The organism is Streptomyces sp. NPDC048270 (assembly GCF_040652335.1).
Classification (GTDB): Bacteria; Actinomycetota; Actinomycetes; order Streptomycetales; family Streptomycetaceae; genus Streptomyces.
Genome location: NZ_JBEZLV010000034.1, coordinates 40,809 through 83,164, shown reverse-complemented (window position 1 = coordinate 83,164; position 42,356 = coordinate 40,809). Strand labels below are relative to the sequence as shown.

The window sequence follows — 42,356 nt, the reverse complement described above, 5'->3', positions numbered from 1 at the left end:
GCCGTCGCCGGGATCGTCGCGGGCCGCAAAGTCGCCGACGGCGTACGGATGCTGGTCGTCCCCGGCTCCGTCCGGGTCGCCCTGCAAGCCGTCGACCCGCCGGAGCCCGTTCCCGGAGCACCCCATGGCCCACCGCGCCGCCCGCCGCACCGCCCACCGCGCGGCCGGCCCGCTGCTCGCCGCCGTCCTCCTCGCCGCCGCGCTGACCGGCTGCGGCGCCGCCACCCCGCTCCCCGCGCAGGCCACCGCGCCCGCGGACACCGCCGCCCCGCCCGCCGTCCTCCCCGCCACCGCCCCCGCGGCCTCCCCCACCGCCGCCCCGCTGCCCGCCTCCGCACCCGTCCGCGTACGGATCCCCGCGGCCGGGGTGGACGCCTCGCCGCTGCTGACGCTGGGGCCGGCCCGTGACGGCACGGTGGAGGTGCCCTCCGTGGCGGACGGGGACAAGATCGGCTGGTACGGCAAGGGCGTCACCCCCGGAGAGACCGGCCCCGCCGTGCTGATCGGCCACTTCGACACCGTCCGCGGCCCGGCCGTACTCAGGGACGTCTCGCGCGTCCGCACCGGCGACGAGATCACGGTCTCCCGGGCGGACGGCAGCACCGCGCTCTTCCGCGTCCGCGAGCTGGAGCAGGTCGACAAGAGGCGGTTCCCCACCGACAAGGTCTACGGGGACACCGCGCGCCCGGAGCTGCGCGTGATCACGTGCGGCGGCCGGATCACCGACGGCCACCGGCCCGACAACATCATTCTGTACGCCGATCTCGTGGGGTGAGACGGCGTGGGGCAGAATCGGGCCCATGAGCAGCCAGCAGCCCACCGACGAGCCCGTGTACGACGACCGGGTCTACCGCTCCTCCACGTCCGTGGTCACCGGGGTGCTGCTGCTCGCGCTGACCGCGTGGCTCTGCGGGGACGCGGTGGTGCGCGGCTCCGGGAACACCCCGTGGATCTCCCTCGCGCTGGCGCTGTGCGTGGTGCCGCTGATCGTGGCCTTCACCATCCGCCCCGCCGTCTTCGCCAATGACGACCGGATGCGCGTGCGCAACCCCTTCCGGGTCATCGAGCTGCCGTGGGCCGCCGTGGACGCGGTGCGCGCCGGGTACTCGGCGGAGGTGCTGGCCGAGGGCTCGAAGTACCAGCTCTGGTCCGTCCCCGTCTCGCTGCGGGAGCGCAAGAAGGCGAGCCGGGGCCAGTTCAGCCGGCGCGGCGGGCTCTCCGGCCGGGGCGCGTCCGTCCAGGACGGCGCGAAGCCGCCGGCGGCCGACGTGCCGCTGCGGGCGGGCGCCGACAAGGTCGTGGACGAACTGCGGGAACTGGCCGAGCGCGGGGCCGCGCGGGCCGGGGCCCAGGGCAGTGTGCGCGTGCAGTGGTCGTACGAGGTGATCGCGCCCGCCGTGGCCGGCGCGGTGCTGCTGATCGTGCTCCTCGCGACGGGCTGACCGCGCCCGGGCCCACACCTGCCCGCCCACCCGCCGGCGTGCCGCGCGGCGCGCAGCATCGCGCCGCCCGCCGGGTCCAGCCCGTTCGGGACCGCCCACCCGTGCCCGCCCGCCCGTGCCTGCCCGCACACACCGTCCGGCACGTCCCCGTACGGGCCTCGGACCGGTCCGCGCGCCTGCCCCGGTACGTGCTCCCCACCACACCCCTCCCGGGGCGGAACCGGCGCTACCGGCCGGTGCGTCCTCGCAGGTGTGCAGCGTCATGAGGCCGGCGACAGCGCCGGCACCGCCATTCATGCCCGGTTCCGGCTCCTGGGCGGCGTCCTGCTGGTCGCCCACCTCCTGGTCGTCGGCTGGCTGACGCTGCGACCACTGGACGTGCCCTGGGCGGAGGCCGCGAACCTGACCCCGCTGGAGGGGATCCGGGCGGATCTCGCCTACGGACCGCTGGAAGGGGCCCGCCGGATCGGCGAGGGGCTGGCGCTGCTGGCCCCGCTGGGGGTGCTGCTGCCGCTGATCAGCGGGCGGCTCGCGCCGTCGGCGCTGTCCGCGTGGTCCTCGCTGGCCCGGACCGCGGCCGCGGGGGCGCTGGTCTCGGTGTGCATCATGATGCTGCAGACCGCGGTGCCGGGGCAGGTGGTCGACGTGGACTCGGTGCTGCTGAACACCGTCGGCGTGCTGCTCGCGCACGCGGCCGTGGTCCCGGCGCTGCGCGCCCGGCTGCGGCGCTCACGTACCGCTTATCAGGGGCCCACCCCGAGAATTTCCAGGGTCGGGCTCGGTCCGTGGACCGAGGTTCTGTCGGCGGTTCCCCGGGAGTATTGAGTCATCGCAAGCTGAGCTGGTCTTCAGAACGGCAGAACAGCGATCCCGGTGAAGGAGAACCCCATGAGCGCCCTTGTCCGCCCCCGTGACGGTCGTTGGATCGGCGGCGTCTGCGCCGGACTGGCCCGGCGTTTCGGAATATCCGCCAACACGATGCGCGTCATATTCGTCGTCTCGTGCGTACTGCCCGGCCCGCAGTTCCTGATCTACCTGGCGCTGTGGCTGCTGCTGCCGAACGAGAAGTCCGCCTCCACCGCCTGGTAGACGGCGGCGGCGACCGGCCGGTCCGGGCGGACCGGCCGCGCGGTGCCGGAGCGCCGGGCCTCGTCAGCCCGCCCGCTGGACCTTCTCCAGCTGCTTGTCGGCGACCTCCTGCGGCACCTGAGTCTTCTGCTGGGCCGCGGCCACGTTGAGGGCCATCAGCCGCACGATGGTGTCGCCCTCGCGCACGACGACCAGGTGGACCTGGGCCGAGACGCCCTGGGCGGCCGCGGTCGTGGTCCAGCTGACGCTCTCGTCGCCGGCCGTGCGGAAGTCGGCGGCCCGCACGTCGCGGTAGCTGCCGCTCTGCTTCTCGACGGTGGCGGTGAAGCCCGTACCGCAGGCGGGCACGGCGGCCCTGAGGCGGGCGATCAGCGCCTTGGCGTCGCTCTCGGTGTAGGAGCTGACGGAGGCGGAGACGGCGAGTCCGACCTGCTTCTGGGAGCCGATGCCCCGGTTGACGGTCTCGCGCGCGGCCGGGTCCGGCTTGTCGCCCATGATGTCGGCCAGCGGCTGGCAGGCCTTCTTGTCGGCCTGCGGCTGGCCGTCGGGGGCGTTCGGGTTCTTGCCCTGCGCGGACACCTGGTAGCCGGGCAGGTCGCCCTGTTCCAGCGCGGACCGCTCCGCCCTGGTGCCGCCGGTCGTGGGCGCGGCGGAGCCGCCGGGCGTCGCGGCGGGGGCGCCGGGCGCTCCGGAGGCGGGGCTCGCGGAGCCCTTGGGGTCCGGGCCCTTGCCCGGCGGGGCGCTGTCGGGGCTGTTCGAGCCGCATCCGACCGCGGTGAGCAGCAGGGCGGGGAGCAGCGCGACCACGGTCGCTCGTACCTTCATGCGCATGACCAAGGACCTCATACCGAAGATGTCGGCGGGCAGTTGGTGGCGATCGTGACACACCGCACGGCGGCACACACACCCCGTCGAAGGGGCGTGCGACCGCCGTGGGCGCGTTCGCATCGCGACAGCGTCAGCCGTTGAGGGCTCCGGTGACCGGGCCCAGCAGGCCGGTGACCGCCTTGGTGGGGTCGCTCGGTCCACCCTCCTCGGAGTTCATCTGCTGCTGGCTGGTCACACCCTGGAGCGCTCCGGTGGCGGTGCCCAGTGCGTCGGTGAGGCCGACGGCCGGAACGGCCGACGCGGTACCGGCGGCGACGGCGGCGAACGCGGCACCGAGAGCGGCGGTACCGAGGATCTTGGCAGCTGACTGCTTCATGAAAACATGTCCTTGCGACGGGGAATTGAGCGGCTCCGAAAGCTAGCCACTTCAAACCCCCGCCCGCAAACATCATTAAATAAGAGAAAGCGCCCGGGAATTGCTCCTCCCGGGCGCTTTCAGTACGTCATGCCATGGCCTAGGCCGAGACAGAACCGCTGGTGGAAGCGGTCTGCTGGAACAGCCACTCCGACTTCAGCTCCGCATAGCCGGGCTTGATGACCTCGTTGATCATGGCCAGTCGTTCATCGAAAGGAATGAACGCGGACTTCATCGCATTGACGGTGAACCACTGCATGTCGTCCAGCGTGTAGCCGAAGGTGTCCACGAGGTGCTCGAACTCGCGGCTCATGCTGGTGCCGCTCATCAGACGGTTGTCGGTGTTGACCGTGAGCCTGAAGTGCAGCTTCCGCAGCAGACCGATCGGGTGCTCGGCGTACGAGGCGGCCGCGGCGGTCTGGAGGTTCGACGTGGGGCACATCTCCAGGGGGATGCGCTTGTCCCGGACGTAGGACGCCAGCCGGCCCAGCTTCACGGAGCCGTCCTCGGCGACCTCGATGTCGTCGATGATCTTCACGCCGTGACCGAGCCGGTCGGCGCCGCACCACTGCAGGGCCTGCCAGATCGACGGCAGGCCGAAGGCCTCGCCCGCGTGGATCGTGAAGTGGTTGTTCTCGCGCTTGAGGTACTCGAAGGCGTCGAGGTGGCGGGTGGGGGGGAACCCGGCCTCGGCGCCGGCGATGTCGAAGCCGACCACGCCGTTGTCGCGGTAGCGGTTGGCCAGCTCCGCAATCTCCAGCGCGCGGGCGGCGTGGCGCATCGCGGTCAGCAGGGCGCCGACGCGGATGCGGTGGCCGGCGGCCTTCGCACGCCGCTCGCCCTCGCGGAAGCCGTCGTTCACGGCCTCGACGACCTCTTCGAGGGTCAGGCCGGCTTCCAGGTGCTGCTCGGGGGCGTAGCGGATCTCGGCGTACACGACGCCGTCCTCGGCCAGGTCCTCGGCGCACTCGGCGGCGACCCGGAAGAGCGCCTCCTTCGTCTGCATGACCGCGCAGGTGTGCGCGAAGGTCTCGAGGTAGCGCGGGAGGGAGCCGGAGTCGGCGGCTTCCCGGAACCAGATGCCGAGCTTGTCGGCGTCGGTCTCGGGGAGGCTCTCGTAGCCGGCGTCGCGGGCCAGCTCGATGATGGTCCCGGGTCGCAGTCCACCGTCGAGGTGATCGTGCAGCAGCACCTTCGGGGAGCGGCGGATCTGATCCGGGGTCGGCAGGTTGGGGGTCTCGCTCGTCATCTGGGCACTCTAACTCCTACGCGCGTAGAGCGGGTGCCGGCCGCGTGCGCCGATATGTAACAGAGACCGCACGGACGGATGTCGTACACCTCGGCGTCTGAGACTGTTCCGCCATGGATCAGCATGCGCCGCCGGCGCGCGGGGCCCGCCTGGGGCGGGCCGCCGGCGCGAACGGCACGGGTTCGACGGTCAGTGGTGTGGTGCTCCTGCTTCCCGGGGCGTCCAGACTCTCCCCCGGTCCGCTGCGCCCGCTGGGGCGGGCGCTGGCCCGGGCGGGCGGTACGGAAGGGCTGGTCGCGCACACCGTCATCCACGGCGGGGGAACCTCCCGCGAGGAGCAGGCGGGGTGGGCCGCGGACGAGGCGGTACGGCGGTACGGGGACGTGCCCGTGTGCCTGGCCGGGTACGGAGCGGGCGGCCTGGCCGCGCTGCGGGCGGCGGGCCACGACGCCGTCAACTCGGTGGTGTCGCTGTCCCCTTGCCTTGCCCCGGGGGCCCTGCCCGGCTCGCCTGAACCGGTGAAGCAGCTGGCGGGGCGGCAGGTGCTGATCGTGCACGGCACCAACGACGCGCGCAGCGACCCGGAGGCATCGTTCCAGCTGGCGGCGCGGGCCAAGAAGGCGAATCGTTCCACGTGCCGGTTCGAGGTCCACTCGGACGGGCACGGGCTGCGCGAGCACCAGCCGGAAGTCGTGGCGCTGGCCGTGGACTTCGTCCTCGGCGCGGTGTGCTCGGGGCGGTACTCGCGGCCGGTGACCGACGCGCTGGCCGCTCCGCCCCCGCTGGGCCTGCGGATGCCCCTGGCCTCCGGGTTCGGGCGCTCGCTCCGGCGGTGAGGCGGGGGCAGCGCGGGGCGCGGGGCGGAGGGCCGCGCGGGGGCGGTACGGCGGGGCCATCGCGCGTACCGTGAGGAGTGGACTCGGGGCGATCTACTCCCGGAGGCGATGGATCATGGCCGGAATGGTGTCCAGGAGCTTCGACCAGGCCGACGAGACCCGCCCGTTCGTCGACGGCAAGGGCAGGCTGGACCTGCTGGAGGCGGGCGGCGCCGCCGTCGGGCGCGCCACCTTCGAGCCCGGATGGAAGTGGTCGGACCACGTCAAGCCGCTGGCCGGGACGGACAGCTGCCGGGCCGACCACACCGGCTACGTGGTGAGCGGCCGCATGAAGGTCGTCATGGACGACGGGGAGAGCACCGAGTTCGGCCCCGGCGACTACATGCGGGTGCCTCCCGGGCACGACGCCTGGGTCCTGGGCGACGAACCCTGCGTCACGCTGGACTGGACCGGCTTCGCCGACTACGCGAAGCCCTCGGGCTGACGGATCCGCCGGTCCGCGGGCCGCATCAGGCCGGCGGCCCGGTCCAGGATGCGGGCCAGCGCCCCCGCCGTCGGGGCGGTGGCCAGGACGTACGCGTGGTGCAGACCGCCGGTCGGGGCACGGCGGACCGCGGCCCCGGGCGGGATCTCCAGCTGTACCCGGACCACCCCCGGCACGGCCCGCGCCGCCGCGATCCCCGGCCGCACCGCGCCGGGGCCGGGGCCTGGCGGGAAGTCCACGTACCGCAGCCCCGCGTAGGCGGCGCGCGGGGTGCGCACGGGCTCGGGCAGGCCGAGCCCGGCGGCGAGCGCGAGGGCCAGCACGTCGGTGCCGTGGGCGATCCGCAGCAGGCGGCCGAACTCCTCGGCGCCGGGGCGGGCGTGGGCCTCGACGAGACGGGGGCCGTGCGCGGTGAGGATGACCTCGGTGTGGGAGGGGCCGTCGTGGTGTCCGGCGAGGTCGAGGACGCCCCGTACGAGCGCGCGTACGGCCTCCGCGGTCGAGGGGTCCAGGGCGACCGGCAGGTCGTGGCCGGTGGCCGTGAGACGGGGGCCGGTGAGGCGGCGGGACCAGCCCAGGACGCGGTGCCGGCCGCCGCGGGAGAGGGCTTCGACGGTGAGCTCCGGCCCCTCGAGGTACTCCTCGACGAGGAGGTCGGTGATCTCCGGGTAGCCGAGGGCGGCGGCCCGCGCCTCGGCCTCGTCGTGGACCAGCCGGACCCCCTCGCCGTCGGCGCCCGCCCGGGGCTTGATGACGCAGGGGTAGCCGATGAGGGTGGCGACGAAGGGGAGGGTCTCGGCGCGTCCGCAGCGGGCGAAGGAGACGGGCCGGCCGGGGTGCAGCGTGTTGGAGCGGGCGCGCAGGACGGCCTTGTCCATGAGGGCGGTGACGGCGGCGGTGGGGGTCCCCGGCAGGCCCAGCTCCTCGTTGGCGCGGGCGGCGGCGAGGGCTCCGGCGGCGTCGAAGCCGAAGACGGCGGCGCGGCCGCGGCGCACGGCTTCCATCCCGCCGACCGCCCCGATGAGGTGGCGGTGGTCGCGCCAGTCCGTCCGTACCCGCCGCTCCGCCCCCTCACGGTCGGATGGCACCGATGGATCCGGCGCGACCACCACGGTGCGGGCGCCCGCACGGCGGGCGGCCGCCACCACGGCGGGTCGCGGGCTCAGCAGGACAGCCACGGGCCCCCGTCCGTTCCTGGGTGTCCCCTGCCGCATACCGCGCTCCCCCCTCACGCCGTGCGACCACTGTGCCCCCTTCGGCATATGCCGAAAGCCGCCTGACAGGGGTCGTCTTGCCGCCTTGCGGGAATACGAGGGGTTTACGAACAGACACAGGCCGGGACGAATAGGCATATGCCAGCCGATGAAGCCGAAGCACTGAGCCCCGCGGCCCGGCGCCTCTACGCGTACGCCGTCGAGCGGCACGCCTTTGACGCCGCCGAGGCCACCGAGGCCCTGGGCGTGCGCGCGGCCGCCGCGATCACGGAGCTGTCCGCCGCGCACCTGCTCCAGCGGGCGCCCGGCGGCGGGCCCGACCGGTGGAGCGCCGTCGCGCCCCGGGCGGCGGCGGCGCGCGCGCTGGCCCCGCTGGCCCAGCTCGTCCGGGAGACCCACGACGAGATGGACCGGCTGCGGGGGCGGCTGGAGGCGCTGGTGCCGGCGTACGAGGCGGGGACCGCGCACCGGGATCTGAGCGGTTCGGGCCGCCTGGAGCTGGTGACGGACCTCGGCGCGGTACGGGGGCTGATCGCGGAGCTGGTCGCGGCGTGCGAGCGGGAGCTGCTGACCTCGCAGCCGGGGGGCGGGCGGCCGCTGGAGACGCTGGAGGAGTCGATCGGGCGGGACGAGTCGCTGCTGGCGCGCGGGGTCCGGATGCGGACGCTCTACCAGCACACGGCCCGGTACTCGCGCCCCACGGCGGCGTACGTGGAACGGGTGACGGCGCTGGGGGCGCAGGTACGGACCCTGGGCGACGGGCTGATGCGGATGCTGGTCTTCGACGACCACACGGGCCTGATGGCGGTGCCGGACCGCAGCGGGGCCGCGCTGGTGGTGCGCGAGCCGAACGTCGTGCACTTCATGCGGGGCGCCTTCGAGCGGTCCTGGCTGGGCGCCGAGCCGTTCCCCACGACGGTGAGCCCGGACGCGGCGCGGTCGATCTCGGACGAGCTGCGGCAGACCATCGTGCGGCTGCTGTCGGAGGGTTTGGAGGACAAGGTGATCGCGCGGCGGCTGGGCATGTCGGAGCGGACCTGCCAGCGGCACATCGCGGAGATCATGCGGGCCGTCGGTGCCAAGTCCCGCTTCCAGGCCGGGTACTTGCTGGCCACGCCGCCGCCCGGGCCCCCGGAGGCCTAGGCCGGCGGCTCGAGCTCCGGGATCAGGCGGCCCCGGCGGGACAGCAAGAAGCGCTTGAACTCCGCCACCGGCGGGGTGTCGGGGTGGCCGTCCAGCCAGGCGAGGCCGATCTCGCGGACGGCGCGCGGGGCGGTGACGGTCAGTTCGACGACGCCCGGGCGGGCCACGGCCGGCGGCGGCAGCAGGGCCACCCCCAGGCCGGCGGCGACCAGGCCGCGCAGGGTCTCGGCCTCCTCGCCCTCGAAGGCGACCCGGGGGGTGAACCCGGCCTCGGCGCACAGGTCGTCGGTGATGCGGCGCAGTCCGTAGCCCGGCTCCAGGGTGACGAAGGTTTCCTCGGCGGCCTCGGCGAGGCGGATGCGCTTGCGTCCCGCGAGGCGGTGGTCGTCGGGGACGACCAGGCGCAGCCGCTGCTCGTCGAGCCGGCGGGCGACCAGGTCGGGGGCGTCGGGCAGCGGCGAGGTGAGGCAGAGGTCGAGCTCGCCGGCGCGCAGCCGCTCCAGCATGGCCTCGCCGTAGTTCTGGACGAGGGAGAAGCGCACGCGCGGATGGTCGGCGCGGAAGGCGCGGATGAGGCCGGGTACGGTCTCGGGGCCGAGGGTGTGCAGGAAGCCGAAGGCGACCTTGCCGAAGGACGGGTCGGCGTCCTGCTGGACCGATTCGGCGGCGCGGGCGATCCCGTCCAGGGCCTGTTCGGCGGAGGCCAGGAAGGTGCGGCCGGCCGTGGTGAGGGCGACGGTGCGGCCCTTGCGGGCGAACAGCGTGACGCCGAGGTCCTGTTCGAGGCGGACCATGGCCCGCGACAACGTCGACTGGGGGACGCCCAGTTCGTGGGCGGCCCGGGTGACGTGCTCGTGCCGGGCGACGGCCGCGAAGTACGCGAGCCGGGGAGCCAGCAGACGTGTCACGGACGCGTCTTCTTCGTTACGGTTCATCGACAGGCGCCGCCCTGAGCTGTGCTGATGCATGAGTGGATCGATTATCGCGAATCCGTGCATTGGACGCATCAAAAACGCGGGCCTACCTTCGAGGTATGCCTCCCGTTCATACCGGGGCACCTGTGATCCCAGGTGCCTCCACCCCGTCGTCGCCTCGGCCCGAACCGCACTCCCCCGGCCGCCCCGGCTACCGCCGGATGAGCCTCGCGCTCTTCGCCGCCGGACTCGCCACCTTCGCCCTCCTCTACTCCACCCAGGCGCTGCTGCCCGCGATCTCCGACGGGTTCGGGGTGACGGCGGGCCAGGCCAGCTGGACGGTATCCGCGGCCACCGGGGCGCTCGCCCTGTTCGTCCTGCCGCTGAGCGCACTGTCCGAGCGGTTCGGGCGCACCCGGATGATGACCTGGTCGATGGTCGTGGCCGTGGGCCTCGGCCTGCTGGTGCCCTTCGCGCCGAACCTCGAGTGGCTGGTGGCCCTGCGGGCCGTCCAGGGCGCGGCGATCGCCGGGATCCCCGCCTCCGCGATGGCGTACCTGGCGGAGGAGGTCAAGCCGAAGGCCCTGGTCGGGGCGATCGGCCTGTTCGTGGCGGGCAACTCCATCGGCGGGATGAGCGGCCGCCTCGTCACCGGCTGGGGCGCGCAGTTCGGCGGCTGGCGGGCGGGCCTGCTGACCGTCGGGCTGATGGCGCTGGCCTGCGCGGCGGCCTTCCTGGTGCTGCTGCCCCGGGCGCGGTTCTTCCGCCCGGCCTCGCTGAACCCGCGGGCGGTGGGCCGTACCGTCGCCGGTCACCTGCGCGATCCGCTGCTGCTGCGGCTGTACGGGATCGGCGCGCTGTTCATGACCGTCTTCGGCGCCGTGTACACCGTCATCGGCTACCGGCTGGTGGACGAGCCGTTCTCGCTCGGGCAGGGCGTGGTCGGGTCGGTCTTCCTGATCTACCTGGTGGGCACGGTCTCCTCGGCGGCGGCCGGACAGCTGGTGGCCCGCACGGGCCGGCGCGGCGCGCTGTACCTGGCCGTGACCACCACCGCGCTCGGACTGCTGCTGTCGCTGTCCGAGTCCCTGGCGGCGATCCTGCTCGGCCTGGTCCTGATCACGGCGGGCTTCTTCGCGGGGCACGCGGTGGCCTCGGCCGCGGTGAGCCGGACGGCGCGCACGGGCCGTGCGCAGGCCTCGGCGCTCTACCAGTCCGCGTACTACCTGGGCTCCAGCGCGGGCGGCACCCTGGGCGCCCTCGCCTACCACTCGGCGGGATGGGCGGCGACGGTGGGCATCGCGCTGCTGGCCGTGCTCGGCGTCGTCTCGATCACGCTGTACGGGTCCCACGCGGCCCGCGCGGAGCGGCGCGTGCCGGCTTCGGCCGCGACCGTGCGCTGAGGGCCACCGGCCACCGGCCGTAAACGGAATCGGTCCTTAAATACGTCTCCCCGCAGGCAACTCGTGTCGGTTTTCCGGGCATTCAACACGGTGAACCGATGCAGGGCGAAATGGGGAGGGTGCCATGGGGACGCGCATGCGCGCGGCGGCGGTGTTCGGCGGGGCGGTGGCGCTGGCGCTGCCGCTGGTGGTCGCGGGAGGCGGGCCGGCCGGGGCCGCGTCGTGCAACCTCGGCACCGGGCCGTACCAGCGGCAGGTGGAGCGGTTCCTGGGGCGGCCGGTGGACGGCCGGCAGTCGGCGGCCGACTGCACGGCGATCAGGTCGTTCCAGTCGAGCCACGGGATCACCCCCACGCAGGGCTACGCCGGGCCGCTGACCTGGCAGACGATGAGCACGATGCTGGCCCAGCGGGCGGCCGGCCGCACGCCGAACAAGGCGGGCCACTGCCCGGTGAACCGGGGGCGGATCGCCTGCGTCGACCTGACGCGGCAGCTCAGCTGGATCCAGGACGGCGCCACCCTGAAGTACGGCCCGGTCCCGGTCCGCACCGGCAAGGACGGCACGGAGACCCGGACCGGCCTGAAGAAGATCTACCACCGCAGCATCGACCACTGGTCGACGGTCTACCACGTGTCGATGCCGTACGCGCAGTTCTTCGACGGGGGCATCGCCTTCCACTCGACCACCAAGAGCATGTGGAACCCGCCCGGCTCGGGCGGCTGCGTGAACATGCGGTCCGCCGACGCCAAGGCGTACTGGAACCTGCTGGGCAAGGGCGAGGACGTCTACGTCTACGGGCGCAAGCCCGGCACGTGACGGGCGGCCCGCGGCCGTTCCGGCTGCCGTTGTCGGACCCCTCCGGTAGGTTCCGAAGGAGTGGACCTACCTGGGGGCGACGACAGCCATGAGTGACCTCGCGACGACACCGACGGACCTCGACACCGCGCTGGACCGCTACCGGGTCGAGCTGACCGGGTACTGCTACCGGATGCTCGGCTCGTCCTTCGACGCCGAGGACGCGGTGCAGGACACGTACATCCGCGCCTGGCGCAGCTTCGAGAAGTTCGAGGGCCGCTCCTCGCTGCGGTCGTGGCTCTACCGGATCGCCACCAACGTCTGCCTGGACCTGTTGAACGCGGGGAACAAGCGGGCCCGGCCGATGGACCTGAGCGCCCCGCAGCACCAGGCCTCCGCGGTGCTGAACGAACGGCCGGAGGTGACCTGGCTGGAGCCGGTCCCCGACGGCCGGGTGCTGCCGCAGACGGCCGACCCCGCGGAGATGGCGCTGGCGCGGGAATCGGTGCGCCTCGCGTTCGTCGCGGCCCTGCAGCACCTGCCGGCGAAGCAGCGGGCGGTGCTGATCCTGCGCGAGGTGCTGGCGTGGAAGGCCGACGAGGTCGCGACGCTGCTGGAGACCACGGTGGCCTCGGTGAACAGCGCGCTGCAGCGGGCGCGGGCCACGCTGGCCGCGCACGGGATCCGCGACAGCGATCCCGCGGACCCGCTGGACGCGGACCAGGCGAAGCTGCTGGAGCAGTACCTGTCGGCCTTCGAGGCCTATGACATCTCGCGGCTCACCGCGCTGCTGCACGAGGACGCGGTGCTGTCGATGCCGCCGTTCGACCTGTGGCTGCGGGGCCACGAGGACATCGCCGCCTGGCACCTGAACCAGGGCATCGGCTGCAAGGGCTCCCGCCTGGTCGCGACGACGGCGAACGGGATGCCGGCCTTCGGCCAGTACCGGCCGGCGGCCTCCGGGAAGGGCCACACCCCGTGGGCGCTCCAGGTCCTGGAGATCTCAGACGGCAGGATCGTCGGGCTCAACGCCTTCCTGGACACCGCCCGCTGGTTCCCCCTCTTCGGCCTCCCCGAGCAGCTCGACGAGGCCTACGAGGCCCAGTAGGGCCCGCAGCCGCCCGTCGGCGCCGGTCACCCTCAGCGGGGTGCCGTGCCGGCGGGCGGTGAGCGCCATGCGCGCGAGCGCGTCGACGCTGCCGAGGCCGGCGGCCTCGACGGCCCGCACGTCGCACACGACGAGGGCGGGTCCGTCGCGGCAGGCCTCGCTCACGCGCGCGCAGAGCGCGGGGACGTCGGCCAGGGAGCCCTCCAGGGCCAGGGTTCTGGTCTCCACGAGGGGATGACCGTCCCCGGCCCCGGAACTCATCGGCAGGGGCCCGCCGGGGGTCAGGCGATGCGGTCCAGCACGATCGGCGTGGCGGAGAAGGCCGTGCCCGCCGGGGCGACGTCGTACGAGCCGTCCAGGGAGGCGAGGGCGTACTCGAACTTCTCCGGGGTGTCCGTGTGCAGGGTCATCAGCGGCTGGCCCGCGGTCACCGTGTCGCCCGGCTTCGCGTGGAGCTCGATGCCCGCGCCCGCCTGCACCGGGTCCTCCTTGCGGGCGCGGCCCGCGCCCAGGCGCCAGGCACCGACGCCCACCGCGTACGCGTCGAGGCGGGTCAGTACGCCCGAGGCCGACGCGGTGACCACGTGCTGCTCGCGGGCGACGGGCAGGGCCGCGTCCGGGTCGCCGCCCTGGGCCGCGATCATCCGGCGCCAGTGGTCCATCGCGGAGCCGTCGGCCAGGGCCTTCGCCGGGTCGGCGTCCTTGATGCCCGCGGCGTCCAGCATCTCCCTGGCCAGGGCGATGGTCAGCTCGACCACGTCCGCGGGGCCGCCGCCCGCGAGGACCTCCACCGACTCGCGCACTTCCAGCGCGTTGCCGGCCGTCAGGCCGAGGGGGGTGGACATGTCGGTGAGCAGGGCGACCGTCTTGACGCCCGAGTCGGTGCCCAGGCCCACCATGGTCCGCGCCAGCTCGCGCGCGTCCTCGATGTTCTTCATGAAGGCGCCGCTGCCGACCTTGACGTCGAGGACGAGCGAGCCCGTGCCCTCGGCGATCTTCTTCGACATGATCGAGGAGGCGATCAGCGGGATGGCCTCGACCGTGCCCGTCACGTCGCGCAGGGCGTAGAGCTTCTTGTCCGCCGGGGCCAGGCCGTCGCCGGCCGCGCAGATGACGGCGCCGGTGGTGTCCAGGACGTGCAGCATCTCCTCGTTCGACAGCAGGGCGCGCCAGCCGGGGATGGACTCCAGCTTGTCGAGGGTGCCGCCGGTGTGGCCGAGCCCGCGGCCGGACAGCTGCGGAACGGCCGCGCCGCACGCGGCGACGAGCGGGGCCAGCGGCAGCGTGATCTTGTCGCCGACACCGCCGGTGGAGTGCTTGTCGGCGGTGGGGCGGGAGAGGGAGTCGAAGTTCATCCGCTCGCCGGAGGCGATCATCGCCGCGGTCCAGCGGGCGATCTCGGTCCGGTTCATCCCGTTGAGCAGGATGGCCATCGCCAGCGCCGACATCTGCTCGTCGGCGACGACACCGCGGGTGTACGCGTCGATGACCCAGTCGATCTGCTCGGGGCTCAGCTCACCGCGGTCCCGCTTGGTCCGGATGACGGAGATGACGTCCATGTGGTGCTTCCTTCTACGCGCATAGAGAGAGGGGATTGCGGAAGTACGACGGCCCCCCGCCCGGGCGGGCGGAGGGCCGTCGGCACGGCTATCTCAAGTGGTCCGGCCCGAAGGCCTGCGGCAGCATCTCCGCCAGCGGAAGGATCCCCTTCGGGGTCTCCACCAGCAGTTCCGGGCCGCCGAATTCGAAGAGCAGCTGTCGGCAGCGGCCGCACGGGACGAGGATCTCGCCCCGGCCGTCGACACAGGTGAAGTGCGTCAGCCGGCCGCCGCCCGTGGCCTGGAGGGAGGACACCAGGCCGCACTCGGCGCACAGGCTGAGTCCGTAGCTCGCGTTCTCGACGTTGCAGCCGACGACGGTCCTGCCGTCCTCGACCAGGGCGGCGACACCGACCGGGAAGCCCGAGTACGGGGCGTAGGCCCGGGACATGGCGTCCCGGGCGGCCTCGCGCAGGGCCTCCCAGTCGACGGCGGGCGCGCTCGTCACTTGCCCTGGCCCTTGCGGTACGGCATCCCGTCCGCCTTGGGCATCCGCAGCCGCTGCGCCGACAGCGCGAGCACCAGCAGGGTGGTCACGTACGGGGCGGCGTCCACGAACTGGCTGGGCACCGAGTCGGTGAGGACGTACCAGACGAAGAGCAGCGCGGCGCAGGCCGCCGAGATGCCGGCCTGGAGGTACTTCTTCTTGTACAGCTGCCAGACGCAGACCAGCACCAGCAGGATCGCGATCAGCAGCAGCATCGCGTGGACGTTCGTGGCGCCACCGCGCAGCTTGAGGCTGTCGATGAAGCCGAACAGGCCCGCGCCCAGCGCCATGCCGCCCGGCATCCAGTTGCCGAAGATCATGGCGGCGAGGCCGATGTAGCCGCGGCCGCCGGTCTGGCCCTCCTGGTAGATGGGGCTGGCGACCTCGGACAGGTACACGCCGCCGAGGCCCGCCAGGGCGCCCGAGACGATCACGGCGATGTACTTGTACTTGTACACGTTGACGCCGAGGGACTCCGCCGCGATGGGGTTCTCACCGCAGGAGCGCAGCCGCAGGCCGAAGGTGGTCCGCCACAGCACCCACCAGGTGGCCGGGATCAGCAGCAGGGCGACGATGGTCAGCAGCGAGAGCTCGGTGACCAGGCCGCCGATGACGCCGGCGAGGTCCGAGACGAAGAACCAGTGCTTGCCCTGGAGATCGGACATCCAGTCGGACAGCCCCGGCACGGTGATCTTGTAGATCGGCTCGACCTGCGGCGACTGCTTGGAGGAGCCGCCCGGCGCCTCGGCGAAGGTGAAGTTCGACAGGTACTGGGTGAAGCCCAGCGCCAGGATGTTGATCGCCACACCGGAGACGATGTGGTTGACGTTGAACGTGACGGTGATGATCGCGTGCAGCAGGCCGCCCAGGGCGCCGCCGGCGATGCCGACGAGCACACCGGTCCACGGACCCCACTGGTAGCCGGCCCAGGCACCGAACCAGGTGCCGAGGATCATCATGCCCTCGAGGCCGATGTTGACGACGCCCGCGCGCTCGGCCCACAGGCCGCCGAGGCCGGCGAGGCCGATCGGGACGGCGAGGGACAGGGCGCCGGAGACCTGGCCGACCGAGGTCAGGTCGTTGGCCCCGCTGATCAGGCGGACCAGCGAGACCAGCGCGAGGCCGCCCGCGATGATCAGCAGGATCCAGGGCAGGGTGAGCTTCTTGCGGCCGCCGGACTTCTTCGGGGCGGCGGCCGTCGCGGAGACAGTGCTGGTGCTCACGCCGCGACCTCCTTGTCGGTCTTGATGGCGTGCCCGGCGGCGAGCTCCTCGCCGACCTTCTGCTGCTGGCGCCGGATGCCGTAGCGGCGGACGAGTTCGTACGAGACGACGACCGCGATCACGATCAGGCCCTTCATGATCGTGCCGATCTCCTTCGCGTAGCCGGCCTGGTCGAGCGAGGCCGAGGCCTTGTCGATGAAGGCCATCAGGAACGCGGCGAAGAGGATGCCGACCGGGCTGTTGCGGCCGAGCAGCGCGATGGTGATGCCGGTGAAGCCGACACCGACCGGGAAGGCCAGGTTGTAGGTGTGCGTCTCGCCCAGCAGCTGCGGCATGCCGGCGAGGCCGGCGACCGCGCCGGAGATGAGCATCGAGGTGATGATCATCTTCTTGGCGTCGACGCCGGAGGCCTGCGCGGCGGACTCGCTGGCGCCGGTGGCGCGCAGGTCGAAGCCGAAGCGGGTCCGGTTGAGCACGAACCAGTAGACGACGCCGAGGGCGAAGGCCACGAAGGTGAAGCCGTAGATCTCCAGCCCGTCGCCGAGGGACACCGCCGGGAACCAGCCCGACTCGGCGATGTCGCCGGTGGTCAGGTCGTTGGAGCCCTCGAGCTGGACGCCGAGGTTCTTCGGCAGCATCATCCAGGCGATCAGGCTGGTCGCGATGGCGTTCAGCATGATCGTGGAGACGACCTCGCTCACCCCGCGCTTGGCCTTGAGCACACCGGCGATGCCGGACCAGAAGGCGCCGACGAGCATCGCCACGAGGACGATCAGCAGCAGGTGCAGCGGGCCCGGCAGGGTCACGGCCGCACCGACCACGGCGGAGAGCATCGCCGCGAGGCGGTACTGGCCGTCGACGCCGATGTTGAACAGGTTCATCCTGAAGCCGATGGCCACGGCCAGCGCCGCCAGGTAGTACGTGCCGGCCTGGTTCACGATGAGGACCTGGACGTCCTCGTAGCCGGCGTTCTCCACCATGAGGCGCAGCGGCTCGATCGGGTCGATGCCCGTCGCCGCCAGCACGATCACGGTCAGCAGGAAGGCGCTGACCAGGGCGAGCACGGGCCCGGCCAAGCCGAGGAGCAGCCGGTCCTTGTCGAATTTCTTCATCGGGCCTCGTCCTCCGGTGCATCGGTACCGGGCTCGGTACCGGCGGCGGAGTGGTTGTCGGTTGCTTCCAGGTGCCCGGAGGCGGCGCCCGTCATGGCGGTGCCGAGCTCCTCCGGGGTGACGGTCGCGGGGTCGGCGTCGGCGACCAGGCGGCCGCGGTAGATCACCCGCAGGGTGTCGGACAGGCCGATGAGCTCGTCCAGGTCCGCGGAGATGAGCAGGACGGCCAGGCCCTCGCGGCGGGCCTCGCGGATCGCGTCCCAGATCTGCGCCTGCGCGCCGACGTCCACACCGCGGGTGGGGTGGGCGGCGATCAGGAACTTCGGGTTGTGGCTCATCTCGCGGCCGACGATCAGCTTCTGCTGGTTGCCGCCGGAGAGCGAGGCCGCGGTGACCTCGATGCCGGGCGTGCGGACGTCGTACTCGCGCACGATCCGCTCGGTGTCCTTGCGGGCCGCCTTGATGTCGAGGATGCCGCGCTTGGAGTTGGGCGCCTCGGTGACGTGGCCCAGGATGCGGTTCTCCCACAGCGGGGACTCCAGCAGCAGGCCGTGCCGGTGCCGGTCCTCGGGGATGTAGCCGATGCCGGCCACGCGGCGCTTGCGGACCGGGGCGCCGGTGATGTCGTCGCCGTCCAGCACGACCGCGCCCGCGTCGGGGGCGGCCATGCCCATCAGGGCTTCGATGAGCTCGGTCTGGCCGTTGCCCTCGACGCCCGCGATGCCGAGCACCTCGCCCTTGTGGATGGTGAAGGTGACGTCGTTCAGCAGGAGGCGGCCGGCCTCGGCGTGCTCGATGGTCGCGGAGTCCGCGGGGATCGCGCGCGCCATGACCTCGGGCTCGGCGACGAGGGTGCCGCCCGCTGCCAGGGTCAGGCCCCGGACCTCCAGCATCGGCGTGGTGGTGACCGTGGACTCGCGGGTCTCCGGCGAGGGGAGTTCGGCGCCGACCATCAGCTCGGCGAGCTGCTTGGTGGTGGCCGTCTTCGGGTCGGCGGTGCCGACCGTGGTGCCGCGCCGGATGACGGTGATGTCGTCGGCGACCTTCAGGACCTCGCCCAGCTTGTGCGAGATGAAGATGACGGTCAGGCCCTCGGCCTTGAGCTCGCGCAGGTTGTCGAAGAGCGCGTCCACTTCCTGCGGCACGAGCACGGCGGTCGGCTCGTCGAGGATGAGGATCTTGGCGCCGCGGTAGAGGACCTTGAGGATCTCCACGCGCTGGCGGTCGGCGACGCCCAGGTCCTCGACCAGGGCGTCGGGACGGACGCCGAGGCCGTAGGCGTCCGAGATCTCCTGGATCTTCTTACGGGCCTTGGCGCCGATGCCGTACAGCTTCTCGCCGCCGAGAACCACGTTCTCCAGGACGGTGAGGTTGTCGGCGAGCATGAAGTGCTGGTGCACCATGCCGATGCCGCGGGCGATGGCGTCGCCGGGGCTGCTGAAGGTGACCTGCTCCCCGTCGATGGCGATGGTGCCCTCGTCCGGCTTCTGCATGCCGTAGAGGATCTTCATCAGGGTCGACTTGCCGGCGCCGTTCTCGCCGATCAAGGCATGGACCGTGCCCTTGCGGACGGTGATCGCGATGTCCTTGTTGGCGACGACGCCGGGGAAGCGCTTGGTGATGCCGTGCAGTTCTACGGCGGGGGGCGGGCTGGACGCGTTGATGACGCACTCTCCTTGGCGCGGAAGGAGCGGGAGGCAGGGGGACAGGGCGGGGAGTGAAAGTATCGCGTCCACGATGCTTCTACGCGCGTAGCACTGTCGGAAGTGAAAACTTGAGGCCAAGCGGCCACAAGCGACACGGAACACGGCTCGGGGCCCGGGAGCGATAGAGACCGCTTCCCGGACCCCGGAGACCAGAACTACCTGTCAGGACCGGCCTTACGGCGCGGTCTTGACGACGATCTTCTTGGCGATGATGTCGGCCTTGGCCTTCTCCACCGCGGCGATGACGTCGGCCATCTCCTTGTACTTCGGGTTGGAGTCGGCCAGGCCGACGCCGTCCTTGTCCAGGCCGTAGCGGATCTCACCGGTGGTCGGCTTGCCGTCCTTGACCGACTTGATCAGGTCGTAGACGGAGTCCGAGACGTCCTTGGTGACCGAGGTCAGGATGGCGTCCTTGTACTTCGCCAGACCGGCCTGGTTGTACTGGTCGGAGTCGACGCCGATGGCCCACTTGCCCTTGGCCGAGGCGGCCTCGATGGCACCGGAGCCGGCCAGGCCGGCGGCGGCGTAGACCACGTCGGCGCCCGCGTCGAGCTGACCCTGCGCGGCGGCCTTGCCGAGGTCGGGCTTGGCGAAACCGTCGAAGTTCGGCGGCTGGGTCAGGTACTGGGACAGCACCTTGGCGTTCGGGTTGGTGTCCTTGACGCCCTGCGCGAAGCCCGCCTCGAACTTCTTGATCAGCGGAACCTCGACACCGCCGATGAAGCCGACCGTGCCGGTCTTGGAGACCTTGGCGGCGGCGACGCCGGCCAGGTAGGAGCCCTGCTCCTCGTTGAAGACGAGGTTGGCGATGTTCGGGCCGGTCACCGAGGTGTCGTCGATGATGCCGAACGTGGTGTCCGGGAACTTCGGCGCGACCTTCTTGATGGCCGGGGCGTAGGCGAAACCGACACCGATGACCGGGTTGTTGCCCTTGCGGGCCAGCTCGGTGAGGCGCTGGACCTTGTCGGCCTCGCCCTCGCCGTCGGTGGGCTCCGCCTCGGCGCCCTTGATCTTGAAATCGTTCTCGGCCTTCTCCAGGCCTGCGTACGCGGCGTCGTTGAACGACTGGTCGCCGCGGCCACCGATGTCGTACGCGATGGCGGCGCTGGCTTCCTTCGAGTCCGAAGATCCGGTGTCCGACGACTTCTTACCGCCACAGGCGGTGGCCGAGAGGGCCAGCGCGGCGGACGCGAGGCCCACGGTGGCGATCCTGGTGATCCGGCGCAAGGGGAGGCTCCTTCAAAACCTGACCGAAGCGCCACGACCGGCGCTGGTTTCGCGGCGATCGTAACGCGCGTAGATGTCAGTTAAAGGCCCGTTCATGAGTCGTTATCGGATCGTCGCGAACCGGACAGTGACCGATCGGTAACTGGTCTTGTGCCCAGCCCTTGTGTACCAAGGGCTGGACACGTCCGCCGCGATCAGTGCGGATGAGGTACCGCAGGGGCGGGTGACGTACCCCCGGCCGTCAGCGGACGACCCCCGCGCGCCGCGCGTCCAGCAGGGCCGCGGCGGTGAAGAACTCGACCCCGACGGCGATCGCGGACTCGTCCACGTCGAAGTCGCCCCGGTGCAGGTCGTGCTTGGCGGTGTCGCCGGGGCGGCGGACCCCGAGGCGGGCCATGGCGCCCGGGACCTGCTCCAGGTACCAGGAGAAGTCCTCGCCGCCCAAACTCTGCTCGGTGTCCTCCACCGACCCGGCGCCGCAGCGGACCGCCATCGCCTCGCGGAGCAGTTCGGTGACCACCGGGTCGTTGACGACAGGGGGCACCCCGCGCACGTGGTTGATCTCGAACTTGGCCCCGTGCATCGTCGCGACCTCGTCGATGGCCGCGTGGATCATGTCCGGCGCCTCGTGCCAGGCGTTCAGGTCCAGGCACCGTACGGTTCCGGACAGCTCGGCGTGCATCGGGATGACGTTGCAGGCGTGCCCGGCCTCGATCCGGCCCCAGGTGACCGACATCCCCGAGCGCGCGTCCATCCGCCGGGTCAGCAGCGCCGGGACGTCCACGGCCACCCGGGCGGCGGCCGTCACCAGGTCGGTGGTCAGGTGCGGGCGGGCGGTGTGCCCGCCGGAGCCGGAGAGGGTGACCTCCAGCCGGTCGCAGGCGGAGGTGATGGGGCCCGGCCGCAGTCCGATCCGCCCGGCGTCGACCCGGGGGTCGCAGTGCACGGCGATCATCTTGCCCACGCCGTCCAGCACCCCGGACTCGATGGCCTCGGTCGCCCCGCCCGGGAGCACCTCCTCGGCGGGCTGGAAGAGCAGGCGCACGGGGCGGGGCAGCAGGCCCTGGCGGTCGAGCTCGGCGAGGACGAGTCCGGCCCCGAGCACGATCGCGGTGTGCACGTCGTGGCCGCAGGCGTGGGCGCGGTCCGGGAAGGTCGAGCGGTAGGAGACGTGCGTCTTGGCGTCCGGGATGGGCAGGGCGTCGATGTCCGCGCGCAGGGCCAGCATCGGCCGTACGCCGTCCCAGGTCCCCACATCACAGATCAGGCCGGTGCCGGACTTCAGCACCCGTGGGCGCAGGCCGGCTTTCTCGAGCCGGGCCTTGATCGCCGCCGTGGTGCGGAATTCCTGGTGTCCGAGCTCCGGGTGCATGTGCAAGTCCCGGCGGAAGGCGATCAGTTCGGCACGCAGGTGGTCCGGAAGCTTGCCGGGCAGCTCGGGCCGCTCGGACACGGCGGGCTGGGCGGTCTGGGACTCGCGGGACATCAACTGGTTCACCTGTTGAAGGGTAGGCGCACCAATGGCCCAACTGGCTGAGGATCACGAAAAGTTCATGCCGTTAGGGGAAAGAAACCCGGCCTCTGGACGCATGACCGGTTGCGCGCGGGGGTAGACTCGCCCGCTCATCCGGCCGCGGGAGCCGCCTGAGCGGGCAGTCTGCGCACACCGCGGGCGCTGTCGGTGACCCCCGCGAGGAAGCCGCGGGCGCGCGGCGACGCGGACCCGGTGAGCCAGTCGGGGTCGATATCGCATACGGCCACGGTCACCCCGGTGCCGGTCAGCGCGTACGGCAGGGTGTGGACGACGGTGGACGGAAAGCTGACGATGGTCCGGCCGACCGGGCCGCGCCGCGCGATCAGCTCCAGCGGCAGGTCCGGGCGGACGATCTCGAGCCCGGTCGCCTCGCTCAGCGCGCGCAGCTTCTCCGGGGACTCCCGGCGGTGCGCGAAGTAGCGGGTGGCTCCGTGCACCCGGGTCAGGGCACGTACCGCGTCCAGGTAGCGGGCCGGGTCCACCACGCCCGTCTCCACCAGCGAGGTGCCGACCAGGTCGGTGCCCTTGATCAGGCGCGGCGGGCCGAAGCGGGCCCGGGTCCAGGCGAAGTCGTTGACCCGCAGCGTCATCGCGCCGTGGGCCGTCACCGGCATCGAGCTGAACACCTCGACGTGCCGGCCGGCGCCGTCCGCGGGGGTGAAGCGGCGCCGCGCGGTGGCGGAGACCGGTGCGTACGCCAGTTCCCGCACCCGGCCGGCGAGGCCGCCGCCGCCCACGCGGTGCCAGCGGACCAGGCGCTCGCCCCGGGCGGTCTGGGCGATGAACTCCATGGTGGCGGTGCCGTCGTCGACCACCACCAGCTGCTCGGCCCGCACCAGGGTGAGCAGCAGCTGGACGTAGCGGGAGAAGGGGTCGCCCACGACGACCGTGCGCGCCGCGCGCACGTCGCCGGCCAGGGCGGCGAGGGCCTTCAGCGGCGCGAGCCGGCCCCCGCGGGCCTCCTGCCAGCGGACCTCGTGCCCCTCGTCGCGGGCGAGCGCCGCCATCCGGCGCAGCTGGCCGCGGGACATCGGGTCGGTGGGGGGCAGTACGACGATCCGGACCCGCCCCGCGCCGGGCCCGGCCCCGGCCCCGGGCCCGCCCCGCGGGGCGGCCGCGCTGCGGACCTGGCTGGGAACGCCGTCGAGCAGGGGCCGGCCGTCCGCCGGGGCGGTAGCGCGCGCGTGGATCCACTCCAGCACGTTGAGCAGTTGGACCGGGCTCTCGACGAACGCCAGCGTGGGGCCGGAAGGGGTCACCGCGTACTCCTCATCTCGGGTGGACCGCGGGGCGGACCGCGGGTCAGACGGCGGCGAGCTCGCCCTGCACGCGGCGCAGCTTCTTCATGGGGCCGAGCTCGGATTCGTAGACCCGCTTGACGCCGTCGCCGAGGGCGGTCTCGATGGTGCGGATGTCGCGGACCAGGCGGGCGAGGCCGCCGGGCTCGACGGAGGCGGCCTGGTCGGAGCCCCACATCGCGCGGTCGAGGGTGATGTGGCGCTCGACGAAGGCGGCGCCGAGGGCGACGGCGGCCAGGGTGGTCTGCAGGCCCGTCTCGTGGCCGGAGTAGCCGATCGGGACGTTGGGGTACTCCTCCTGGAGGGTGTTGATGACCCGCAGGTTGAGCTCCTCGGCCTTGGCCGGGTATGTCGAAGTGGCGTGGCAGAGCAGGATGTTGTCGCTGCCGAGCACCTCCACCGCGTGGCGGATCTGCTTCGGGGTGGACATGCCGGTGGACAGGACGACGGTGCGGCCGGTGGCGCGCAGGGCGCGCAGCAGCTCGTCGTCGGTCAGCGAGGCGGAGGCCACCTTGTGGGCGGGGAGGTCGAACTTCTCCAGGAAGGCGACGGCCTCGGTGTCCCACGGGGAGGCGAACCAGTCGATGCCGCGGGCGGCGCAGTGCTCGTCGATGGCGCGGTACTCGTCCTCGCCGAACTCCACCTTGTGGCGGTAGTCGATGTAGGTCATGCGGCCCCAGGGGGTGTCGCGCTCGATGTCCCACTGGTCGCGCGGGGTGCAGATCTCGGGAGTGCGCTTCTGGAACTTCACGGCGTCGCAGCCGGCTTCGGCGGCGGCGTCGATCAGGGCGAAGGCGTTGCCGAGGTCGCCGTTGTGGTTGATGCCGATCTCGCCGACGACGTACACGGGCCGGCCGGGGCCGGCGGTACGCGATCCGAAGGTGCGCAGGCGGGTGTTGGGGGAGGCGGTCATGACAGGTGACGTCCTTCGGTGCGGGGGTACGAGAGCGGGTGCGGCGGGGGCGGCGTGGGGTGTTTCGGATGCCGCGTGGGGTGTGTCGGATGCCGCGTGGGGTGTTTCGGGTGCCGCGTGGGGTGTGGGCTGCGGGTCGGGTCGTACGTCGAGCAGCGGGGCGAGCAGGCGGGCGCGCTCCAGGTCGTGCGGGTCGTCGATCTCCAGGACCCGCGCGGGGTCGGTGGCGACGGGGAGCGTGCGTCCGAAGAAGCGGTGGCGGGCGGTACGGAAGCCGGCGGCGTCCATGGCGTAGGCGGCGCCGGTCTCCAGCAGGTCCTGGGGGCGGTCCTGGCGCCGGGGGCGGTACGTCGTCTCGTGGTTGACCCCGGTCCCGAAGCCCTCGGGGTCCTCCCGCCAGAGGAAGCCGTGGAAGGGGGCCGCGGTCAGGGCCGAGTCGGCGGCGCCGGAGGCGACGGCCGCGGCGACCGCCTCCACGTCGGAGGAGGCGAGGAAGGGGCTGGTGCACTGGACGAGGAGGACCACGTCCACGCAGACCGAGTGCAGTTCCTCGAAGGCGGTGAGGGCGTGCAGGAGGGCGGCCTCGCTGCTGGCGGTGTCGCCGGAGATCGCGGTGGGGCGGGTGATCACGCCGGCCCCCGCGGCGCGGGCGGCCCGGGCGATCGCCGCGGAGTCGGTGGAGACCACCACGTCGGTGACGGTCGGCGCGGTGAGGCAGGCCCGGACGGCGCGGGCGACGAGCGGGATGCCGGCCACCTCGGCGAGGTTCTTGCCGGGAACCCCCTTGGAGCCGCCGCGCGCCGGGATGACGGCGAGGACGCGGGGGCTCACAGCTCCCCCATCCGGCGGATCACGGGGGCCACGCGCTGCACTCCGTGCCGGTAGGCCCCGCGGGCGGCGTCGCGCAGGTGGGCGCGGAGCCTGCGGCGCAGGCGGGACTGCCCCGCCGGCTCGCGGACCGCGCCGGGCAGCGGGGTGCCGTCCGGCGCGAGGTGCTGCCGGGCGAGGATGCCGGGCAGGTACCGGGGGGCGGTGGTCAGCGTGTAGTAGGGCGCGGGCGCCGGGAGCCGGACCTCGCCCAGCAAGCCGTCGATCTTCGCCCGGGCGGCGGCGTAGGGGTCCCCGTCCCCGGTGACGCCCTGTGCCGCCAGCCAGTCCGGGTCCCCTTGCGGGAGCAGCCCGGCGTCGAGCTGGTCCCAGGAGGCCAAGCAGCCGGAGCCCAGGAAGTGGTGGTTGCCGAGGGCTTCGCGGATGCCGAGGTCGGTGAGGACGGCCGTCGGGATGGAGCGGTGCAGGGACTCCAGGGCGGCGGTGGAGGAGACGGTGACCAGCAGGTCGGTGCCGTCCAGGACCTCGCCCATGTTCCCGTACACCAGGCGGCAGTTGGGCGGGAGCCCGCCGGGGAGTCTGGCGGCGAGCCGCTGGTACGGCTGCTCCTCCAGGTGCGTGGTGTGCTCCCCGGGGCGGCTGCGCAGTTTGATCAGCACCTCGCGGTCCGGGTGCAGCCGTGCGTGCCCGGCCGCCCGCTCCAGCAGGTACGCGCGGTCGGCGCGGCTGTCGGGCACGGAGGGCTGGACGGCGAACACGACCGTGTGGGTCCGCGGTCCGGCCGGCTCGTACGGCGCCCCGCCGAGGAAGGGCAGTGCCGTCTCGGTGACGGCCCCGGCGTCCGCGCCGACCCCCTCGTACACGGCCCGGAACCGCTCGGCGTCGTGGCGGGAGTTGGCCAGCACGAGGTCGGCGCCGTGCCGCAGCAGCAGGCCGTCGGCGAGCTTCTCGTACACGACGCCCACGTATCCCGTGACGAGGACGGGGCGGCCGGCCGGCTCGGGCCACAGGGCGCGGGCCCCGTGCAGGACGGCCTGGACGGCCCCGCCGACCAGGGCGAGGACGACCACGTCGTAGTGCTCCCGCCCGATCTCGGACAGGAACTGCGCGCAGGTCACCTCGGTCGGCCGGTCGCCCTGGACGCCCACCTCGCCGAGCTGGCGCGCGGTGGGGGTGGCACGTCCGCGCAGCAGGAATCCGGCGAGCTGGTGGTCGGGCACGAGACGGCGGGCGGTGAGTGCGCCCCATTTCCATCGCGTGTCGGAATCGGCGATAACGGCGACGCGTTTGCGTTCTGGCACGCGGCAGAAGCTATTCCGCAATTTCGGTGATCGGCCCAACGAACGCACAACAGCGGGTTAACAACGCGTCGACGGAATGCGAAAGCGCCCGGGTTAACGCGCCCGCCGCGCGCCGTTCACGTGGAATCCGCGTCGGGGTCACAGTGAATGCCGGGCGGCGTCCTAATGTCTCACGGGTGCCCAAGCTCTCCGTCGTCGTGCCGTTCTACAACGTGCAGACATATGCACCAGATGCCCTGAAGAGTCTCGAACTCAACGCCCGGGACGATTTCGAGTTCCTGCTCGTCGACGACTGCTCGACGGACGGGACGCCCGCCCTGCTCGAGCGGGCGGCCCGCGAACTGCCCGGGGCGGTGCACCTCAGACACGAGCAGAACGGCGGCCTGGCCACCGCCCGGAACACCGGCCTGGACGCGGCGAACGGCGAGTACCTCGCCTTCCTGGACGGGGACGATTGGCTGGCCCCCGGCCACCTGGCCCGGACCCTCGCCGCCATCGAGTCTCTGAGCTGCGATTTCGTCCGTACCGACCATGTGAAGTGCACCGGCAGGACGCGGAGCGTGCAGCGCGTCCCCTACGGCCCGCAGTCGGTCGTCGCCGATCCGCGCACCGCGATCCTGCCCGCCGACCGGGCCACCTCGGTGGACTATCCGTACGCCTGGGCCGGGATGTACCACCGGCGCCTTCTGGACCGCGGGCTGCTGCACTTCACCCACGGGCTGCGGACGGCCGAGGACCGGCCGTGGATCTGGCGGCTGCACCGTGAGGCGGAATCGTTCGCCGCGATCGGAATGCCCGGAATCTTCTACCGGCGCGGGGTCTCCACCTCTTTGACGCAAATCGGCGACGAACGGCAGCTCGATTTCATTCGCGCATTTGATCAAGTGCTCTCGGACACCGCCGCGGACGTAGAATCGGACCTGCTGCTCCCGAAAGCCGTCCGAACATATTGCGCGATTATCGCGCACCATTTCGGATCCATCGAGAGGTTCGAACCGGACGTGGCCCGAAAACTGCGCTCCATGAGCACGGCCGCACTCGGCCGCATGCCCCGGGGCGTCCTGGACCTGGTCCTGGACTCGATGGACACGGAGCGCTCCACCCTGCTGCGCCGCGTGCGCGGCCGCCGCCGTACGACCGCCGCGGGGGCGAACGCCTGATGCCCACCCAGATCTTCCTGGCCTCCACCCTCTACGGAGCCGCCACCCTCGCCGCCGGCGTCGACGCGGGCGTCTTCCCGCCCTCCGCCCGCCGGATCCTGCTCACCAGCAACCACGCCGTCACCGCCGAGGTCAGCCCCGGGGTGGCGGACATGCCCGGCTTCGACGCGCTGCGCCCCCGCTTCGACGAGGTCCTCGACTGGAACCGCGTCATCGCACCGCAGCACCCGAGCACCTGGACCCCCCGCGCGGAGGACGTCCCGCTGTGGGAGCGGCAGCTGCGCGCCCTGTGGGACCTCGGCGAGGACCGCGTCGAACTGGTCGTGGAGTCCCTCCAGGTGCCGCCCGCCCAGGCGCTGTGCCGGATCTTCCCGGGCGCCGCCGTCGACGTGTACGCCGACGGCCTGATGAGCTACGGGCCCACCCGCATCCGCCTCGACCCGCAGCTCGGGATGCGCGTGCGGCGCGTCCTGCACCTGGACCTCGTCCCCGGGCTGGAGCCGCTGCTGCTGACCGAGTTCGGGGTACGGGTCGAGCTGGTGCCCTCGGAGGCCTTCCTGAAGGTGCTGGCGGAACTGCCCTCGCAGGACACCGCCCTGGACGGCGTCGGGGAGTCCCCCGCCCTGCTGCTCGGCCAGTACCTCTCGGCGCTCGACCTGATGACCCCCGACCAGGAGGAGGAGCTCCACGTCTCGATGGTCCGCGGCGCCCACGCACTCGGCCACACCGAGCTCGTCTTCAAACCGCACCCCAGCGCCCCGGCCGCGTACTCCCGCCGCGCGGAGGAGGAGGCCGAGCGGCTCGGTGCCCGGATGACGGTGGTCGACACGCCGTTCCTGGCCGAGACCCTCTACCAGCGGCTGCGCCCGGCCCTGGTCGTCGGCTGCTTCTCCACCGGCCTGCTGACCGCCGCCACGCTGTACGGGCTGCCGGTGGCGCGGACCGGCACGGACGCCATACTGGCCCGCCTCACCCCGTACCCCAACAGCAACCGCGTCCCGCTGGCCCTGGTGGACGCCCTGCTCCCGGACCTGGCCGACGCGGACGCCGTGCGCACCTGGGCTCCCCCGACGCCCGAGCGGGTCCGCGCCGAGCCCGCCGGGCTGCTGACGGCCGTCGGGTTCACGATGCAGCCGCAGATCCTCGCCGCCCGCCGGCCGATGGCCGAGGCCTACCTGTCCCGGCACCTGACCGGCCGCACCTGGCGGTACTTCACCCGCCGCCGGCTGACCGCACTGGGCCTGCCGGGCGGCATCCCCGCCCAGCTGTCGTTCCTGCCGCGCAGCAGGGCGGTGCGGCGCATGGCCCGGCGGCTGCGCCGCGTCCTGCGCTGAGGGGCGCCTCAGCCGACGGCGAGCTTGGCCGCGAACCCGAGGAACAGCACGCCCGCCGCCGAGGTGGCCCCGGCCGACAGCCGCTTGCGGCGGCGGAACGCGGCGGACAGCCGGGTCCCGGTGAAGATCAGCGTCGACAGGTACAGGAAGCTCGCCAGCTGGGACAGCGTCCCCAGCAGCAGGAACGACAGCGCGGGGTAGGCGTAGCCGGGGTCCACGAACTGCACGAAGAAGGACAGCAGGAACAGGATCGCCTTCGGGTTGAACAGGCTCACCACCAGCGCCCGCCGGTACGGCCGCTCCAGGCCGCCGGCCGGCTCCTCGCCGGTCAGGATCTCCTCCTGCCGCGCCTTGCGATGGCGCCACATCTCCCATGCGGCCCGCATCATCCCCACGGCCAGCCACGCCAGGTACCCGGCGCCGAGGAACTTCACCAGGGTGAAGAGCAGCGGGCTCGCCTGGAGCAGCGCTCCCGCGCCGGCGGCCGTCAGCACCATCAGCACGGTGTCCCCGGTGAACACCCCGGAGGCGGCCTTGTAGCCCTCCTTCACCCCGCGGCGCGCGGCGACGGACAGCACGTAGAGCGAGTTCGGCCCCGGCAGCAGAACGATCAGCACCAGGCCGGCGAGATACGTCGGAAGATCTGTCACACCCAGCATGGGCAGGAGTGTCCCATAGGGACGCACCTGTCAGAAGACCGGTGTCACCAGGTGGAATCCGCCGGGGTGTACGTGCCCCACACCTCCCGCAGCGCCCCGCACACCTCCCCCACCGTCGCCCGTGCCCGCAGCGCCTCCTTCATCGGGTACAGCACGTTCGCCCCCGTCCCCGCGGCCGCCTCCCGCAGCCGCGCCAGCGCCTCCTCCACCGCCTCCCCGTCCCGCTCCGCGCGCAGCCGCTCCAGCGCCGCGCGCTGCCGCGCCTCGATCCCGGGGTCCACGCGCAGCGGCTCGTACGGCTCCTCCTGCTCCAGGGCGAAGCGGTTGACCCCGACCACCACCCGCTCCCCGCCGTCGGTCTCCCGCGCGATGCGGTAGGCGTTCCGCTCGATCTCCGCCTTCTGGAAACCGGCCTCGATCGCGGCCACCGCACCGCCCCGGGCCTCGACCTGCCCCATCAGGTCCAGCGCGGCCGCCTCCAGGTCGTCCGTCATCCGCTCCACCGCGTACGACCCGGCGAAGGGGTCGACGGTGTGCGGCACGTCCGTCTCGTACGCGAGGACCTGCTGGGTGCGCAGCGCCAGGCGGGCCGACTTCTCGGTGGGCAGCGCGATCGCCTCGTCGAAGGAGTTGGTGTGCAGCGACTGCGTGCCGCCCAGTACGGCGGCCAGCGCCTGCACGGCCACCCGTACCAGGTTCAGCTCCGGCTGCTGCGCCGTGAGCTGGACCCCGGCAGTCTGGGTGTGGAAGCGCAGCATCAGCGACTTCGGGTCCCGCGCGCCGAACTCCTCGCGCATGACCCGGGCCCAGATCCGCCGGGCCGCGCGGAACTTCGCGACCTCCTCGAGCAGGGTGGTGCGGGCGACGAAGAAGAAGGAGAGCCGGGGCGCGAACTCGTCGACCGCCATGCCGGCCGCGAGCGCCGTACGGACGTACGCGATGCCGTCGGCGAGGGTGAAGGCCACCTCCTGCGCGGGCGAAGCCCCCGCTTCGGCCATGTGGTAGCCGGAGATGGAGATGGTGTTCCACCGGGGGATCTCGGCCCGGCAGTAGCGGAAGGTGTCGGCGGTCAGGCGCAGCGAGGGCTCGGGCGGGAAGATGTACGTCCCGCGCGCGATGTACTCCTTCAGCACGTCGTTCTGGACCGTGCCCGTCAGCTGGGCGCCCGAGATGCCCTGTTCCTCCGCGACCAGTTGGTAGAGCAGCAGGAGCAGCGCGGCGGGCGCGTTGATGGTCATGGAGGTGGAGACCCGGTCGAGGGGGATCCCGTCGAACAGGGTCCGCATGTCGTCGAGGGAGTCGACGGCGACCCCGACCTTGCCGACCTCGCCGTGCGCGAGGGGCGCGTCGGAGTCGTGGCCCATCTGGGTCGGCAGGTCGAAGGCGACGGACAGTCCGGTCCCGCCGCCTTCGATGAGCTGCCGGTAGCGGGCGTTGGACTCGGCGGCCGTGCCGAAGCCGGCGTACTGCCGCATGGTCCACGGCCGACCGGTGTACATGGTGGGATAAATCCCCCTGGTGTACGGGAAATCCCCCGGTTCGCCCAGTTCGACCCGCGGGATCCACCCCGTCAGATCGGCCGGTCCGTAGACGGGTTCGATCGGGATTCCGCTCTCGGTGCGTGCCATGTGACGAAGACCTCCGTAGAGCGAGCGGGCCCGGGACTGGTACAACCGTCCCGCTTCGTAAGACCGCGGACGGCTGCTGGTCACAATGGCGCAACATCCAGGGACCCAGTGCAACTCTCCACGCACGCGAGGCATCACCTAGATACACAACGTAGAAATCGGGGGACTGCTGATGCACCGCCAGAGAGTCATAATCCGCACGCTCGGGGTGGCCACCGCCGTCGCGCTCGCCGCGACCGCCTGTGGGCCGCAGAAGTCGGAGTCCGCGGGCTCCGCTTCCTCGGCCCCCTCTTCGCCCACGGCGGGCGCCTCCCCCGAATCCTCCCCGTCGGCCGACAACAAGCCGGCCTCGCCGTCCCCGTCGGCCTCCGCCTCCGCCTCGGCGTCCCCGTCCGCCTCCCCTTCGCCGACGGTGAAGCAGGTCATGGCCAACGGCGACGACAGCGAGCAGGTGCGCGAGCTCCAGGCCCGCCTGAAGCAGCTCAAGCTGATGTCGGTCGCGCCGACCGGCTTCTACGGGACCAAGACCACCGCGGCCGTGAAGTCCTTCCAGTCGAAGAACGGGCTGAACGCCACCGGTTCGGTCGACGAGCCCACCTGGAAGAAGATCCAGAGCGCCACGAAGAAGCCCACCGCCGACGAGCTGCGCCCGCCGACGGTCAACGAGCCGGACGCGCCCGACCCGCGCTGCATGGAGGGCCGGGTCCTGTGCATCAGCAAGGAGAGCCGGACCCTCGCCTGGATGATCGACGGCAAGATCGTCTCCACCATGGACGTGCGCTTCGGCTCGGAGAACACCCCGACCCGCGAGGGCGTCTTCAAGGTGGACCGCAAGGAGAAGGAGTGGACGTCCACGCTCTACCACACGTCCATGCCGTACTCGATGTTCTTCAGCGGCGGCCAGGCCGTGCACTACTCGGCCGACTTCGCGGCCCGCGGCTACGCCGGCGCCTCGCACGGCTGCGTGAACGTCCGGGACAAGGGCAAGCTGGCTGCCGTCTTCGGCCAGGTCCAGGCCGGCGACAAGGTCGTCGTCTACTGGTGATGCCCGAGCGGCGCGGGCTGCGCGGTCGAAACGTCAGAGGCGCGGGCAGGGCCGGGGGAACGTGCCCCGCCCGCGCCGGTTGCGCAGAGCCCAGGGGTACGGGGGGAACCCCGGCTCATGCGCGGCCGATGACCAGTCGGCTCGTTATGTACTGCGTCGCAGGTTCGAAAAGTGTTACAGGCGGGACGCGACCGGAGCCGGATTCCTGAGCATCCTGTCGATCGCACCGCCGTCCGCCGGCGCGCTCGGGCTGTTCGTACGCCCGTCGTCGTGGACGACCCCGTCCAGCAGGGCCTCGCAGTAGTACGGGATCCGCGACAGGCCCTTGGCCAGACGGGACAGCCGCTCGCGCCGGTCGTCGTTGAGGTGTCCGGCCCGGTAGTCGTGGCACAGGTCCACGGCCCGGCGCTGGTTCTCCCGGTCGCGATCGCGGTCCCGGCTCGTGGTCTCGCCGCCGGAGCCGTCCGGGAGGCCGTCCGTACGGAACGTGCCGTCCTGGTCCCGGCCGTCGCCGCTGTCCTCGCCGCCGGTGCCCGTGCCCGTGCCGCCGACGGCGGACGTACCGGACGAGCCCTCGCGGCGGGGGTCGCCGCCGGACTCCGCGAACCCGTCCGTGCCGGGCGGATGCGAGGTGCCCTCGGACGCGGTGGGGCCGGCGCCGTCCCGCAGGGGGGTCGGCCGCAGCTGCGGGTCGAGCGTCGAGCCCGTGCCGCCGTCGCCCTGGGCCGGGTCCCCGTCGGCGCTCACCGACATCGCGGGTCCGGGACCCGCGGTGTCGCGCACGGGCCGGTCCAGCAGACCGGCGCCCGCCGCCGCGGCGAGGCCGCCGACCGCGACGCTCGCCAGGGCCGCCGCGAGGCCGAACCGCACCGCCCGGGAACGCCGGGGTGCGGGCACGCGCGGGCCGACGGCGTGGCCGAGGGCGACCAGGGGCTCGCGCCCGCCGGAGCGGGCCGCCGCGGCGGAGAGTCCGGCGGACGCGGGTACGGGAGACGCCGGCGCGCCGGCTCCGTGCGCGGCGCGGAAGGCGGCCACCGCCGCGGCCTCACCGGGCAGTTCGCCGGCCGCCGGAGCGGCCGGGGCGAGGCTGTCGAGGGCCGCCCGCAGCCGGGCGGCGTCGCGCCGGGCACGCGGATCGGCGGCCGGACCCACAGGTTCCACCGGTTCGCCGCGCAGCAGTCTGTCGGCGGCGGCTTTGTCCAGCCACCTGTCGCGCTCGTCGGCCATCACATGTCCTTCTGCGTCCGCCAACGTGAATGCGTCACACCGGTTTGTTCTACGAGGCCCCCGCCGTGGCCGCGCTGCGCGGGTACGGCGTCGAGATCCTTCCCGCCCCTGCCGCCCCGTGCCTGGCCACCGGCATTATGGCCGACGCGGGCGCCCGGATCCGAGCCCCGGTCCCCGCCCCGGTCCCCGCCCCGGTCCCCGCCCTGGTCCGAGTCCGGCTCGAAGCCGCCCTCCGCGCCCTCCGGGCCGAGCAGCTCGGCCAGCTTCTTCAGACCCCGGTGAGCGGCGGTCCGTACGGCACCGGGCCGCTTGCCGAGGGTCTCGGCCGCGCTCTTGGCGTCCAGGCCGACGACGACCCGCAGCACCACGGCCTCCGCCTGGTCCTGGGGCAGCTGCGCGATGAGCGCCATGGCGCTTCCGGTGGAGAGGGCCTCCATCGCGGCGCCCGCGGTGTCGCAGTCGGCGGCCCAGCCGGTGAGCTCGGTGTCGTCGCCGCCTATGGCGGGGCGGCGGCCGCGCATGCGGATGTGGTCCAGGGCCCGGTTGCGGGCGATGCGGGCGGCCCAGCCGCGGAAGCGGTCGGCGTCACCGGTGAAGGAGTCGAGGTCGCGGGCGATCTGCAGCCAGGCCTCGGAGGTCACGTCCTCCGCGTCGCCGTCGCCGACGAGCGTGCGTACGTATCCGAGCAGGCGTGGGTGCACGGCGCGGTACACAGCACGGAACGCGTTCTCTTCGCCGTCCTGTGCCGCGAGCACCGCGGCGGTCAGCTCCGCGTCGTCCCCCAGCAAAGTCCCCAACCCGTTCACTGTCCTGTACGTCTGGCGCAAATCAGCACGTTACGGCTTTCAAGCACCTTCGTCCACGAGTTGTACAACGAGCAACCAACCCTGCGCGGAGCGAGGTGTGACACAAAACGCACTCGGGGCGCTGACAGGGATACGGGCTTGTCGCACGAGCCCGTGACGGATGGTGGCCGGGGCCTCTCCTGTGGGGGGTGGCGGCCTCGGCCGCCCTCCCCTCCCCGGGCCGTCTCCACCTCCCGGCCCCCCTTCGGTACGCCTCCATGATGCTCCCGTCATCCTTTCGGCTCACTTCCGGGTGAATTCCCCGAATGCGTACGACACACCCCACCCGGCGTCGATAGCGTGGCAGGACACCCGCACCACGCCCCGAGGAGCCCCCCGCTGTCCAGCCACCTTCCGGCACAGGCCCGCGGCAGCTCCGGCCCCTCCCGCTCCGGACTGGCGCGGTTCAACGCCCTGACCCCCGAGGCGGCCGAGGCGGCCCTGATGCACTGCTGCGGCAGCCGGCGCTGGGCCCACCGGGTCGCCGTGCACCGCCCCTACCCCGATTCCGAGGCGCTGCTCGCCGCCGCGGACGAGGCGTCGTACGACCTCTCGCACGCGGACCTGGCGCAGGCGCTGGCCGCCGAGTGCTCGGCGGAACTGGAGCCCGGAGCCCCGTACGCCGCCGTACTGGCCCTCGCCGCGGGCCACGCGGAGTACGAGCGCAAGTTCGGCCACGCCTTCGTGATCTGCCTCGCAGGGCGCACCCCGGAGGAGCAGGCGGACCAGCTGCTGGCGGCGATCCGCCGCCGGATGGGGCACGACGTGGACGAGGAGCGCTCCCTCTCCGCCGACGAGCTGCGCCGCCTCGCACAGGCCCGGCTGTGCGACCTGACACATTGGCTGACGTCTTCCGATGGCCTGACTGGGGCGGAAATGGGGCTATTCGCCCCTGTCGGATAGTCCGTCCGAGCCTGTTTGATCACACCGATGGCCCCCGCGCGAAGGAACCGACAAAGCGTCGCTACGATGTCCGGGGCCGGAGGACCGTACCCGGCCGGGCCCGACCGACAAAGAAGCCGGCTGGCCCCCGCCCCGCTTCCGGAGGGTTTTCCGTGCCGGCTGGAACGTTGTACCGCGGCCGGGAAGGAATGTGGTCCTGGGTGGCTCATCGAGTCACCGGCGTCCTCATTTTCTTCTTCCTGTTCGTACACGTCCTCGACACCGCACTCGTCCGCGTCTCCCCCGAGGCGTACGACGATGTCGTGGCTACCTACAAGACACCGATCGTCGCGCTGCTGGAGTACGGCCTCGTCGCCGCAATCCTGTTCCACGCGCTCAACGGTCTGCGTGTCATCGCAGTGGACTTCTGGTCCAAGGGTCCGCGCTACCAGAAGCACATGCTCTGGTACGTCGTGGGCATCTGGATCGCGCTGATGATCGGGGCCATCTACCCCGTCCTCAGCCACGCCTACCTTGAACTGTTCGGGAAGTGACACGCATGTCTTCTGACACTTCTTCCGCCAAGGTCATCGGCGACGACGGCTCCCTGTCGGGCCTGACCCTCTACGACGTCGACAACCCGGCGCCGTACATCGAGGCCCCCCGCAAGCGCACGGGCAAGACCCCGCGCTCGACCCGCGGGAACTTCGAGATGGTCGCGTGGCTCTTCATGCGCCTCTCGGGCATCGTGCTCGTCGTCCTCGTCATCGGCCACCTGCTGATCCAGCTGGTGCTCGACGGCGGCGTCTCCAAGATCGGCTTCGCCTTCGTGGCGGGCCGGTGGGCTTCCCCGTTCTGGCAGATCTGGGACCTGCTGATGCTGTGGCTGGCCATGCTGCACGGCGCGAACGGCCTGCGTACCGTCATCAACGACTACGCGGAGCGCGCCAACACGCGGCTGTGGCTGAAGGGCCTGCTCTACACCGCCACGGTGTTCACCATCCTTCTGGGCACGCTGGTGATCTTCACCTTCGACCCGAACATCCGCTAGGCAACGGGGCTGAGGCGAAACCAATGAAGATCCACAAGTACGACACCGTCATCGTCGGCGCAGGTGGCGCGGGCATGCGCGCCGCCATCGAGGCGACGAAGCGCAGCCGCACCGCCGTGCTGACGAAGCTCTACCCCACCCGCTCCCACACGGGCGCCGCGCAGGGCGGCATGGCCGCCGCGCTGGCCAACGTGGAAGAGGACAACTGGGAGTGGCACACCTTCGACACGGTCAAGGGCGGTGACTACCTGGTCGACCAGGACGCCGCCGAGATCCTGGCGAAGGAGGCCATCGACGCGGTCCTCGACCTGGAGAAGATGGGCCTGCCGTTCAACCGCACCCCGGACGGCACCATCGACCAGCGCCGCTTCGGCGGCCACTCGCGCAACCACGGCGAGGCCCCGGTCCGCCGGTCCTGCTACGCCGCGGACCGCACCGGCCACATGATCCTCCAGACGCTGTACCAGAACTGCGTGAAGGAGGGCGTGGAGTTCTTCAACGAGTTCTACGTCCTGGACCAGCTCCTGGTCGAGGAGGACGGCGTCCAGAAGTCGGCCGGTGTGGTCGCGTACGAGCTCGCCACCGGCGAGATCCACGTGTTCCAGGCCAAGGCCGTCATCTACGCCTCCGGCGGCACCGGCAAGTTCTTCAAGGTGACCTCCAACGCGCACACCCTCACGGGTGACGGCCAGGCGGCCTGCTACCGCCGCGGCCTGCCGCTCGAGGACATGGAGTTCTTCCAGTTCCACCCGACGGGCATCTGGCGCATGGGCATCCTGCTGACGGAGGGCGCCCGCGGTGAGGGCGGCATCCTCCGCAACAAGGACGGCGAGCGCTTCATGGAGAAGTACGCGCCGGTCATGAAGGACCTCGCGTCCCGTGACGTCGTCTCGCGCTCCATCTACACCGAGATCCGCGAGGGCCGCGGCTGCGGTCCGGCCGGGGACCACGTGTACCTGGACCTGACGCACCTGCCGCCGGAGCAGCTCGACGCGAAGCTCCCGGACATCACCGAGTTCGCGCGCACCTACCTGGGCATCGAGCCGTACACGGACCCGATCCCGATCCAGCCCACCGCGCACTACGCCATGGGCGGCATCCCGACCAACGTCGAGGGTGAGGTCCTGGCGGACAACACCACCGTCGTGCCGGGCCTGTACGCGGCCGGCGAGGTCGCGTGCGTGTCGGTGCACGGCGCGAACCGCCTGGGCACCAACTCGCTGCTGGACATCAACGTCTTCGGCAAGCGCTCGGGCATCGCGGCGGCCGAGTACGCGCACGGACACGACTACGTCGAGCTGCCGGAGAACCCGGCGCAGCAGGTGATCGACCTGGTCGAGCAGCTGCGCAGCTCCACGGGCAACGAGCGGGTCGCCGAGCTGCGTCTGGAGCTCCAGGAGACGATGGACGCGTGCGTGATGGTGTTCCGTACGGAGCAGACCATCAAGACGGCGGTCGAGAAGATCGCCGAGCTGCGCGAGCGCTACAAGAACGTGTCCGTCCAGGACAAGGGCAAGCGCTTCAACACGGACCTGCTGGAGGCCATCGAGCTGGGCAACCTGCTCGACCTGGCCGAGGTCATGGCCGTGTCCGCGCTGGCGCGCAAGGAGTCCCGCGGCGGTCACTACCGCGAGGACTACCCGAACCGCGACGACGTCAACTTCATGCGCCACACCATGGCGTACCGCGAGGTCGGCGCCGACGGCAAGGATTCCGTCCGGCTGGACTACAAGCCCGTCGTCGTCACCCGCTACCAGCCGATGGAGCGTAAGTACTGATGGCCACCCCCACCCTGTCCAAGACGGACGAGATGGAGGCCGCGGCCGCGGCCTCGCCGTACATCACGGTCACGTTCCGGATCCGCCGCTACAACCCCGAGATCTCGGACGAGGCGCAGTGGCAGGACTTCCAGATCGAGATCGACCCGAAGGAGCGCGTGCTCGACGGTCTCCACAAGATCAAGTGGGACCTCGACGGCACGCTGACCTTCCGCCGCTCGTGCGCGCACGGCATCTGCGGCTCCGACGCGATGCGGATCAACGGCAAGAACAGGCTCGCCTGCAAGACGCTGATCAAGGACATCAACCCGGAGAAGCCGATCACCGTCGAGGCCATCAAGGGCCTCACGGTGATGAAGGACCTCGTGGTCGACATGGAGCCCTTCTTCCAGGCGTACCGCGACGTCATGCCGTTCCTGGTCACCAAGGGCAACGAGCCGACGCGCGAGCGCCTGCAGTCCGCCGAGGACCGCGAGCGCTTCGACGACACCACCAAGTGCATCCTGTGCGCCGCGTGCACGTCCTCGTGCCCGGTGTTCTGGAACGACGGCCAGTACTTCGGCCCGGCGGCGATCGTGAACGCGCACCGCTTCATCTTCGACAGCCGTGACGAGGCGGGCGAGCAGCGCCTGGAGATCCTCAACGACAAGGACGGCGTGTGGCGTTGCCGCACGACGTTCAACTGCACCGACGCGTGCCCGCGCGGCATCGAGGTCACCAAGGCGATCCAGGAAGTCAAGCGTGCGCTGATCACGCGCCGCTTCTGACGTCCTGAGCCGCAGGCCGCCGTACGCGAGGCCCCGCACCCGGAGTTGCTCCCGGGTGCGGGGCCTCGCGCGTGCCCCGGGCTTACCCGCTTACGGGGTACAGGCTTGGTGCCCGCTGTGGAAGGATCGGCCACATGAGCGAGCAGCAGCCGAATCCGTACGCAGGCGACCCGGGCCACGCCGGCCCGCAGGGCCAGCCCGGCCAGCCCGGCCAGGGCGACTACACGTGGGGCCCCGGCGAGGCCGGTTACGGCTACCCGCAGCCCTACCCGGCGGCCCCGGCCTACCAGCCGACCATGGGCGCCGGGATGCCGGCGCCCGTCCCCGCGCCCACCGGCGGCGGTGCGGGCATGTCCCTCGGCGACATCACCATCGCGGGCGACCAGATCATCACCCCGTCGGGCACGATGCCGCTGCGGGGCGCGATGTGGAACGCGACGGACTTCTCGCGCACCGAGGAGAAGATCCCGACCCACGCGATCATCCTGGCCGTCATCTTCTTCCTGTTCTGCCTGCTCGGCCTGCTGTTCCTCCTGATGAAGGAGAAGAAGACCACGGGCTACATCCAGATCACCGTGACGAGCGGCGGCCGCCACCACTCCACGATGATCCCGGCCCAGGACCAGAACACGTATCCCTGGGTGATGTCGCAGCTCAACTTCGCACGATCGCTCAGCATCTGAGGGACCGTCCGGGCGGTGGGCTCCGGGGCCTTCGCGTCCCCGAGCCCCCGAGCTCCAGGGCGCTGAGAAACGCACTGGCGGGCACGGGCCGGGGACCGAGATGATCACCGGATGACCATTTCCTTCGAGGTGTCAGGGGCCGATGAAGGGCCCGCCGTCGTGCTGCTGCACTCTTCCGTCTGCGACCGGCGGATGTGGGACGCGCAGTGCGGGCCGCTCGGTGAAGCCGGGTTCCGGGTGGTCCGGCTCGACTTCCGGACCTGCGGGGACTCCCCCGCGGCGCAGGAGCCGTACAGCGACCACGGCGACGTCGTCGCTGTGATGGACCGGCTCGGCATCGGGCGTGCCGCGCTCGTCGGGGCCTCGTACGGCGGGCGGGTCGCCCTGACGGTCGCCGCGCTGCACCCGGAGCGGGTGACCCGGCTGGCCCTGCTGTGCGCGGGCCGTCCGGGGCGCCGGCCCGACAGCCCCGAGGTGAAGGAGTTCGGCGCCGCCGAGGACGCGCTGCTGGAGGCCGGGGACCTGGCCGGCGCGGCCGCCCTGAACGCCCGCACCTGGCTCGGCCCGGACGCCGACGAGGCCGCGCACTCCCTCGTACGGGCCTTGCAGCTGCGGAACTTCCAGAACTCCCTGGCCCCCGCCGGCGACCACGAACTCCCCGAGCCGGACGTCGACCTCGCCGCCGTCACCGCCCCGACCCTCGCCGTCGGCGGCGCCCACGACCTCCCCGACTTCCGCCACATGGCGGCCGAACTCCCGACCCTCGTCCCGGGCGCCCGCCACGTGGAACTGCCCTGGGCGGGCCACCTGCCCTCCCTGGAGCGCCCGGCCGCGACCACGGACCTGCTGCTGGAGTTCCTCGGCCCGTCCCGGTGACCAGCACGCCCACGGGACGCGCGGCTGTCACCGTCCTCCGGTGACACCCCTGCCGCGGGCCTCGGGCGGGTGTGCGACCATCGCTCGTCGCACATCACCCTGGGGGGTTCATGCCAACGGTCACGGCGTCCGCAAGACGCCCGATGTCCACTGTCCTGACGTGTCTGTTCGGCGTCCTCGCCGCTCTCCTGCCGGTGGGGGCGGCGCAGGCCGCGCCCGCCGCGCAGGACTGCGTCGCCGTCGCCGAGGGGCGCCACGCGGGGACGTTCGCCACCGCCGGGCAGACGCACTGCCTGGAGCTGCCGAGTCCGCAGGGGGCCCGGGTCGCGGCCCTCACCTCGCGCGGCGGCGCGGGCGTGAGCGTCCAGGTCGACGTGGTGGACCGGAACGGCGCCGCGCAGTGCGGGTCGGGGGACCTCGTGGGCGGTGAGTGCGCCCTGACCGGGGCGGCGCCGTTCCGTGCGCTGGTGCGCGCCGACGACGCCGAGGCGACCGGCCCCTACGGGGTCCACTTCGTCCGTACGGACGTGCTCCAGGCGGGCTGCCAGGTGCTGCCCGCCGGATCGTTCGCCGACGAATCGGCGGCCGTGCGGCTGGAGACGGGCAACGGCGTCTTCTCGCACTGCCTGACCATCCCCGCCGACGCGCACTCCACCTCCGAACTCCTGCGGATCCGCTACGGGTTCCCGGACGACACGGAGCTGTTCCCGGACTGGCGCATCAGCATCATCGACACCGACGGCAACGGCCCCTCCTGCTACAGCCACCCCGCACCGGGCCAGAACATCCGGACGGACAGTCTCATCAGCTGCGGCTTCGCCGCCGGCAAGGCCTACACCGTGCTGCTGGAGGGCCAGGACGCCCCGCGCAGCCACACCTTTGAGCGCCGGGACGACACCGTGACGGCCAAGGGCTGCACCGCCTCCGCCGCGACGGCGATCGGCGCCCCGGCCGCGGCCGGCACGTCCGGCCAGAACGGCAGCCTGCGCTGCCACCGGATCACCACGGCAGCCGCCACGGACCGGCTGCACATCGATCCCCGCGACGCCCACGACAGCACGCACATGCTGGTCATGGACAAGGTCGGCGGCATCGTCTGCCACCCCCGGACCTGGGCGTGTACGGTCACCGGCTCCACCAGCTACCAGGTCGTCACCCAGGTCCCCGACGGCTGGACCCTGCCCGCTTCCCACCGCCTCGACGCCTGGCGGATCGCCACGGCCTCCGGGCCCGCCCCCGAGTGCCCCCGCGCCGGATCCGTCGCGCACGGGTACGGCCCGCTGACCGGCACGCTCTCCGAGGAGCGCACGGCCGTCTGCGCCGTCCTGCCGAGCGTCTCGGGTGACCGGTTCAGGGCGGACGTCACCGCCACGGACGGCGGACAGTCCACCCCGGAGGTTTCGCTCTACAGCGGCACCGAGCGCAACCTCTGCTCGGGCAACTCCTCCCCGTACGAATGCCAGACCCTCGGCGAGGGCCTGTTCGTCCTCGGGCTGCCGGACCGGACGGACCGTACGGCCTACCGCGCCGAACTGACCTGCACCAACGCGCCCTGTGGGCCGGAGGAGCTGTCCGTCGGGACGGTCACCCCGAACACCGCGCAGAGCGGTACCGTCGCGACCCTCACCGTGCAGGGCACGGCCCTGAGCATGAAGACCACCGTCAAGCTGACCGGCGGCCCGACGCCGTTGACGGCCACGACGGTCTCGGTCTCGGAGGACGCCCGGACGCTGAAGGCGACCGTGGATCTGCGCACGGCCCCCGCCGGCATCTGGAACATCAGCGTCAGCGCGCTCAACTTCCAGTACCCGCGCGGCACGCTGACGGTGACGCCGCCCGCGACCTCCGGCCAGGGCACGTACAAGCCGGTCACGCCGACGCGGTTGATGGACACACGGAGCGGGCTGGGCGTGCCGAAGGCGAAGGTGGGCCAGGGCGGCACGGTGACGCTGCAGGTCACCGGTACGGCGGGGATTCCGGCGTCCGGGGTGACGGCGGTGGTGCTGAACGTGACGGCCACCGACCCCACGACGAGCAGCCACGTGTCGGTCCATCCCGACGGCACGGCCCGTTCGAGCGCGTCGAACCTGAACTTCACGGCGGGGCAGACCATCCCCAACCTGGTCGTCGTCCCCGTCGTGAACGGAAGGGTCAGCTTCTACAACAACGCCGGATCCGTCGACCTCATCGCCGACATCGCCGGCTACTACACCACCGACGGCTCAGGCTCGACGTACAAGCCGGTCACGCCGACACGCCTGATGGACACCCGC

40 protein-coding genes and 2 pseudogenes are annotated in these 42,356 nt (G+C 72.1%); 21 read left to right on the top strand and 21 right to left on the bottom strand.

What is annotated here, in order from left to right; translation table 11 throughout:
• The first annotated feature begins 124 nt into the window (after positions 1–124).
• The 4 genes from AB0D66_RS26230 (at position 125) to AB0D66_RS26215 (ending at position 2,531) form a co-directional block, all read left to right on the top strand.
• Entirely contained in the window at positions 125–775 is a 651-nt protein-coding gene (locus AB0D66_RS26230) for a class F sortase (protein WP_362308251.1), read from the top strand.
• 25 nt (positions 776–800) lie between these two features.
• Positions 801–1,442 (top strand): PH domain-containing protein, encoded by a 642-nt coding sequence (locus AB0D66_RS26225; protein ID WP_362308248.1) that lies wholly within the window; start codon positions 801–803, stop codon positions 1,440–1,442.
• A gap of 252 nt (positions 1,443–1,694) precedes the next feature.
• Positions 1,695–2,267: a VanZ family protein gene (locus AB0D66_RS26220; protein ID WP_362308245.1), complete on the top strand. Its 573-nt coding sequence runs from the start codon at positions 1,695–1,697 to the stop codon at positions 2,265–2,267.
• Between the two features lie 63 nt (positions 2,268–2,330).
• A complete protein-coding gene (locus AB0D66_RS26215; protein WP_361753684.1) occupies positions 2,331–2,531 on the top strand; it encodes a PspC domain-containing protein in 201 nt (66 codons plus the stop codon).
• 63 nt (positions 2,532–2,594) lie between these two features.
• On the opposite strand, the gene AB0D66_RS26210 is transcribed toward AB0D66_RS26215, so the two are convergent.
• From AB0D66_RS26210 to AB0D66_RS26200, 3 genes are all read right to left on the bottom strand, one after another.
• On the bottom strand, positions 2,595–3,356 hold the full coding sequence (locus AB0D66_RS26210) for a hypothetical protein (RefSeq protein WP_362308242.1): 762 nt from the start codon (positions 3,354–3,356) through the stop codon (positions 2,595–2,597).
• 133 nt (positions 3,357–3,489) lie between these two features.
• Positions 3,490–3,735 carry a hypothetical protein gene (locus tag AB0D66_RS26205; protein WP_362308239.1) on the bottom strand — a complete coding sequence of 82 codons (246 nt, stop codon included), beginning with the start codon at positions 3,733–3,735 and terminating at the stop codon, positions 3,490–3,492.
• Between the two features lie 139 nt (positions 3,736–3,874).
• A complete protein-coding gene (locus AB0D66_RS26200; protein ID WP_362308236.1) occupies positions 3,875–5,023 on the bottom strand; it encodes an adenosine deaminase in 1,149 nt (382 codons plus the stop codon).
• Between the two features lie 113 nt (positions 5,024–5,136).
• On the opposite strand from AB0D66_RS26200, the gene AB0D66_RS26195 reads away from it, so the two are divergent.
• Positions 5,137–5,859 (top strand): alpha/beta hydrolase, encoded by a 723-nt coding sequence (locus tag AB0D66_RS26195; protein WP_362308233.1) that lies wholly within the window; start codon positions 5,137–5,139, stop codon positions 5,857–5,859.
• 115 nt (positions 5,860–5,974) lie between these two features.
• A complete protein-coding gene (locus AB0D66_RS26190) occupies positions 5,975–6,343 on the top strand; it encodes a cupin domain-containing protein (RefSeq protein ID WP_362308230.1) in 369 nt (122 codons plus the stop codon).
• On the opposite strand, the gene AB0D66_RS26185 is transcribed toward AB0D66_RS26190, so the two are convergent.
• Positions 6,322–7,521, bottom strand: coding sequence for an ATP-grasp domain-containing protein (locus AB0D66_RS26185; RefSeq protein WP_362308227.1), 1,200 nt, complete (start codon positions 7,519–7,521; stop codon positions 6,322–6,324). The genes AB0D66_RS26190 and AB0D66_RS26185 overlap by 22 nt on opposite strands.
• 174 nt (positions 7,522–7,695) lie before the next feature.
• Here AB0D66_RS26185 and AB0D66_RS26180 point away from each other — a divergent pair, with 174 nt between their 5' ends.
• The gene (locus AB0D66_RS26180; RefSeq protein WP_362308224.1) at positions 7,696–8,700 is read left to right on the top strand and encodes a helix-turn-helix transcriptional regulator; all 1,005 of its coding nucleotides are present in this window, start codon (positions 7,696–7,698) and stop codon (positions 8,698–8,700) included.
• Here the strand turns inward: AB0D66_RS26180 and AB0D66_RS26175 are convergent.
• On the bottom strand, positions 8,697–9,635 hold the full coding sequence (locus AB0D66_RS26175; protein WP_362308221.1) for a LysR family transcriptional regulator: 939 nt from the start codon (positions 9,633–9,635) through the stop codon (positions 8,697–8,699). The two genes, AB0D66_RS26180 and AB0D66_RS26175, sit on opposite strands and share 4 nt — an antisense overlap.
• Positions 9,636–9,733: 98 nt before the next feature.
• Here AB0D66_RS26175 and AB0D66_RS26170 point away from each other — a divergent pair, with 98 nt between their 5' ends.
• The 3 genes from AB0D66_RS26170 to AB0D66_RS26160 all read left to right on the top strand — a co-directional run bounded on the left by AB0D66_RS26170 (position 9,734) and on the right by AB0D66_RS26160 (position 12,921).
• Positions 9,734–11,017 carry an MFS transporter gene (locus AB0D66_RS26170; protein ID WP_362308218.1) on the top strand — a complete coding sequence of 428 codons (1,284 nt, stop codon included), beginning with the start codon at positions 9,734–9,736 and terminating at the stop codon, positions 11,015–11,017.
• Positions 11,018–11,141: 124 nt separating this feature from the next.
• The gene (locus tag AB0D66_RS26165) at positions 11,142–11,834 is read left to right on the top strand and encodes a L,D-transpeptidase family protein (RefSeq protein WP_362308215.1); all 693 of its coding nucleotides are present in this window, start codon (positions 11,142–11,144) and stop codon (positions 11,832–11,834) included.
• 88 nt (positions 11,835–11,922) lie between these two features.
• A complete protein-coding gene (locus AB0D66_RS26160) occupies positions 11,923–12,921 on the top strand; it encodes a sigma-70 family RNA polymerase sigma factor (protein ID WP_362308212.1) in 999 nt (332 codons plus the stop codon).
• On the opposite strand, the gene AB0D66_RS26155 is transcribed toward AB0D66_RS26160, so the two are convergent.
• The 12 genes and pseudogenes from AB0D66_RS26155 to AB0D66_RS26100 all read right to left on the bottom strand — a co-directional run bounded on the left by AB0D66_RS26155 (position 12,817) and on the right by AB0D66_RS26100 (position 26,148).
• Complete coding sequence (locus AB0D66_RS26155) at positions 12,817–13,149, bottom strand: STAS domain-containing protein (protein ID WP_362308209.1); 333 nt, start codon at positions 13,147–13,149, stop codon at positions 12,817–12,819. The genes AB0D66_RS26160 and AB0D66_RS26155 overlap by 105 nt on opposite strands.
• A 53-nt stretch (positions 13,150–13,202) precedes the next feature.
• Positions 13,203–14,480, bottom strand: a complete 1,278-nt coding sequence (locus AB0D66_RS26150; protein WP_362308206.1) for a thymidine phosphorylase — start codon at positions 14,478–14,480, stop codon at positions 13,203–13,205.
• Between the two features lie 88 nt (positions 14,481–14,568).
• Entirely contained in the window at positions 14,569–14,967 is a 399-nt protein-coding gene (locus AB0D66_RS26145) for a cytidine deaminase (RefSeq protein ID WP_362308203.1), read from the bottom strand.
• Positions 14,964–16,229, bottom strand: coding sequence for an ABC transporter permease (locus AB0D66_RS26140; protein WP_362308201.1), 1,266 nt, complete (start codon positions 16,227–16,229; stop codon positions 14,964–14,966). Before AB0D66_RS26140 ends, AB0D66_RS26145 begins: the two co-directional genes overlap by 4 nt.
• On the bottom strand, positions 16,226–17,341 hold the full coding sequence (locus AB0D66_RS26135; RefSeq protein WP_362308198.1) for an ABC transporter permease: 1,116 nt from the start codon (positions 17,339–17,341) through the stop codon (positions 16,226–16,228). Before AB0D66_RS26135 ends, AB0D66_RS26140 begins: the two co-directional genes overlap by 4 nt.
• Positions 17,338–19,005, bottom strand: coding sequence for an ABC transporter ATP-binding protein (locus AB0D66_RS26130; protein ID WP_362308265.1), 1,668 nt, complete (start codon positions 19,003–19,005; stop codon positions 17,338–17,340). The genes AB0D66_RS26135 and AB0D66_RS26130 overlap by 4 nt, the downstream gene beginning before the upstream one ends.
• Positions 19,006–19,221: 216 nt before the next feature.
• Positions 19,222–20,274: a BMP family ABC transporter substrate-binding protein gene (locus AB0D66_RS26125; RefSeq protein WP_362308195.1), complete on the bottom strand. Its 1,053-nt coding sequence runs from the start codon at positions 20,272–20,274 to the stop codon at positions 19,222–19,224.
• A 241-nt stretch (positions 20,275–20,515) separates the two neighbouring features.
• The gene (locus AB0D66_RS26120) at positions 20,516–21,760 is read right to left on the bottom strand and encodes an amidohydrolase (RefSeq protein WP_362308262.1); all 1,245 of its coding nucleotides are present in this window, start codon (positions 21,758–21,760) and stop codon (positions 20,516–20,518) included.
• A 137-nt stretch (positions 21,761–21,897) separates the two neighbouring features.
• A complete protein-coding gene (locus AB0D66_RS26115) occupies positions 21,898–23,067 on the bottom strand; it encodes a hypothetical protein (protein ID WP_362308193.1) in 1,170 nt (389 codons plus the stop codon).
• A gap of 43 nt (positions 23,068–23,110) precedes the next feature.
• Complete coding sequence (locus AB0D66_RS26110) at positions 23,111–24,019, bottom strand: N-acetylneuraminate synthase family protein (RefSeq protein WP_362308259.1); 909 nt, start codon at positions 24,017–24,019, stop codon at positions 23,111–23,113.
• 456 nt (positions 24,020–24,475) lie between these two features.
• Positions 24,476–24,850, bottom strand: a pseudogene (locus AB0D66_RS26105) (NTP transferase domain-containing protein); the annotation flags it as partial.
• Entirely contained in the window at positions 24,847–26,148 is a 1,302-nt protein-coding gene (locus AB0D66_RS26100; RefSeq protein ID WP_362308190.1) for a DUF6716 putative glycosyltransferase, read from the bottom strand. The pseudogene AB0D66_RS26105 and the gene AB0D66_RS26100, both read right to left, overlap by 4 nt.
• A gap of 176 nt (positions 26,149–26,324) precedes the next feature.
• On the opposite strand from AB0D66_RS26100, the gene AB0D66_RS26095 reads away from it, so the two are divergent.
• Together AB0D66_RS26095 and AB0D66_RS26090 are read left to right on the top strand one after the other, a co-directional pair.
• Positions 26,325–27,308, top strand: coding sequence for a glycosyltransferase family 2 protein (locus AB0D66_RS26095; protein WP_362308187.1), 984 nt, complete (start codon positions 26,325–26,327; stop codon positions 27,306–27,308).
• Positions 27,308–28,642, top strand: a complete 1,335-nt coding sequence (locus tag AB0D66_RS26090) for a polysialyltransferase family glycosyltransferase (RefSeq protein WP_362308184.1) — start codon at positions 27,308–27,310, stop codon at positions 28,640–28,642. Before AB0D66_RS26095 ends, AB0D66_RS26090 begins: the two co-directional genes overlap by 1 nt.
• A gap of 8 nt (positions 28,643–28,650) precedes the next feature.
• Here the strand turns inward: AB0D66_RS26090 and leuE are convergent, their stop codons facing one another.
• Together leuE and AB0D66_RS26080 are read right to left on the bottom strand one after the other, a co-directional pair.
• Positions 28,651–29,301 carry a leucine efflux protein LeuE gene (gene leuE, locus AB0D66_RS26085; protein WP_362308181.1) on the bottom strand — a complete coding sequence of 217 codons (651 nt, stop codon included), beginning with the start codon at positions 29,299–29,301 and terminating at the stop codon, positions 28,651–28,653.
• Positions 29,302–29,345: 44 nt separating this feature from the next.
• On the bottom strand, positions 29,346–30,929 hold the full coding sequence (locus AB0D66_RS26080) for a methylmalonyl-CoA mutase family protein (protein WP_362308177.1): 1,584 nt from the start codon (positions 30,927–30,929) through the stop codon (positions 29,346–29,348).
• 172 nt (positions 30,930–31,101) lie between these two features.
• On the opposite strand from AB0D66_RS26080, the gene AB0D66_RS26075 reads away from it, so the two are divergent.
• Positions 31,102–31,974: a L,D-transpeptidase family protein gene (locus AB0D66_RS26075; protein ID WP_362308174.1), complete on the top strand. Its 873-nt coding sequence runs from the start codon at positions 31,102–31,104 to the stop codon at positions 31,972–31,974.
• Positions 31,975–32,148: 174 nt separating this feature from the next.
• On the opposite strand, the gene AB0D66_RS26070 is transcribed toward AB0D66_RS26075, so the two are convergent.
• Positions 32,149–33,201 carry a hypothetical protein gene (locus AB0D66_RS26070; RefSeq protein WP_362308171.1) on the bottom strand — a complete coding sequence of 351 codons (1,053 nt, stop codon included), beginning with the start codon at positions 33,199–33,201 and terminating at the stop codon, positions 32,149–32,151.
• A complete protein-coding gene (locus AB0D66_RS26065) occupies positions 33,201–33,989 on the bottom strand; it encodes an RNA polymerase sigma factor (RefSeq protein ID WP_362308256.1) in 789 nt (262 codons plus the stop codon). The genes AB0D66_RS26070 and AB0D66_RS26065 overlap by 1 nt, the downstream gene beginning before the upstream one ends.
• A gap of 357 nt (positions 33,990–34,346) precedes the next feature.
• Between AB0D66_RS26065 and AB0D66_RS26060 the strand changes: the two genes are divergently transcribed.
• The 8 genes and pseudogenes from AB0D66_RS26060 to AB0D66_RS26025 all read left to right on the top strand — a co-directional run.
• Positions 34,347–34,949, top strand: coding sequence for a 2-oxo-4-hydroxy-4-carboxy-5-ureidoimidazoline decarboxylase (locus AB0D66_RS26060; protein WP_362308168.1), 603 nt, complete (start codon positions 34,347–34,349; stop codon positions 34,947–34,949).
• A 152-nt stretch (positions 34,950–35,101) separates the two neighbouring features.
• On the top strand, positions 35,102–35,482 hold the full coding sequence (sdhC, locus tag AB0D66_RS26055) for a succinate dehydrogenase, cytochrome b556 subunit (RefSeq protein WP_362308165.1): 381 nt from the start codon (positions 35,102–35,104) through the stop codon (positions 35,480–35,482).
• 5 nt (positions 35,483–35,487) lie between these two features.
• Complete coding sequence (locus AB0D66_RS26050; RefSeq protein WP_362308162.1) at positions 35,488–35,979, top strand: succinate dehydrogenase hydrophobic membrane anchor subunit; 492 nt, start codon at positions 35,488–35,490, stop codon at positions 35,977–35,979.
• Positions 35,980–36,002: 23 nt separating this feature from the next.
• Positions 36,003–37,757, top strand: a complete 1,755-nt coding sequence (gene sdhA, locus AB0D66_RS26045) for a succinate dehydrogenase flavoprotein subunit (RefSeq protein ID WP_362308159.1) — start codon at positions 36,003–36,005, stop codon at positions 37,755–37,757.
• The gene (locus tag AB0D66_RS26040) at positions 37,757–38,524 is read left to right on the top strand and encodes a succinate dehydrogenase iron-sulfur subunit (protein ID WP_362308156.1); all 768 of its coding nucleotides are present in this window, start codon (positions 37,757–37,759) and stop codon (positions 38,522–38,524) included. The genes sdhA and AB0D66_RS26040 overlap by 1 nt, the downstream gene beginning before the upstream one ends.
• A gap of 134 nt (positions 38,525–38,658) precedes the next feature.
• Positions 38,659–39,207: a hypothetical protein gene (locus tag AB0D66_RS26035; protein WP_362308153.1), complete on the top strand. Its 549-nt coding sequence runs from the start codon at positions 38,659–38,661 to the stop codon at positions 39,205–39,207.
• 111 nt (positions 39,208–39,318) lie between these two features.
• The gene (locus tag AB0D66_RS26030; RefSeq protein ID WP_362308150.1) at positions 39,319–40,083 is read left to right on the top strand and encodes an alpha/beta fold hydrolase; all 765 of its coding nucleotides are present in this window, start codon (positions 39,319–39,321) and stop codon (positions 40,081–40,083) included.
• A gap of 143 nt (positions 40,084–40,226) precedes the next feature.
• Positions 40,227–42,356: pseudogene (locus AB0D66_RS26025) on the top strand (Tat pathway signal protein); the annotation flags it as partial.

Bases quoted from the DNA above. Each gene is read 5' to 3' on its own strand.
- AB0D66_RS26070 (WP_362308171.1), bottom strand. From the start codon at position 33,201: ATGGCCGACGAGCGCGACAGGTGGCTGGACAAAGCCGCCGCCGACAGA.
- AB0D66_RS26110 (WP_362308259.1), bottom strand. From the start codon at position 24,019: ATGACCGCCTCCCCCAACACCCGCCTGCGCACCTTCGGATCGCGTACC.
- AB0D66_RS26080 (WP_362308177.1), bottom strand. From the start codon at position 30,929: ATGGCACGCACCGAGAGCGGAATCCCGATCGAACCCGTCTACGGACCG.
- AB0D66_RS26120 (WP_362308262.1), bottom strand. From the start codon at position 21,760: ATGTCCCGCGAGTCCCAGACCGCCCAGCCCGCCGTGTCCGAGCGGCCC.
- AB0D66_RS26050 (WP_362308162.1), top strand. From the start codon at position 35,488: ATGTCTTCTGACACTTCTTCCGCCAAGGTCATCGGCGACGACGGCTCC.
- AB0D66_RS26225 (WP_362308248.1), top strand. From the start codon at position 801: ATGAGCAGCCAGCAGCCCACCGACGAGCCCGTGTACGACGACCGGGTC.
- AB0D66_RS26030 (WP_362308150.1), top strand. From the start codon at position 39,319: ATGACCATTTCCTTCGAGGTGTCAGGGGCCGATGAAGGGCCCGCCGTC.
- leuE (WP_362308181.1), bottom strand. From the start codon at position 29,301: ATGCTGGGTGTGACAGATCTTCCGACGTATCTCGCCGGCCTGGTGCTG.
- AB0D66_RS26195 (WP_362308233.1), top strand. From the start codon at position 5,137: ATGGATCAGCATGCGCCGCCGGCGCGCGGGGCCCGCCTGGGGCGGGCC.
- AB0D66_RS26165 (WP_362308215.1), top strand. From the start codon at position 11,142: ATGGGGACGCGCATGCGCGCGGCGGCGGTGTTCGGCGGGGCGGTGGCG.
- sdhA (WP_362308159.1), top strand. From the start codon at position 36,003: ATGAAGATCCACAAGTACGACACCGTCATCGTCGGCGCAGGTGGCGCG.
- AB0D66_RS26170 (WP_362308218.1), top strand. From the start codon at position 9,734: ATGCCTCCCGTTCATACCGGGGCACCTGTGATCCCAGGTGCCTCCACC.
- AB0D66_RS26075 (WP_362308174.1), top strand. From the start codon at position 31,102: ATGCACCGCCAGAGAGTCATAATCCGCACGCTCGGGGTGGCCACCGCC.
- AB0D66_RS26190 (WP_362308230.1), top strand. From the start codon at position 5,975: ATGGCCGGAATGGTGTCCAGGAGCTTCGACCAGGCCGACGAGACCCGC.
- AB0D66_RS26210 (WP_362308242.1), bottom strand. From the start codon at position 3,356: ATGAAGGTACGAGCGACCGTGGTCGCGCTGCTCCCCGCCCTGCTGCTC.
- AB0D66_RS26215 (WP_361753684.1), top strand. From the start codon at position 2,331: ATGAGCGCCCTTGTCCGCCCCCGTGACGGTCGTTGGATCGGCGGCGTC.
- AB0D66_RS26135 (WP_362308198.1), bottom strand. From the start codon at position 17,341: ATGAAGAAATTCGACAAGGACCGGCTGCTCCTCGGCTTGGCCGGGCCC.
- AB0D66_RS26160 (WP_362308212.1), top strand. From the start codon at position 11,923: ATGAGTGACCTCGCGACGACACCGACGGACCTCGACACCGCGCTGGAC.
- AB0D66_RS26175 (WP_362308221.1), bottom strand. From the start codon at position 9,635: ATGAACCGTAACGAAGAAGACGCGTCCGTGACACGTCTGCTGGCTCCC.
- AB0D66_RS26090 (WP_362308184.1), top strand. From the start codon at position 27,308: ATGCCCACCCAGATCTTCCTGGCCTCCACCCTCTACGGAGCCGCCACC.
- AB0D66_RS26200 (WP_362308236.1), bottom strand. From the start codon at position 5,023: ATGACGAGCGAGACCCCCAACCTGCCGACCCCGGATCAGATCCGCCGC.
- AB0D66_RS26150 (WP_362308206.1), bottom strand. From the start codon at position 14,480: ATGGACGTCATCTCCGTCATCCGGACCAAGCGGGACCGCGGTGAGCTG.
- AB0D66_RS26180 (WP_362308224.1), top strand. From the start codon at position 7,696: ATGCCAGCCGATGAAGCCGAAGCACTGAGCCCCGCGGCCCGGCGCCTC.
- AB0D66_RS26035 (WP_362308153.1), top strand. From the start codon at position 38,659: ATGAGCGAGCAGCAGCCGAATCCGTACGCAGGCGACCCGGGCCACGCC.
- AB0D66_RS26230 (WP_362308251.1), top strand. From the start codon at position 125: ATGGCCCACCGCGCCGCCCGCCGCACCGCCCACCGCGCGGCCGGCCCG.
- AB0D66_RS26040 (WP_362308156.1), top strand. From the start codon at position 37,757: ATGGCCACCCCCACCCTGTCCAAGACGGACGAGATGGAGGCCGCGGCC.
- AB0D66_RS26205 (WP_362308239.1), bottom strand. From the start codon at position 3,735: ATGAAGCAGTCAGCTGCCAAGATCCTCGGTACCGCCGCTCTCGGTGCC.